At 64.1% G+C, this 57,062-nt stretch carries 52 protein-coding genes, 1 other RNA gene and 1 pseudogene (2 of these 54 only partly in view); 25 read left to right on the forward strand and 29 right to left on the reverse strand.

The features are described from left to right. Window positions 1–6,155: the 3' portion of an amino acid adenylation domain-containing protein gene (locus ACX4ZE_RS01500; RefSeq protein ID WP_480271416.1), read on the forward strand. It extends 1,078 nt beyond the left edge of the window; 6,155 of the gene's 7,233 nt are visible here — the last part of the coding sequence; the start codon falls outside the window, past its left edge; the stop codon is at window positions 6,153–6,155. Between the two features lie 38 nt (window positions 6,156–6,193). Here ACX4ZE_RS01500 and ACX4ZE_RS01505 read toward each other — a convergent pair whose 3' ends face one another. Beyond that, window positions 6,194–7,081: an alpha/beta hydrolase gene (locus ACX4ZE_RS01505; RefSeq protein ID WP_480271417.1), complete on the reverse strand. Its 888-nt coding sequence runs from the start codon at window positions 7,079–7,081 to the stop codon at window positions 6,194–6,196. A 36-nt stretch (window positions 7,082–7,117) separates the two neighbouring features. On the opposite strand from ACX4ZE_RS01505, the gene rnpB reads away from it, so the two are divergent. Continuing rightward, window positions 7,118–7,532, forward strand: an RNA gene (gene rnpB / locus ACX4ZE_RS01510) — RNase P RNA component class A. Window positions 7,533–7,627: 95 nt separating this feature from the next. Here the strand turns inward: rnpB and ACX4ZE_RS01515 are convergent. Next, window positions 7,628–8,008, reverse strand: coding sequence for a hypothetical protein (locus ACX4ZE_RS01515; protein WP_480271418.1), 381 nt, complete (start codon window positions 8,006–8,008; stop codon window positions 7,628–7,630). 486 nt (window positions 8,009–8,494) lie between these two features. Between ACX4ZE_RS01515 and ACX4ZE_RS01520 the strand changes: the two genes are divergently transcribed. Then, window positions 8,495–8,809, forward strand: coding sequence for a hypothetical protein (locus ACX4ZE_RS01520; RefSeq protein ID WP_480271419.1), 315 nt, complete (start codon window positions 8,495–8,497; stop codon window positions 8,807–8,809). A gap of 15 nt (window positions 8,810–8,824) precedes the next feature. Next, window positions 8,825–10,285 (forward strand): RNB domain-containing ribonuclease, encoded by a 1,461-nt coding sequence (locus ACX4ZE_RS01525; RefSeq protein ID WP_480271420.1) that lies wholly within the window; start codon window positions 8,825–8,827, stop codon window positions 10,283–10,285. A 133-nt stretch (window positions 10,286–10,418) separates the two neighbouring features. On the opposite strand, the gene ACX4ZE_RS01530 is transcribed toward ACX4ZE_RS01525, so the two are convergent. The 4 genes from ACX4ZE_RS01530 to panB form a co-directional block, all read right to left on the reverse strand. After that, the gene (locus ACX4ZE_RS01530) at window positions 10,419–11,288 is read right to left on the reverse strand and encodes a CHAD domain-containing protein (protein WP_480271421.1); all 870 of its coding nucleotides are present in this window, start codon (window positions 11,286–11,288) and stop codon (window positions 10,419–10,421) included. A 5-nt stretch (window positions 11,289–11,293) separates the two neighbouring features. Then, complete coding sequence (pip, locus tag ACX4ZE_RS01535; protein ID WP_480271422.1) at window positions 11,294–12,256, reverse strand: prolyl aminopeptidase; 963 nt, start codon at window positions 12,254–12,256, stop codon at window positions 11,294–11,296. Between the two features lie 15 nt (window positions 12,257–12,271). Continuing rightward, window positions 12,272–12,736 (reverse strand): hypothetical protein, encoded by a 465-nt coding sequence (locus ACX4ZE_RS01540; RefSeq protein ID WP_480271423.1) that lies wholly within the window; start codon window positions 12,734–12,736, stop codon window positions 12,272–12,274. 206 nt (window positions 12,737–12,942) lie between these two features. Further along, window positions 12,943–13,800 (reverse strand): 3-methyl-2-oxobutanoate hydroxymethyltransferase, encoded by an 858-nt coding sequence (gene panB, locus ACX4ZE_RS01545; protein WP_480271641.1) that lies wholly within the window; start codon window positions 13,798–13,800, stop codon window positions 12,943–12,945. A gap of 815 nt (window positions 13,801–14,615) precedes the next feature. On the opposite strand from panB, the gene ACX4ZE_RS01550 reads away from it, so the two are divergent. From ACX4ZE_RS01550 to ACX4ZE_RS01570, 5 genes are all read left to right on the forward strand, one after another. After that, window positions 14,616–16,118: an alpha/beta hydrolase gene (locus ACX4ZE_RS01550; RefSeq protein ID WP_480271642.1), complete on the forward strand. Its 1,503-nt coding sequence runs from the start codon at window positions 14,616–14,618 to the stop codon at window positions 16,116–16,118. A 166-nt stretch (window positions 16,119–16,284) separates the two neighbouring features. Then, entirely contained in the window at window positions 16,285–17,625 is a 1,341-nt protein-coding gene (gene glnA / locus ACX4ZE_RS01555) for a type I glutamate--ammonia ligase (RefSeq protein WP_480271424.1), read from the forward strand. Between the two features lie 57 nt (window positions 17,626–17,682). Next, a complete protein-coding gene (locus tag ACX4ZE_RS01560) occupies window positions 17,683–20,694 on the forward strand; it encodes a bifunctional [glutamine synthetase] adenylyltransferase/[glutamine synthetase]-adenylyl-L-tyrosine phosphorylase (protein WP_480271425.1) in 3,012 nt (1,003 codons plus the stop codon). A gap of 165 nt (window positions 20,695–20,859) precedes the next feature. Then, window positions 20,860–22,404 (forward strand): alanine/glycine:cation symporter family protein, encoded by a 1,545-nt coding sequence (locus ACX4ZE_RS01565; RefSeq protein ID WP_480271426.1) that lies wholly within the window; start codon window positions 20,860–20,862, stop codon window positions 22,402–22,404. Window positions 22,405–22,538: 134 nt separating this feature from the next. After that, window positions 22,539–22,757: a hypothetical protein gene (locus ACX4ZE_RS01570; RefSeq protein ID WP_480271427.1), complete on the forward strand. Its 219-nt coding sequence runs from the start codon at window positions 22,539–22,541 to the stop codon at window positions 22,755–22,757. 577 nt (window positions 22,758–23,334) lie between these two features. Here ACX4ZE_RS01570 and ACX4ZE_RS01575 read toward each other — a convergent pair. Continuing rightward, window positions 23,335–23,649, reverse strand: coding sequence for a cupin domain-containing protein (locus ACX4ZE_RS01575; RefSeq protein ID WP_480271428.1), 315 nt, complete (start codon window positions 23,647–23,649; stop codon window positions 23,335–23,337). A 266-nt stretch (window positions 23,650–23,915) separates the two neighbouring features. Between ACX4ZE_RS01575 and ACX4ZE_RS01580 the strand changes: the two genes are divergently transcribed. Beyond that, a complete protein-coding gene (locus tag ACX4ZE_RS01580) occupies window positions 23,916–24,098 on the forward strand; it encodes a hypothetical protein (protein ID WP_480271429.1) in 183 nt (60 codons plus the stop codon). 47 nt (window positions 24,099–24,145) lie between these two features. Here the strand turns inward: ACX4ZE_RS01580 and ACX4ZE_RS01585 are convergent. The 4 genes and pseudogenes from ACX4ZE_RS01585 to mrf all read right to left on the reverse strand — a co-directional run. Next, a pseudogene (locus ACX4ZE_RS01585) lies at window positions 24,146–24,268 on the reverse strand (GTP-binding protein); the annotation flags it as partial. After that, a complete protein-coding gene (gene rpmF / locus ACX4ZE_RS01590) occupies window positions 24,265–24,438 on the reverse strand; it encodes a 50S ribosomal protein L32 (protein WP_480271430.1) in 174 nt (57 codons plus the stop codon). The gene rpmF and the pseudogene ACX4ZE_RS01585, both read right to left, overlap by 4 nt. A gap of 5 nt (window positions 24,439–24,443) precedes the next feature. Next, window positions 24,444–24,710 (reverse strand): type B 50S ribosomal protein L31, encoded by a 267-nt coding sequence (locus tag ACX4ZE_RS01595; protein ID WP_480271431.1) that lies wholly within the window; start codon window positions 24,708–24,710, stop codon window positions 24,444–24,446. Then, window positions 24,707–25,936: a ribosome hibernation factor-recruiting GTPase MRF gene (gene mrf, locus ACX4ZE_RS01600; RefSeq protein WP_480271432.1), complete on the reverse strand. Its 1,230-nt coding sequence runs from the start codon at window positions 25,934–25,936 to the stop codon at window positions 24,707–24,709. The genes ACX4ZE_RS01595 and mrf overlap by 4 nt, the downstream gene beginning before the upstream one ends. Before the next feature lie 100 nt (window positions 25,937–26,036). On the opposite strand from mrf, the gene rpmB reads away from it, so the two are divergent. Genes rpmB through rpsN form a run of 3 tightly spaced genes read left to right on the forward strand, consistent with a single transcriptional unit; the run spans window position 26,037 to window position 26,748 of the window. Continuing rightward, window positions 26,037–26,273 (forward strand): 50S ribosomal protein L28, encoded by a 237-nt coding sequence (gene rpmB, locus ACX4ZE_RS01605; RefSeq protein ID WP_480271433.1) that lies wholly within the window; start codon window positions 26,037–26,039, stop codon window positions 26,271–26,273. Continuing rightward, window positions 26,273–26,443, forward strand: a complete 171-nt coding sequence (gene rpmG, locus ACX4ZE_RS01610) for a 50S ribosomal protein L33 (RefSeq protein WP_412803133.1) — start codon at window positions 26,273–26,275, stop codon at window positions 26,441–26,443. The genes rpmB and rpmG overlap by 1 nt, the downstream gene beginning before the upstream one ends. After that, window positions 26,443–26,748, forward strand: coding sequence for a 30S ribosomal protein S14 (gene rpsN, locus ACX4ZE_RS01615; RefSeq protein ID WP_480271434.1), 306 nt, complete (start codon window positions 26,443–26,445; stop codon window positions 26,746–26,748). Before rpmG ends, rpsN begins: the two co-directional genes overlap by 1 nt. Before the next feature lie 178 nt (window positions 26,749–26,926). On the opposite strand, the gene ACX4ZE_RS01620 is transcribed toward rpsN, so the two are convergent. After that, complete coding sequence (locus tag ACX4ZE_RS01620; protein WP_480271435.1) at window positions 26,927–27,823, reverse strand: alpha/beta hydrolase; 897 nt, start codon at window positions 27,821–27,823, stop codon at window positions 26,927–26,929. Further along, complete coding sequence (locus ACX4ZE_RS01625; RefSeq protein ID WP_480271436.1) at window positions 27,820–29,190, reverse strand: M20/M25/M40 family metallo-hydrolase; 1,371 nt, start codon at window positions 29,188–29,190, stop codon at window positions 27,820–27,822. Before ACX4ZE_RS01625 ends, ACX4ZE_RS01620 begins: the two co-directional genes overlap by 4 nt. Window positions 29,191–29,558: 368 nt before the next feature. Here ACX4ZE_RS01625 and ACX4ZE_RS01630 point away from each other — a divergent pair, with 368 nt between their 5' ends. Together ACX4ZE_RS01630 and ACX4ZE_RS01635 are read left to right on the forward strand one after the other, a co-directional pair. Next, window positions 29,559–30,008, forward strand: a complete 450-nt coding sequence (locus ACX4ZE_RS01630; protein ID WP_480271437.1) for a TY-Chap domain-containing protein — start codon at window positions 29,559–29,561, stop codon at window positions 30,006–30,008. A 56-nt stretch (window positions 30,009–30,064) separates the two neighbouring features. Then, complete coding sequence (locus ACX4ZE_RS01635; RefSeq protein WP_480271438.1) at window positions 30,065–30,799, forward strand: DUF4191 domain-containing protein; 735 nt, start codon at window positions 30,065–30,067, stop codon at window positions 30,797–30,799. Window positions 30,800–30,956: 157 nt separating this feature from the next. Here ACX4ZE_RS01635 and ACX4ZE_RS01640 read toward each other — a convergent pair whose 3' ends face one another. Beyond that, window positions 30,957–31,412, reverse strand: coding sequence for an RDD family protein (locus ACX4ZE_RS01640; protein ID WP_480271439.1), 456 nt, complete (start codon window positions 31,410–31,412; stop codon window positions 30,957–30,959). Window positions 31,413–31,838: 426 nt separating this feature from the next. On the opposite strand from ACX4ZE_RS01640, the gene glnA (ACX4ZE_RS01645) reads away from it, so the two are divergent. From glnA (ACX4ZE_RS01645) to ACX4ZE_RS01655, 3 genes are all read left to right on the forward strand, one after another. Continuing rightward, window positions 31,839–33,275: a type I glutamate--ammonia ligase gene (gene glnA / locus ACX4ZE_RS01645; RefSeq protein ID WP_480271440.1), complete on the forward strand. Its 1,437-nt coding sequence runs from the start codon at window positions 31,839–31,841 to the stop codon at window positions 33,273–33,275. A gap of 324 nt (window positions 33,276–33,599) precedes the next feature. Further along, complete coding sequence (locus ACX4ZE_RS01650) at window positions 33,600–33,809, forward strand: hypothetical protein (RefSeq protein ID WP_445092959.1); 210 nt, start codon at window positions 33,600–33,602, stop codon at window positions 33,807–33,809. Beyond that, on the forward strand, window positions 33,806–34,213 hold the full coding sequence (locus ACX4ZE_RS01655) for a type II toxin-antitoxin system VapC family toxin (protein WP_480271441.1): 408 nt from the start codon (window positions 33,806–33,808) through the stop codon (window positions 34,211–34,213). The genes ACX4ZE_RS01650 and ACX4ZE_RS01655 overlap by 4 nt, the downstream gene beginning before the upstream one ends. A 434-nt stretch (window positions 34,214–34,647) precedes the next feature. Here ACX4ZE_RS01655 and ACX4ZE_RS01660 read toward each other — a convergent pair whose 3' ends face one another. The 7 genes from ACX4ZE_RS01660 to sucB form a co-directional block, all read right to left on the reverse strand. Next, entirely contained in the window at window positions 34,648–35,076 is a 429-nt protein-coding gene (locus tag ACX4ZE_RS01660; protein ID WP_480271442.1) for a WGR domain-containing protein, read from the reverse strand. A gap of 87 nt (window positions 35,077–35,163) precedes the next feature. Next, entirely contained in the window at window positions 35,164–37,356 is a 2,193-nt protein-coding gene (locus tag ACX4ZE_RS01665) for an elongation factor G-like protein EF-G2 (protein WP_480271443.1), read from the reverse strand. Between the two features lie 406 nt (window positions 37,357–37,762). Beyond that, the gene (lipA, locus tag ACX4ZE_RS01670; protein ID WP_480271643.1) at window positions 37,763–38,803 is read right to left on the reverse strand and encodes a lipoyl synthase; all 1,041 of its coding nucleotides are present in this window, start codon (window positions 38,801–38,803) and stop codon (window positions 37,763–37,765) included. Window positions 38,804–38,888: 85 nt separating this feature from the next. After that, a complete protein-coding gene (gene lipB, locus ACX4ZE_RS01675) occupies window positions 38,889–39,635 on the reverse strand; it encodes a lipoyl(octanoyl) transferase LipB (protein ID WP_480271444.1) in 747 nt (248 codons plus the stop codon). Between the two features lie 56 nt (window positions 39,636–39,691). Next, the gene (locus ACX4ZE_RS01680) at window positions 39,692–40,246 is read right to left on the reverse strand and encodes an N-acetyltransferase family protein (protein WP_480271445.1); all 555 of its coding nucleotides are present in this window, start codon (window positions 40,244–40,246) and stop codon (window positions 39,692–39,694) included. Continuing rightward, window positions 40,243–41,151, reverse strand: a complete 909-nt coding sequence (locus ACX4ZE_RS01685; protein WP_480271446.1) for a TIGR01777 family oxidoreductase — start codon at window positions 41,149–41,151, stop codon at window positions 40,243–40,245. The genes ACX4ZE_RS01680 and ACX4ZE_RS01685 overlap by 4 nt, the downstream gene beginning before the upstream one ends. A gap of 19 nt (window positions 41,152–41,170) precedes the next feature. Further along, window positions 41,171–42,862, reverse strand: coding sequence for a 2-oxoglutarate dehydrogenase, E2 component, dihydrolipoamide succinyltransferase (gene sucB / locus ACX4ZE_RS01690; protein WP_480271447.1), 1,692 nt, complete (start codon window positions 42,860–42,862; stop codon window positions 41,171–41,173). A gap of 259 nt (window positions 42,863–43,121) precedes the next feature. Between sucB and ACX4ZE_RS01695 the strand changes: the two genes are divergently transcribed. Further along, a complete protein-coding gene (locus ACX4ZE_RS01695) occupies window positions 43,122–43,484 on the forward strand; it encodes an oxidoreductase (RefSeq protein ID WP_480271448.1) in 363 nt (120 codons plus the stop codon). A gap of 42 nt (window positions 43,485–43,526) precedes the next feature. Here ACX4ZE_RS01695 and ACX4ZE_RS01700 read toward each other — a convergent pair whose 3' ends face one another. Then, on the reverse strand, window positions 43,527–45,038 hold the full coding sequence (locus ACX4ZE_RS01700) for a leucyl aminopeptidase (protein ID WP_480271449.1): 1,512 nt from the start codon (window positions 45,036–45,038) through the stop codon (window positions 43,527–43,529). 127 nt (window positions 45,039–45,165) lie between these two features. Between ACX4ZE_RS01700 and gcvT the strand changes: the two genes are divergently transcribed. Both gcvT and ACX4ZE_RS01710 read left to right on the forward strand, forming a co-directional pair. Continuing rightward, window positions 45,166–46,266, forward strand: a complete 1,101-nt coding sequence (gene gcvT, locus ACX4ZE_RS01705) for a glycine cleavage system aminomethyltransferase GcvT (RefSeq protein ID WP_480271450.1) — start codon at window positions 45,166–45,168, stop codon at window positions 46,264–46,266. A 143-nt stretch (window positions 46,267–46,409) separates the two neighbouring features. Further along, entirely contained in the window at window positions 46,410–47,507 is a 1,098-nt protein-coding gene (locus ACX4ZE_RS01710) for a branched-chain amino acid aminotransferase (RefSeq protein ID WP_480271451.1), read from the forward strand. A 15-nt stretch (window positions 47,508–47,522) separates the two neighbouring features. Here the strand turns inward: ACX4ZE_RS01710 and ACX4ZE_RS01715 are convergent, their stop codons facing one another. The 3 genes from ACX4ZE_RS01715 to cobT all read right to left on the reverse strand — a co-directional run bounded on the left by ACX4ZE_RS01715 (window position 47,523) and on the right by cobT (window position 50,346). Beyond that, on the reverse strand, window positions 47,523–48,233 hold the full coding sequence (locus ACX4ZE_RS01715; RefSeq protein ID WP_480271452.1) for an MBL fold metallo-hydrolase: 711 nt from the start codon (window positions 48,231–48,233) through the stop codon (window positions 47,523–47,525). Between the two features lie 150 nt (window positions 48,234–48,383). After that, window positions 48,384–49,145, reverse strand: a complete 762-nt coding sequence (locus ACX4ZE_RS01720) for an adenosylcobinamide-GDP ribazoletransferase (RefSeq protein ID WP_480271453.1) — start codon at window positions 49,143–49,145, stop codon at window positions 48,384–48,386. A gap of 121 nt (window positions 49,146–49,266) precedes the next feature. Beyond that, complete coding sequence (gene cobT, locus ACX4ZE_RS01725; RefSeq protein WP_480271454.1) at window positions 49,267–50,346, reverse strand: nicotinate-nucleotide--dimethylbenzimidazole phosphoribosyltransferase; 1,080 nt, start codon at window positions 50,344–50,346, stop codon at window positions 49,267–49,269. 17 nt (window positions 50,347–50,363) lie between these two features. Here cobT and ACX4ZE_RS01730 point away from each other — a divergent pair, with 17 nt between their 5' ends. Then, entirely contained in the window at window positions 50,364–51,983 is a 1,620-nt protein-coding gene (locus tag ACX4ZE_RS01730) for an FAD-binding oxidoreductase (RefSeq protein WP_480271455.1), read from the forward strand. 74 nt (window positions 51,984–52,057) lie between these two features. Here ACX4ZE_RS01730 and ACX4ZE_RS01735 read toward each other — a convergent pair whose 3' ends face one another. Further along, the gene (locus ACX4ZE_RS01735; protein WP_480271456.1) at window positions 52,058–52,627 is read right to left on the reverse strand and encodes a bifunctional adenosylcobinamide kinase/adenosylcobinamide-phosphate guanylyltransferase; all 570 of its coding nucleotides are present in this window, start codon (window positions 52,625–52,627) and stop codon (window positions 52,058–52,060) included. A gap of 72 nt (window positions 52,628–52,699) precedes the next feature. Continuing rightward, window positions 52,700–53,659: a helix-turn-helix domain-containing protein gene (locus ACX4ZE_RS01740; RefSeq protein ID WP_480271457.1), complete on the reverse strand. Its 960-nt coding sequence runs from the start codon at window positions 53,657–53,659 to the stop codon at window positions 52,700–52,702. A gap of 86 nt (window positions 53,660–53,745) precedes the next feature. Between ACX4ZE_RS01740 and ACX4ZE_RS01745 the strand changes: the two genes are divergently transcribed. Then, on the forward strand, window positions 53,746–53,895 hold the full coding sequence (locus ACX4ZE_RS01745) for a hypothetical protein (protein ID WP_480271458.1): 150 nt from the start codon (window positions 53,746–53,748) through the stop codon (window positions 53,893–53,895). A 54-nt stretch (window positions 53,896–53,949) separates the two neighbouring features. Here the strand turns inward: ACX4ZE_RS01745 and ACX4ZE_RS01750 are convergent, their stop codons facing one another. Continuing rightward, a complete protein-coding gene (locus tag ACX4ZE_RS01750) occupies window positions 53,950–54,564 on the reverse strand; it encodes a DUF3043 domain-containing protein (RefSeq protein WP_480271644.1) in 615 nt (204 codons plus the stop codon). 251 nt (window positions 54,565–54,815) lie between these two features. Between ACX4ZE_RS01750 and ACX4ZE_RS01755 the strand changes: the two genes are divergently transcribed. Together ACX4ZE_RS01755 and ACX4ZE_RS01760 are read left to right on the forward strand one after the other, a co-directional pair. Next, window positions 54,816–55,166 carry a HesB/IscA family protein gene (locus tag ACX4ZE_RS01755; protein ID WP_480271459.1) on the forward strand — a complete coding sequence of 117 codons (351 nt, stop codon included), beginning with the start codon at window positions 54,816–54,818 and terminating at the stop codon, window positions 55,164–55,166. Window positions 55,167–55,308: 142 nt separating this feature from the next. Continuing rightward, a complete protein-coding gene (locus tag ACX4ZE_RS01760) occupies window positions 55,309–56,277 on the forward strand; it encodes a carbohydrate kinase family protein (RefSeq protein WP_480271460.1) in 969 nt (322 codons plus the stop codon). Window positions 56,278–56,297: 20 nt separating this feature from the next. On the opposite strand, the gene asnB is transcribed toward ACX4ZE_RS01760, so the two are convergent. Beyond that, window positions 56,298–57,062: the end of an asparagine synthase (glutamine-hydrolyzing) gene (asnB, locus tag ACX4ZE_RS01765; RefSeq protein WP_480271645.1), read on the reverse strand. It continues 1,179 nt past the right edge of the window; only the last 765 of its 1,944 coding nucleotides appear in the window; the start codon falls outside the window, past its right edge; it ends in the stop codon at window positions 56,298–56,300.

Consider the following 57,062-nt stretch of genomic DNA (forward strand, 5'->3'; position numbering starts at 1 on the left):
CCTATATCAAGATGCCGTCATCGGATTATCTCGAAAAAATCCTCGACACCATCGATATCGTCAATCCAGGCACAGTGCTAGAGGCACTGAACATCCTCGCTGTCGAACACGATCGCGACGGTTCACTGAAGCTGCAACTTTACTACGACCAGGATGTTTTCGACGAGAATTTTCCGCTCGATGCGGTGGTGCACGGCATCGGCACGCTCTTGACGACAGCATTGGATGACCCCGATCTACCGGTCTCGGCGCTGCCGCTGGTGTCGTCGCGTGAGCGGTCCACCATTACAGCATTCGAATCCGGTCCAAACGAACAGTTCCCGTACACTACGATCGACCGCTTGTTCACCGAGATGGCCGCCATGCATCCACAGCGGGTAGCGATCGAACCGGCTCTCGACTCGGGGGAGCAGCCGTTGCGCTACCACGAGCTGTCGGCTCTGGCTGACGGCTTTGCCGCCCAGCTGCGCGCGCTGGGCGTGACCGGCAACGAATGCGTCCCGGTGGTATTGCCGCGCTCACCGGAGCTGCTCGTCGCGATCTTCGGCGCGTTGCGCGCCGGTTGTGCGTATGTGCCGCTGGATCCGGACTTTCCGGCCGTACGCATCGAAACTGTGCTCGCCGATTGCGGCGCACGCGTGGTGGCAGCCGGACCGGAACACCAAGCGGTATTCGACAAGCTGGGTATCACCCGGATCACGATGGCCGACACAGGGCAGGCGAGTGCTAGCGAAAACGTTTCGCATCCAGCTGATTTGAGCTACCTCATCTACACGTCGGGCTCCACTGGCATGCCCAAAGGCGTGATGATCGAACATCGGTCAGTGGTGAACCGGCTTACCTGGATGCAGCGGCGTTACCCGCTGCACGCCGGGGATGTGATCCTGCAGAAGACGCCGGCGACTTTCGATGTCTCGGTGTGGGAATTGTTCTGGTGGTCGATCACCGGCGCCGCGGTGGCATTGCTGGAGCCGGGTGGAGAGCGAGATCCGCGCTGTATTATCGATGCGATCGACACGCATCGGGTGACCGTGCTGCACTTCGTGCCTTCCATGTTGGCCGCATTCGTCGACGAACTGGCGGCTGATCCGGCCACCATCGTGCGGATCAGCAGCCTGCGCCGTGTGTTCTGCAGCGGCGAGGCTTTACCGCCTGCGTTGGTGCGCCGGTTCAACACGGTCTTCGCCGCCACTGAGGTCGCAGCCCCGCAGTTGGTGAACCTCTACGGCCCGACCGAGGCCACCGTCGATGTCTCCTACTTCGACTGCCCCCAGGACGCGTCGATCGAGCGAGTGCCTATCGGCCGCCCGATCGACAATATCGATCTTCTCGTACTCGACGACAGTGGCCGCAGGATGCCGATCGGCGTACCGGGTGAGCTGAACATCGCCGGTGTCGGTATAGCCCGTGGTTATCGGGGTAGGCCCGAACTGACCACGGCCGCCTTCGTCGCCGATCGCACAGTGCCGGGACGGCGCAGGTATCGCACAGGCGACTTGGTTCGTTGGCTACCGGACGGCAATCTCGAGTACCTAGGGCGCTTCGACGACCAGGTGAAGATTCGCGGTAACCGAGTCACGCTCGGTGAGGTACGTAATGCCATGCTCGGCTGTCCCGGAGTGCGCGCGGCCGCGGTCGTAGACAACATATCCGAGGCACATGGTGTGCAGCTGATCGGCTACTTCACCGGTGAGGAAGTGACCGGCGAGGAGATCACCGATCGGCTCGCGGCCGAACTGCCCCGCTACATGGTGCCTTCCCGGCTGATCCGAATGGAGCGGATCCCGGTGACTCGCAACGGTAAACTCGACCGGCGTGCGCTCGCTGAACAGTTCGACCGCGCTCACAGCGCGTCGAACGCGCACGGAAAGCCGCGTACCGAGATCGAGGTGAAACTCCTCCAGGTCTGGTGCGACGTGCTCGGTGTCGAGTCGATGGGAGTGCACGACAATTTCTTTACCCATGGCGGTGACTCCATTCTCGCGCTGGCCGTGCGCACCGCTGCCGAGCGTGCCGGGCTCTTCTTCGATGTGGACGCGTTCTATCAGGCGCCGACCATTGCTGGTCTGGCGCTCCTTGCCCGCGCCGACAGCAGCGAGAACAAGGCACAGGTGGTGGGGCCGCTGGAGACGGTGCCACTGATCGACCGCGCCGCGCTGCACCAGGTGGAAGACGCGTTCCCGGCCACGGCATTGCAGCTGGGCATGCTGTATCACAGCATCGAGCGGGCCGACTCGATCACCTATCGAGACGCTTTCCGGTATCGGTTGGAAATACCCTGGTACAGAGTGGAATTCCAGGCTGCGGTGGACCGGTTGGTGCGGCGCCAGCCGGTGTTGCGCTCATCGTTCGAACTGAGCAAGTACTCGATTCCGCTGCAGATCGTGCATACCGAGTTGCCGTACGAGTTGGAGATCGTCGAGCTCGGTGATATCGACGAGACAGCTGGTGCGGAGCTCATCGAGGCGTATCTCCAGGAACGTACGCACGCCGAGTACGACATCTCGGTCGCAGGCCTGTTCGCCATCCGGGTATTCGTCCGCCCGAATTCATCAGAGTCCGCGGCTACGGTGGATCTGGTGCTCAGTTTCCACCATGCCATCCTGGACGGCTGGAGCGTCGCCACTTCGGTACTGGAATTGCTGCTGGACTATCTGGGCCATGTCGGCATGTCATCGACCCGGTTCGAGACCATCCCGCATCCAGCGACAGTACTGGCCGAGTACGCGCAGAGCGAGCAGGACACCACTCGTGATACTGCGGCTCGTGATTATTGGCGCAATGAGCTTGTAGGGGCCGATCCCACCGCGCTCATCGCGTTCGGAGCGCACCAGGTTGCCTTCGCGCGGGCATCCAGGGCCAGAGCGCTGGTTCCCCGGCGACTGGCCGAACAGGTGTCGGAGTTCGCCGCGCGCCAGCAGGTCTCGGAAAAGGTGGTCTATCTGGCCGCGCACTGTCTCACCCTGCGAGCGCTTACCGGGCGCACGGATATCACCACCGGTGTGGTCAGCCATGGGCGTCCCGATCGCGCGGGCGCCGAAAGGGTGGCCGGGTTGTTCCTCAATACCCTGCCCATCCGATTGGACGCCACCGCGACCACATGGCGCGCGGCGGTGGAGCAGATCGCGCGGCGGGAGCGCAAGGCGTATCCGTACCGCCGCTACCCCCTGCAATCGATCCTCACGGACGGCGGGCCGGTATTCGAGACGGCGTTCAACTTCGTCAATTACCACCTCTTCCAGCCCATGCTCGAGCTGGATGAGGTCCGCTTGCTCGACTTCGATGCCAGAGAGGAGACCAACTTCCAGCTTCTGGTGACCGCGGCGACCGACCCCCGCGACGGCAGAATGTGGCTGCGGGTCGATGGCGATTCCACGCTGTCCGACGAACAGTGCGAGTCGGTGGCGCGTACTCAGCTCCGTATGCTTGCAGGCATCGTGGCTGACCCCGATACGGTGATCGCCAGAGACGAGGGTCCGGCGATCGCTCGCGACGTCGGCACTTTGGTGGCCGAGGCCGCCGCGCTCAACCCCGCAGGCATCGCCCTGGCCGGCGACGGCGAATTCGTCACTTACGACGCACTGGTCGAGCGCTGTGATCAGTTGGCGCGACGGCTGGTCGGGCTGGGAGTGTCGCCGGGAGACCGGGTCGGCATTCTGCTCGGGCGCCGTCCGGACCTGGTGGTGCTCGTGCTCGCGCTGATCAGGATCGGCGCCGCATGCGTGCCTCTGGATATCAGCTATCCCCGCGCCCGGCTGAACTTGATGATCACTTGCGCTCGCCCGCACCGGGTAATCACCGACGCCGACTACCGCGACATCGTCGACGACGCGGCCTTGGTGCTGGACACCGCTGTGCTCTTCGACGATTCGACCGCCGAGGCGGATGTCGCGCTACCGGACTATGTATCGCCCGATGAAGTGGCTTATGTGCTGTTCACCTCAGGGTCGACTGGCGAACCCAAGGGGGTCGCGATGCCGCATCGCGGCCTGACCGCGCTGGTGGACTGGCAGAATCGCGCGACGACCGGCATCGGTCTACGCAGCACATTGCAATTGGCGCCATTGAGTTTCGATGTGTCGTTCCAAGAGATCTTCACCACTCTCGCCTCCGGGGCCACTCTGCGGATCAGTTCGGCCGACTTGCGTTCGGATGTCGAGCGACTGCTGAGCACCGTGGTGCAAGAGGGTATCGAACGATTGTTCCTGCCCTATGTCGCTTTACAGGCGTTCGCCGAGGCGGCCGTCGGGCGGCAGTTGTTCCCCACCGAGCTGAAGGTGTTGATCTCCTCCGGTGAGCAGCTGCGCATCACCGAGGAGATCCGCGCATTGTGTGCGGCGGTGCCAGGTTTGGTGTTGGAAAACCAATACGGTCCTACCGAAACCCATGTCGCCACTACATTCACCCTCTACGGTCCAGTCGACGGGTTCCCCGCGTTGCCGCCTATCGGGCGTGCGGTCACGGGCGACACAGTAGAGCTGCTCGACAGCGCGTTGCGTCCGGTACCCGATGGCGTGCTCGGCGAGATCTACCTTGGCGGCCGCACCCTTGCGCGCGGCTACGAGGGCAGGCCTGTGCTCACCGCTCAGCGGTTCGTACCCGCACCTGGGGGCGCGATCCGGTACCGCACCGGTGATCTGGGTGTTCGGCTGCGTTCCGGCGATATCGTCTGTCTCGGCCGCAGCGACAGCCAGGTCAAGATCCGTGGTTTCCGGGTGGAGCCCGCCGAAGTAGAACTGTGCGTTCTCGGTGTGATGGAGAAATTCCCCGGAATCACCGATGTCGCTGTCGTGGCCCGCGGGTTCGGTGGCATCGACGGGTCGTTGATCGCGTTTCTGATCGGTGCGCCCGAACAGACCGACCTGGCCGCGCTGCGACACGACCTGCGCGCCGTATTGCCCGCGCACATGGTGCCGTCGCGGTTTCTCTGGCTCGACGAGCTTCCTCGCACACCCAGTGGCAAACGTGACGACGCGGCCCTGCGCACTTACAGCGAAGGTTACTCTGAACCCGCCACGACGCAGCGGGAACCGGCTGATGAGTACGAGCAATCGGCGGTGCTGCTGCTTGCCGAATATTCCGGTGCGCCCGCGATCGGGGTGGACGACGATTTCTTCGCGACAGGCGGGACTTCCATCGGTGCCATGCGCGTGGTGATGGCGTTGTCCCGCCGGTGGGGAGTCGAGGTGCAGTTGGACGCGTTCATCAGCACCCCCACCGCGGCTGGGCTCGCTGCGCTGATACGGGCAGGTGAGGTGCAGCGCACCTTCGACCCGCTCGTGCCGATCAATGTCGGCGGCACCAAACCGCCGCTGTTCTTGGTGCACCCGATCGGCGGAAATGTGCTGTGCTACCTGGCTTTGGCGCGGCATCTGAATCCGGACCGGCCGGTGTACGGGCTCCAAGCGGCAGGCGCGGACTCGGGCAGTACGCCAGAGCAGTCGATAGCGGCGTTGAGCGCGTCGTACTTGGCGGCGGTGCGTCGGGTGCATCCGGTCGGCCCGTATCACTTGGCGGGCTGGTCGTTCGGTGGTTTTGTCGCGTTGGAGATGGCGCGGCAGTTACCCGAGGACGAGGTATCCAGTGTGACGCTGCTGGACACTATGGCGCTGCGTACTCGCGATCGTACATCGATCCCAGAGGAGAACCTGATCCGATGGTTCTTCTTGGAATTATTGTGGTATGCGCGCGGTAGCCGATCCGCGCTGGCCGAATTCGAGCCCGAGGTACACGATTCCGAAGAACTGTTCGCGGCGATGCTCACCGAGTCGGTGCGAGTGGGCATCCTACCCGCGGACAGCTCCCCGCAGGCGATCCGGCGGCTCTACGAGGTGTTCTATGCCAACTACTCGGCGCTGCTGGACTATACGCTCGAGCCTTACGAGCGCGATATCACGCTGCTGCGTGCTGCCGAGGGATTGCCGCCGGGCGTCGATCTGGCGCATCAGACCATCGGCACCATGTTCGATAGCGCGGACAACGGCTGGCAGCAGTACGCGGCCCGCGAGTTCACAGTGTTCTCGGTGCCAGGTGATCACCTGAACATGATGTCCGAGCCGAATGTCGTCGAGGTGGCATCACGCTTGGATGAAGTGCTGGCCGCGGTTGATCCCGATCTGGACCGGGAGTGGGACGAATCCATGTTGGATGTCTGACCGACCACAACCCGGTCACCAGACCGGGCCGCAGCCGGTCAGGGGCGCAGGATCGACACCAGGAACTCGGTCTGGTCGTGCACGGCCTTTTCGAAGGTTTCATCGAAGTAGATATCGAGATGCCCTACCGGATAGCGCTTCACGATCGCGTGCTTGGTGCGCTCGGCGGCGCGCAGCGACGATTTCACCGGGGTGATGGAGTCGTTGTCGCACAGTGCGTACAGTACGGGCATCTTCAGTGCCTTCGCGCGCCGGCCGGGCGCGTCGAGCAGTATGGACAGTGCCACGCGCGCAGCCACTTTCGGCTGGTAAGTTTCGCTCTCCTCGGCCAGTCTGCGATAGCCGTTCGGCACGTCGGACCCGCTCATCAACGCGGCAGCGTGCTTGGGGCCGGCCAGCCGAATGCCGATGGGCCTGCGCAGGATCGGTCCGAGCAGCAGATCGGTGGCCGCGTAGACGATGACCTTGGTCAGGCTGATCGGTCCCTTCGCCAATGTGGAGGCAGTGCCGCTGGTGAACGGCCCCTGCGCCACCACAGCCGCGATGTAGGCATCGTCCGGTGCTACCGCCAGCACATGTCCACCACCGAACGAGGTACCCCACAATGCGATTCGGGTCGCATCGATACCTCGTAGTGTGCGCGCATACGCGATGGCGGCATGCCAGTCCTCGCGTTGGCGAGCAATGTTCAGCAACTGGCGTGGTGTGCCCTGACTGGTGCCGAAATGCCGGTAGTCGAATGCCAGGACCGCCATCCCCGTGGCGGCGAATCGCCGCGCGTATCGGTCCAGACCCATTTCCCGATTGGCCCCGAGACCGTGTCCCATCACCACGAGCGGGCGGGGTTTCGGTGCGCCGTCCGGGCGATAGAGCCACGCCGCGCACTGTTCGCTTCCGGATGGGAAGCTGACCTCGACACGTTCCATGATCAGTAACCGTACCCAGTATCATATTCTCGCGGACGAGTTGGTCGGGCGGCCGCGGCGCCGGGAACGGGCACGAGTGTGCCGCTGCCCGACATCGAGGAAAGTCCGGACTCCACAGAGCAGGGCGGTTGCTAACGGCAACCCGGGGTGACCCGCGGGAAAGTGCCACAGAGAACAGACTGCCCACAGCTCTTCGGGGCTGTGCGGTGAGGGTGAAACGGTGCGGTAAGAGCGCACCAGCGTTCCGGGTGACCGGGACGGCTCGGTAAACCCCGCCCGGAGCAAGGTCGAAGGTCGCACCGTCCGCGGTGCGGCTGCGCGGGTGTTCGAGGGCTGCTCGCCCGAGCCCGCGGGTGGACTGCTCGAGGTACCCGGCAACGGTGTGCCCAGATGGATGGTCGCCACCCGGTGTCACCGGGGACAGGATCCGGCTTATAGACCAACTCGTCCGCCCGCTACCGAGATCGCACGTCGGAGCCCGTGTATCGGCGCACATGCCGGTGTGGCATCCGTACGATCGAGCGATCCTGGCGAGGTGTGTTTCGCTCAACACATCAGCGCGGCCATCTGATAGATGGCGCGGGCTTCCTCCTGACTTGGTCGGGTGGTGCCGTTCGCTCGTTCGACGATGTTATGGACCGCTTCGTCTTCGGTGCCGCCCGCCGCGAGGTCTGCGCAGGTCCCGGTCAGGATGCCTCCGATCTGCGCGTCGTTCTCGCCTGCGGAGAGATGCGGGAATGCGCTGCGGAAACTCACGATGAAGGCACCGGTCAGCGCCCGATCGACCTGAGTGGGGGCAGCCGATGCCGTCGCTACGGTGGTAGCGGTTTTCGAGGCGGCTTTGTCGGTTTCGTCGCTTCCGCAACCAGTGAGCAAAAGTGCGAAAAGGGTGGTGCTTGCCGCGAACACGGCGGTAGTTCTTGTCACGCAGCGGGATGCTATCCCCTCGCGTTCGCCGACGCCTCCTGGTCGGAGCGCAGCCTCTCGGCCAGCTTGCGGCTTCTTGGCCGGAGTACAGGAGGCGACGAGCAGCGGGGAAACGATCGTACGGTCAGGTCGGGTTGATCATGAAGACCCGTGCCCAATACGCCGCCTGATCCGGGCCGAGTAGCGGCAATAGGTAGTCGAACAATATTGCTGACATCTGTGAGGTTCTCCATTGTCGATGTGCAAAACACTTCCGAAAGTGCGCGGGCGAGCATCGCCCGCCATGGCGGGTCACGTTAGCAGTGTGGGCATGGGTTGTGTTGCCACGTGTGAATGTCGCCTCCCGGTGCGCGCGGAACTGGCCTTGATCGTGATCAACGTCATAAAGTAGATGCCGTTGGTCAGGGTCGGCGCCGGGCAGCGCCGGGTCTTTCGTACTTCGATTGCGGGAAGCAGGTCTCAACACATATGCGAGTAGTTCGTTCAATGGTTGCCGGCGCATTGGTCGCGGGCGCCGCTTCGATTTTTGCGGTGCTGGGTGCCGGGTCTGCCGGCGCGGTGGCGGTGAGCCCGTTGCCGGGTGGAATTCAGGTCGATCTCAGCCCCGCCGACACGATGTGGGTGCACCAGAACAACATCGGCTCGGCTATCGCCGGGTTGCCGCATCCGTCCGCTGCTTCGTTCGGTCAGGCACTGGGCGCGGCGGCACAGGTATCGTCCTCTGTCCCCGGCGGTCGGGTCACCTTCACCGTTTTCGGACCGTTAGATCAGCTGAACGGCACCATGCTGGCATTGCGGTAGGACCGGCGTCGCAGCGTGGAACCGCCTCGGCGGATCGTCTCGGCGCCAGTTGATTTCGGTGCTATTCGATCTGAATTCGGCTTGGCCTCGGCGTACCCTGCCGAGGCCAGCGCGGAGGCCTGCGACGTGGTCGACGCTTTCGCGGGCGACCGGGTCGATCGCACGGACATCCCATTCGTGACGATCGACCCGTCCGGGGCCATGGACCTGGACCAAGCCCTGCATCTCGTACGTACCCCCACCGGTTTTCTCGTGCATTACGCCATCGCCGATGTGGGCGCGGTGATCGCTCCCGATGGCGCGCTCGCTACGGAGTCCGGAATGCGGGGGCAAACATTTTATTTTCCCGACGGCATCGTGCCCTTGCATCCGCCGTCGTTATCGGAAGGGGCGGCAAGTCTGCTGCCCGAGCGCACGCGCCCGGCCGCACTGTGGACCATCGAGCTCGATGCGCAGGCTGAACTGCAGCGGTTCTCGGTGGTCCGGGCTTGGGTTCGTTCCCGAGTCCGGCTCGATTACACCGGCGTGCAGACAGATGCCGAGCGTGGCAGGTTGCATCCCGCGATCGCGGCTCTGCCGGAGTTCGGTCGCCGACGTATCGAAGCGGGGCTGGCACGCGGTGCGATCGGCCTGCGGCTGCCGGTGCGGCGCGTGGTGCGCGACGAGACAGCCGAGGGGTATTGGCGGCTGGTGGCGCAACCGCGCACCTCCGCTGCGGAGTGGAACGAGCAGGTCTCACTGCTGACCGGTATGTGTGCGGCACGGATCATGATGGACGGGGACGTGCCCGCCGAGCGGCGGCTCGCGTTGCTGCGCACCATGCCGCCACCCGCCGGATCCGCGATCGATTCGATGCGTCGTACCGCGCATACCCTGGGCGTGGTCTGGCCAGTAGAGGAAGCGGTGGGACAGATACTGGCGCGACTGAATCCCGACAGCCCCGCGGCGTTGATACTGCTGTCCGAGGCGACAACTCTGGTACGTGGTGCGTCCTATACCGTGGTCGACGGCGCGACAAGCGAGTCGCAGGCACCGGAAACTCTGCGGCACAGTGCCATCAGCGCGCTGTACGCGCATGTCACCGCGCCACTGCGGCGACTATCGGATCGTTTCGTGACCGAGATCTGTCTGGCCAGGTGCGCGGGTGCCGAGGTGCCGCGCTGGGTGCGCGAAGGGCTGCACAGCGTGGCCGACACCATGCGGCGCAGTGATAGCGTGGCGAGTAAGGTCGACCGCGCCTGTATCGACCTGACCGAGTCGGCTTTGCTGGCGCATCAGGTGGGCACGGAGTTCGACGCCGTTGTGATACGTGAGGCCAATGCCAACCGGGTCGCCACGATTTTCATCGCCGACCCGCCAGTGTCGGGGCCCTGTACAGGCAATCCACCGGGGGGAGCGGCGGTGCGGGTACGGTTGTCTTCGGCAGACCCGAGGGAGCGGAAAGTGCGCTTTGCCTACCTCTCCTGCCTCTCCTGATGATATGAGTCGGATAGGCTATGCCATCACAAGCCGGCCATCACAAGCCGGCCATCATATAGAGCCTTCCCGCAATGCTGGGCGGCCTGGAATGAGTCGCGGCAGGCGCGGCAGTGAGACGAACCACGGGGAATTATGCGAACAGAGCCGCGGCGGTAGCCGGGTAGCGGCTCAGCTCGCGACTCGCCGCGGCGACCTCGACAGCCGCGAGAGTCTCGTAGAGTGCGGTGTGTTCGCCAGCCGAGGCGGCATCGGCCGCCCTGCGAAGAATCGTCTCATGCGACTCCACCGCATCCCGGTGATCGCCTAGCACCGTCTGCAGTCTTTTTGCTCGTTTACCGAGGTCAGCAGCGAGATCGCCGATCGAGGGCTCCGCCGATTCGCACGAATAGCGCAACCTTTTGGCGCTTTTGCGAATATCGTGCAACAGCTCGATGCGTTCGGTAGCGGCGACCGAGTGTTCGGCGCGCACAAGAAATTTCACCCGGTCGAGATCATGGCGCAGTACCGAGTCGAAGAAGTCCACCGCTTGTGTCGCGGCGCGGGAATGACGTAGCGGCGGGTCGGTGCGCCACTCGGCCAGTCCCGCGCACAGCGCGCGATAACGCGCGCTGTGTAATGCGTGCAGGACTTCGCTATGAGCCGCGCGATAACGATCCCGCTCGGCATTCGTCAGACGCGTGGTGGCGGCGTCGAGGTCGGCGGGCGCAGTGTGCGCGGTGTGCTCGGCCAGCAGGGTGACGAACCGGTCGGCGCGCACCTCCGCATCGCGTGCCTCCCCGAGCAGACCGGCCAACCACTTGAGCTCGGTGCTCACAGCGGCGGCCGGTTTCCTGACCAAGAGCCCGCGGTAGGACCGCAATATACTGCGTAGCCTGCGGGTAGCTACCCGCATCTGATGCACGGAGTCCGGTGCGTCGGCGCGTACCTCGGGCTCAGTGGCCAGGAGCCGGTCGATGTCCTCCCGGAGAGCGGTACCGAGGGCTCTTCCTGCTGTGGGCACAGTGCTCACCCCAGCTTCGCGAATCGGTCGGTCGCTTCGACCAAATGGTGGATGATGCCTGGCTCGGTTGCCGCGTGCCCGGCATCGTCGACGATGTGCAGCACCGAACCGGGCCAAGCTCGGTGTAGCTCCCACGCGCTGACCGCCGGGCAGACGATGTCATGACGGCCTTGCACGATCACGGCCGGAATATGTGCGATGGTATCGATATCACGCAACAGTTGGCCTTCGGCGAGGAATCCGCCATGGCGGAAATAGTGGTTCTCAATCCTGGCGAAAGCCAGCGCGAACCGGGAATCGGCCATTTCCCGCACCCGATCTGGTTGCGGTAGCAGAGAACTCGTTGCACCTTCCCACACAGACCAAGCGATCCCGGCAGTGCGGGCGACCTGTTCATCGGAGGAATGCAGCAGCCGGTGATAGACCTCGACGAGATCTTGGTCGCGTTCGTTCTCGGGGATCGGTGCGAGGAACTTCGCCCACTCGTCCGGGTAGAGGTATCCCGCTGCGCCGTTGTAATACCAGTCGATTTCCTTGCGGCGTAACAGGAAGATGCCGCGCAGTACCAACTCGGTTACCCGTTCGGGATGTCGTTGCGCGTAGGCCAGCGCGAGCGTGGAACCCCACGACCCGCCGAACACCTGCCACCGCTCGATGTCGAGATGTGCGCGCAAGGTCTCGATATCGGCGATCAGGTGCTGGGTGGTGTTGTGAGCCAAGTCCGCGTCATCGGACAAGTGCGGGATGGAGCGGCCACAACCACGCTGGTCGAACAGCACGATCCGGTAGGCGACCGGATCGAAGAACTGCCTATGACGCGGTATGGTGGCGCCGCCTGGTCCGCCGTGCAGGAAGACCACCGGTTTGCCCTCTGGGTTACCGCTGACTTCCCAATACATCGACTGGCTGTCGCCGACCGCCAGCATGCCGGAGTCGTGTGGTTCGATCTCTGGATAGGGTGTGCGCATCCGGTCTTTACCCCCTCAGAATGCGAGCCCGGAGGCCAGGTCGGGGAGTTCCAGCGCGTCCAGTGCCTGTCGTCGCACGTCAGGGCAGCTCTTGCTGGTGATGCGGTCGATGACTGGTTTGTCGGCCAGTACCGTGGCATTGATGGCGCCGTTGACCAGCGCCCACTCGTGCACGAGCGCGTTGAGGCCGATCTTGCCCAACGTCGGTCCCTGCACCCGCCAATTGGACAGTTCAGGTCGTATCATGCCGCACAGCCTGGCCGCTGCCGCGTCGGAGACCTCCGGGGTAGTCGGCGTGCTGTTGCCGGAACTCGTACTCGGTGCCGTGGTGGTCGATTCTGTGGTCGTCGGTGCGGTAGAGCTCGTGCTGCCGCTGGGGGCGGGGACAGCCGATTCCGGGCCGCACGCGGTCGAAACCACGGCAGTGAGAACGCTCGCCACCAGCAGGGTGCTGCGGGAAATCCAACGGCTGCTCGGCATCGGTACCTCTGGTCGTGTCGGTATTGTCGGTATCGAGTCTGCCATTGATCGCGCGCGGTGGCTGGTAATGCTTGTTTCGGTCCCGCCTGCGGGTGAGCTGTTCCGTGTGGGAGGGGCCGTGCGGTGGACGACCGACCGGGCAGTGCGGTTGGTGCGCACTGCCCGGTCGGTCAGCTCATCCGCTCTCCTCGGGTGGAAAGTGTCGTTCAGAAACTGTGTTCGGGCCCTGGAAAGATTCCGCGACGCACTTCTTCGGCATAAGTGGTTGCCGCAGAGCGTAATTCGTCGCCGAGCTTGCCGAAGCGTTTGACGAATCTCGCTGTCTTTCCGCTGGTGTAGCCGGCCATGTCCTGCCAGACCAGCACTTGGGCGTCGGTATCGGCGCCCGCTCCGATACCGACGGTGGGAATGGTCAGCTTGCGGGTGACCTGCCCGGCCAGCTCGGCCGGAACCATCTCCATGACCACGGCGAACGCGCCCGCTTCCTGAACCGCGATGGCATCGGCGATCAACTGCTCGGCGCCGTCCCCTCGACCCTGTACGCGGAAACCGCCCAGGGTGTTCACGCTTTGCGGGGTGAAGCCGATATGCGCCAGCACTGGAATGCCTGCCGCGGTGATCCCCGCGATCTGTTCGGCGACGCGCTCGCCACCTTCTAGTTTCACCGCATGCGCCCCGCCCTCCTTCATGAAACGGGTCGCGGTGGCCAGCGCCTGCTGCGGTGTGGATTCGTAGGTGCCGAACGGCAGGTCCGCCACGACCAACGCGTGCGCAGCGCCACGGACCACGCCGCGGACCAGTGGAATGAGTTCCTCGACGGTGATCGGCACGGTGGTGTCGTAGCCGTATACGACGTTGGCCGCCGAGTCGCCGACCAGCAGCACCGGGATGCCGGCCTCGTCGAACAGCCGGGCCGAGGAGTAATCGTAGGCGGTCAGCATCGCCCAACGTTCACCAGCGGCCTTCATCTGCTGCAGGTGGTGCACTCGGATCTTGCGCACAGTCTTCTTGGACTCGGCGGGTGCGGCACCGTAGGCAGGGGTTTCCGAATCTGATGTGGACATCATCGTCCTTTCATGTGTCGCCTCGAGGCCCGTGCGGGTCCCCGGGTTGGTATCACCAGGTTCAGTTTGCCACTGACACATCTCACGTTTAAGACTTGTCCACAATGTAGTTGGTCACACATGGTGTAGTCGGTCACAGCGGTGACCGCCGGGTGCGGCCGCGCCGGAGCGAGTTCTTCCGCCGGGGAACCGAGTTGCCGAACCAGCTGTGTGGTCTGGATATGATGCGATCATCGCTATCCGCGCGGAGATGTCCACGTGGATAGCGGTCGCATCCAGGCCATATCACAGGCTTCGGTGAATTGTGACGACTGATTCGGCGGGATCGCACATGGCAATACCGTGCATATCGAATTCGGAGTCTGGTTCCGGTGAGTTTCTGGTAGATTCTCACCGGTCGGAGGGAATTCTGCGAAGTACTCGTTCTGTATTTCTGAGTCGAATATTCGATTGTGGCCGTTGTTCTGGTCGATATATTCTGTTTTGGTCGCGATATTCCAAGGTGTCGCGTATGTGCTGAATGATGCTGACCCAGTTGTCCGATACGTTATCGCCACCATGGTGGCGACAGCATTCGGTCTGCTGGCTCGGTATGGGGGGCGTGCCGTAAAACCCCTCTGCGCATAGAGACCGGGCAGGTAGGCGCTCGGTATGTCGATTCAGGTGTACACCGGGGTCGGCCGGTCGCGCGGTCGGCTCTCGGCGCCGGTGGTTCGATGAGCGGACAAGAACACGTCGGCTGTGACCTCGCCGGGAGATCGCGGGCTGCCCGAAGCGATGTCGGCTTTGTCCGATGGCAGTATCGAGGCATGTCAATGGTGCGGAGTCGGCGCAATCTGGTCGTGCTGTCGATACTGACAGTGTTCGCTGCGGGGTGTACCGCGATCCGAGCTGAATCGAGCCAGTTGATGCCCCCACCGCCGGCTGGGTTGGAGAGGTTCTACGAACAGACTGTGCATTGGGGTGACTGCACCGGATTCGGCGGGCCGGGCGGCCGTCTTCCACCAATCGCGGAGTGCGCGCGGATCACGGTCCCTGTGGACTACGCGGCGCCGAATGGGGCGACCGCGCAGATCGCGATATCCCGGATCAAGGCGACGGGACAACGGATCGGTTCGCTGCTCATGAACCCGGGCGGACCAGGGATGTCCGGTCTGAGTTTGGTGGGGCTGGGCAGCGACACGCCGTTGGCCGAGCGCTTCGACCGGGTCGGCTTCGATCCGCGCGGCATCGGCTCCTCTATCCCCGCGATTGTCTGCCAGACCACGCAGGAGCGGAAAGCCGAGCGCGCTGAGCCGCCGGAAGACTATTCCCCCGAAGGGATCGCGGAAGCGGAGGCGGACAATCGCCGATACGCCGCGCGTTGTGCCGAGCGGGTCGGCGAGGACTTTCTCGCCCATGTCGGCACGCGTGAGGTGGTGCGGGATCTCGATGTCATGCGTGCCGCGTTGGGTGACGCCGCGCTCACTTATCTCGGCTATTCCTACGGCACCAAGATCGGCTCGGCGTACGCGGAGAAGTTCCCGGACCGCGTGCGTGCGCTGGTACTGGATGGTGCCGTCGATTCCGCGCAGGACCCGATGCAGGAATCATTGCGGCAGGCGGCCGGCTTCCAGCAGGCATTCGATGCTTATGCCGCGTACTGTGCTCGACAACTGGACTGTCCCCTCGGCGTCGATCCGGCGCACGCGGTGCGACGGTTCCGTGAGCTGGTGGACCCGCTGTGGGACAACCCAGTGCCGACCACTGATCCGCGCGGGCTGAGCTACAGCGACGCGATCACCGGCGTGAGCCAGGCGCTCTACACCGACGAACTGTGGAGGCGACTCACGCTCGGTCTGTCCGAGTTGCGTGAAGGCCGCGGCGACACTTTGCTGGAACTGGCCGATAGGTACTACGACAACACGGGTGACGCGTTCAACGCTATTCGGTGTGTGGATGATCCGCGCATCACCGACCGTGCCGTCATGGGGCGGCTGGATGCCGAATACCGCGAAGCGGCGCCCTTTCTGGACGATGGTCGTGGCACGGGGGCGGCGCCATTGGAGCTGTGCGCCGTCTGGCCGGTGCCGAACACCAGCCGACCACATCGCCTCTCGGTGCCAGGGCTGCCGAAGACGGTAGTGGTGTCCACGACCGAGGATCCGGCGACGCCGTACCAGGCCGGCGTCGATCTGGCCGGCCAATTGGACGCCGCGCTCATCACGTATCGGGGTAGCAGGCACACGGTGGTACTGACGGGCGAGCCTTGCGTGGACGACGCGGTCATCGCCTATCTGATCGACCTCACCGAACCCGCGCTAGGGCTTACCTGTTGATCCCTTCGTTCGGAGTGGTCGCCGAGCGGTTGACGCCGTGCGGTCGGGACAGGAAGAACCCGAATCAGGGCGATCAGGCGGTGCGGAGTTCGCCGGAGAAACTTGCTCAGCAATCTTAAGCGTGTATGTAACACGGATTTAACTCCGGGTGCTTACGCTCGCGGACATGGATCGCCAGAAGGAATTCGTGCTGCGGACGCTCGAAGAGCGGGACATCCGCTTCGTGCGGCTCTGGTTCACCGATGTCTTGGGCTACCTGAAATCCGTCGCGATCGCTCCCGCGGAGCTGGAAGGAGCGTTCGAGGAGGGCATCGGCTTCGACGGTTCGGCCATCGAAGGCTTCGCCCGGGTCTCGGAGGCCGATATGGTCGCCCGGCCGGATCCATCGACCTTCCAGGTGTTGCCGTGGGCCAGCAGCAAAGGACACCAGCATTCCGCGCGCATGTTCTGCGATATCGCCATGCCCGACGGGTCACCGTCCTGGGCCGATCCGCGTCATGTGTTGCGCCGTCAGCTCAACAAGGCCGGGGACGTGGGCTTCAGTTGCTACGTGCATCCCGAGATCGAATTCTTTCTGCTGAAGAATGGCTCGCAGGACATCTACTCGCCGGTGCCTGCCGATACCGGCGGGTTCTTCGATCAAGCCGTGCACGATTCGGCACCGAATTTCCGCCGCCATGCTATCGATGCGCTGGAATCCATGGGTATCTCAGTGGAGTTCAGTCATCATGAAGGAGCTCCCGGTCAGCAGGAGATCGACCTGCGCTATGCCGACGCGTTGTCCATGGCCGACAATGTGATGACTTTCCGCTACCTGATCAAGGAAGTCGCTATCGACGAGGGGGTGCGCGCGACATTCATGCCCAAGCCCTTCGCCCAGTATCCAGGCTCGGCCATGCACACGCATATGAGCCTGTTCGAGGGGGAGACGAACGCCTTCCACGATCCGGACGACCCGATCAACCTCTCGGCGACGGCGCGGGCGTTCATCGCCGGCATTCTCGAGCACGCATCGGAGGTCAGCGCGGTCACCAATCAATGGGTGAACTCCTACAAACGGCTCATTCATGGCGGTGAGGCACCCACCGCGTCCTCCTGGGGCAGATCCAATCGCTCCGCTCTGGTACGGGTGCCGATGTATACACCGAACAAGTCGTCTTCGCGCCGGGTCGAGATCCGCAGCCCGGATTCCGCGTGCAACCCCTACCTCTCCTTCGCCGTGCTGCTCGCGGCCGGTTTGCGAGGGATAGAGAAGGGCTACACACTCCCCCCGGAGGCGGAGGACGATGTGTGGTCGCTGACCGCCGCGGAACGGCGCGCGATGGGCTTCCGTGAACTGCCGGGCTCGCTGGATGAGGCGTTGCAGGCGATGGAGCGCTCCGAGCTGGTCGCGGAGACTCTGGGCGAGCATGTATTCGACTTCTTCCTGAGAAACAAACGCAGGGAGTGGGCGGAATACCGTAGTCAGGTCACGCGGTTCGAAATCCAGGAATATCTGGGGTTGTAATCAGAGGAGTGCTGGACAGCGGTATACGCGCGGTATCGGCCATGTAATTTGAGAGGTATGGTTCGGTCACCGTATGCCCGCTCTGCGGTTCCAGGGGTGGGCCGGCTCGGACTGCTCGAGCCGACCGCCGCCGCGTCGCTACGCGAGTTGGGCTGGGACAATGTCGAGAGTATCCCGGTGCTGTGGGCACTGTCGCGCGCGCCGGACGCCGACCTCGCATTACACACGCTCATGCGGCTGCGTGCGGAAATCGGAACCGGCTGGGCGGCTCTCGACTCGGCGATCCGCGAGGATGTGCCCTTGCGCGGCAGGCTGTTCGGGTTGCTCGGCGCGTCCAGCGCCTTGGGGGATCATCTCGTCGCCACACCATCGGCCTGGGAGATATTGCGTCGCAAGGACTTACCTGAACGAGACGAACTCGTCACCGACCTGCTCGCTGTGGTCGAAGCGGAGCCTGAGCAGGGTCCCTGCGCGGCGCCGATGCTGTTTCGTGCCGGAAACGCGGACTCTGACGCGGTGGCGCTGCTGCGCACGCGGTACCGCGATCGGCTGATGTTGCTGGCCGCGCTGGATTTGGCTGCCACCGTGGAGAACGAGCCGGTGTTGCCGTATCAGATGGTCAGCAGGCACCTCACCGATCTGGCCGACGCCGCTCTGACCGCGGCCTTGGCCGTCGCGGTCGCGCGGGTGTGCAAGGACGGGCCGGTGTCGGTACGACTCGGCGTGATCGCGATGGGCAAAAGTGGCGCATGTGAGCTGAACTATGTCAGCGACGTCGATGTGGTATTCGTCGCCGAACCCGCCGATGCCATCGCGACTCGACTGGCAGCCGAGATGATGAGTGTGGCGAGCCAGGCGTTTTTCGAGGTCGATGCCGCACTACGGCCGGAGGGCAAGGCCGGCGCCCTGGTACGTACCTTGGACTCACACATCGCGTACTACAAGCGGTGGGCACGCACTTGGGAATTTCAGGCGCTGCTGAAGAATCGGCCCGCGACCGGCGATCTCGCCCTCGGTGGGCAGTATCGCACCGCGCTGATGCCGATGGTGTGGTCAGCGGCGGAGCGTCCCGATTTCGTTCCGGACGTCCAGGCGATGCGTAGGCGGGTGGAGGACTTGGTGCCCGTCGATTTGCGCGAACGCGAACTCAAACTCGGACAGGGCAGTTTGCGCGATGTCGAATTCGCGGTACAGCTCTTGCAATTGGTGCACGGGCGGGTGGACGAGGCTTTACACGTGGCGAGCACTGTCGAAGCGCTGACCGCGCTGGCGGCGGGCGGATATGTCGGACGCGACGACGCGGCGAATCTCACTGCCTCGTATGAGTTCCTGCGCTTGCTGGAACATCGGCTGCAATTGCAGCGTCTGCGTCGTACCCACACCCTGCCCGCTGCTGACGACGAGGAGGGGATGCGTTGGCTGGCTCGTGCCGCGCATATTCGCCCGGATGGCAGACAGGACGCGGTGGGGGTGCTGGTCAGTGAGATTCGCCGGAATGCCCTGCGGGTGCGGCGCTTGCATGTCAAACTGTTCTACCGGCCGTTGCTGGAATCGGTGGCGCGCCTGGACTCCGATGCGCTGCGCCTGAGCCCGGCGGCGGCCATCCGGCAATTGGCCGCCCTGGGCTATGTGGCGCCGGAACACGCACTCGGACATCTGAAAGCGCTGACCAGCGGGGTGTCACGCAGAGGCCGCATCCAAGCCCTGCTGCTGCCGACCCTGCTCGAATGGCTGGGTGAGACACCGAATCCCGATGCGGGGCTGCTGGCCTATCGCAGGGTGTCGGAGGGACTCGCCGACCAAATCTGGTTTCTGCGCGTGCTGCGCGACGAGGGTGCCGTCGCACAGCGGCTCATGATCGCGCTCGGCTCCTCGGAATATCTGCCCGACCTGTTGATCAACGCGCCGGAGACGATTCGGATGTACGCCGATGGGCCCAGCGGTCCGTTGCTGCTCGGATCGCGGCCGGAAGAAGTCGCGCGCGGCATCCTCACCGCCGCCGCTCGCTACGAGGATTCGAAGCGTGCCGTGGCCGCGGCCCGCTCGCTGCGCAGACACGAACTGGCTCGGGTGGCCTCGGCCGACTTGCTCGATATGCTCGACGTGCCGCACGTGTGCCTGGCGTTGTCCTCGGTGTGGGTAGCGGTGTTGGAGGCGTCACTGCGTGCGGTGATCCGGGCCACCGAAGCCGAGCGGGGTGCGTCGGCGCCCGCTGATATCGCGGTCATCGGTATGGGCAGGCTCGGCGGGATGGAGCTCGGGTACGGCTCGGATGCCGATGTGCTGTTCGTCTGTGACCCGCGACCAGGCGCGGACGAGTCCGAGGCGGTCAAATGGGCGATCGGGGTAGCCGACCGGGTGCAGCGTCTACTCGGGGCACCGAGTACCGATCCGCCGCTGCATGTGGATGCCGGCTTGCGCCCGGAAGGACGCAACGGTGCCCTGGTGCGCACGTTGGCCGCCTATTCTGCGTACTATCAGCAGTGGGCCCAGCCCTGGGAGGTGCAGGCACTGTTGCGCGCCCACCAGGTGGCGGGGGATCAGGAACTCGGGGTGCGTTTCCTGCACATCATCGATAGGGTGCGATACCCGAAGGGAGGGGTATCGGCCGAGGCGGTGCGTGAGATCCGACGGATCAAGGCCAGGGTGGACGCGGAGCGACTACCGCGTGGCGCCGATCCGGCCACGCACACCAAACTGGGGCGCGGTGGCCTGGCCGACATCGAGTGGACGGTTCAGTTGATGCAGCTGCGGCATGCCCATGAGGTGCCCGCGCTGCACAATACTTCTACGTTGCAGTCCTTGGATGTGATCGAGCGGACCGGATTGTTGGACGCGGTCGATGTGGCGTTGCTGCGCGACGCGTGGCTCACCGCGACCAAGGCGCGCAACGCGCTGGTCCTGGTTCGAGGTAAGCCGAGCGATCAGCTTCCCGGTCCGGGGCGTCTTCTCTCGGCTGTCGCTCGGGTGGCCGGATGGCCGAACGACGACGGAAGCGAATTCCTCGACCACTACATGCGTGTAACACGACGAGCCAAAGCCGTGGTAGAGCGGGTATTCGGTGCCTGAGTCGGTGCTCGCGTCGTTTATCCGGCCCGGCGACGTCCTGGTGGCGCTCCGCGCCGGGGAGCGCCGTTGTCACGGGTCGATAACAGTCGAGCTGATTTCTTGTGCGATCATCTCGCTCGATTGGGACTATCCCCCGACGTCGTTACCTCGATAGGAGTTTGTGTCTTGGATGAGTTTCTTGACACGGTGAATGGTTATATCTGGAGCGATGCGCTGATCTATCTGTGTTTGGCGGCCGGTGTGTATTTTTCGGTCCGCTCCAGATTTCTCCAGGTACGGCATGTTCGGGAGATGGTCCGGTTGATGCTGCACGGGGAGAAATCCTCGTCGGGGGTGTCGTCGTTCCAGGCGCTGGCCATGTCGTTGTCCGGCCGAGTCGGTACCGGAAATATCGCAGGCGTCGCCACCGCCATCGCTTTCGGCGGTCCAGGGGCACTGTTCTGGATGTGGGCTGTCGCCTTCCTGGGCGCCTCGACCTCGTTCGTCGAGTGCACCCTCGGCCAGATCTACAAAACGCGTGATCGCATCACCGGCGAGTACCGTGGCGGGCCCGCGTACTACTTCAGCAAGGTGATGGCGCATACCCGTGCCGCTCCGCTGTTCCGAGTCTATGGATTCGTATTCGCGGCGGTGACTGTGCTCGCTTGTGGTTTGCTGATGCCCAGTGTGCAGTCCAATTCGATGGCTGTCGCGATGAATCAAGCCTGGGGCGTTTCGGAATGGGTCGTCGCTGTCGGTGCGGTCATCCTGCTGGCCTTCGTGATCATCGGCGGTGTCAAGCGCATCGCGGCGTTCGCGTCGATCGTGGTGCCGTTCATGGCGGTCATCTACATCGCGCTGGCGCTGATCATCGTGTTCGTCAACGCCGAGGAACTCCCCGGCATCGTGCGTCTGATCTTCGCCAGTGCTTTCGGCGCGGACTCGGTGTTCGGCGCGATCATCGGCTCGGCGGTTATGTGGGGTGTCAAGCGCGGGGTCTACTCGAACGAGGCAGGGCAGGGGACCGGGCCGCATGCGGCCGCGGCCGCAGAGGTCTCCCATCCGGCCAAGCAGGGGTTGGTGCAAGCTTTCGCGGTCTACGTCGATACTCTGTTCATCTGCACCGCGACCGGATTTCTCATCTTGTCCACCGGCGCCTACCGGGTGTTCGAAGCAGAGTCCGCGACCGGCGCCGTGCTGGCCGACGGCGGTGCGTTGCCCGCGGACACCGGGGTAGGGCCGACCTTCGTCCAGGTCGGTTTCGACACGCTGTGGAACGGTGCTGGATCGACCTTCATCGCCGTTTCGCTCGCTTTCTTCTGTCTGACCACAATCATCGCGTATTACTACATGGCCGAGACGAACTTGCGGTTCCTGCTCGGCAAGTACGCGCCGATTCCGGTTCCGATCATTCGCGGCACGATCGGGTCGAACTTCACGATTGTGCTGCAGGCGTTGATCCTGATCTCGGTGGCGGTGGGCGCGGTGTCGGCCACGACCGACGCATGGACACTCGGCGATATCGGCGTGGGATTGATGGCCTGGCTCAACATCGTCGGCATCATCATCGTGCAACAGCCTGCTTACAAGGCGTTGCGCGACTACGAGCGGCAGAAGAAGTCGGGACTGGACCCGGTATTCGATCCGCTGGCCGTGGGTATCGTCGGTGCTACGTTCTGGGAGACATATCGCTCGACCAAAGACAAGGACCGGGCACAGAGTACGGTGTAGCCGACCGAGGGGCGGATCGGTGGTGGCGTGAGGATCAGCGCCACCCCGACCCCCGCTGGGCGATGTATCGATATTCGTCCGCGATTCGCATTCGTGACAGGAAACCTTTTCGGGCTTCGCCTATTCTCGGCCGCATGCGTCAGTGGGTAGACCGTATTCTACTCGGGGTGGGGTGGTGCGCTGTAGCGGTGGGCGCTGTCGGAGTCGCGCTGTATTTCGGAGCCTGGCAGCGGCGTGGGCTGATGTCGCTCGCGTCCAAGGCGTCGTATTTGATGATCGGCGCGGTGGTCGATGTGGTGCTGGTGTGGGCTGCGCGGAGGTGGCGTAGTTCAGCCGTCGCTGGGGTTCGGTGATCGGCATCGACCACATTCTGCTGGCCGATGCTACTGCGGAAGACCTGTATTCCCTTACTGTTCCCGGCTCTGATCACCGGGCACTCGCTTCCTGAGTTCGCTTTCACCAACGGCGATCCGGACAGCCCCGCGTCCGACACCATGAACTTCCAGCCGTCAGCCAGGTGTTGCGGATCGTGACGTTGTCGACGCGGGGCGTCGACAACGTCACCGGGTGTGCGCAGCCTCGATCAGTTCGTAGGCCATCGCAAGCCCGTCTGCCCGCGGGCCGATCCCCTCGGTGACTTCGGTCCGCAAACGCACTGTGGCAGAAGTAGGTTTTGATCATTACTCTGAACAATAGTTACAGAATGCATACGCAGCCTGAACTGCTCAGCCCTACGAACCAACCGAATGGGCAATCTTCTTCACTTCGGTATGGGATGGAAGTACCGCATCCGCGCTAACCGGCGAGCAACCATACCAGCAGGCCGAACCCCCACAGTGCTTTTCCCACAGTGGAATCCCAGCCCAAGCCGCTGACGCCAATGCCTCGGCGCTACGTGGGGCGTATCGGCAACCCTTACCCGGAACCGATTCAGGAGAAACTGCAGCCAGGGTTGGGTGCGCTCACAGCCAGCGGGCTGCCCGCCGGGTTGAGGTAGACCACCAACAGCACTACTGGCGTAGACCCGAGGTTGCGGCCGATGTGGACGTTATTCGGCCCGACTTTCTCGGCGAGGGCCGCGCCGGACTTATAGACGCCGTCGACCGAACAATCCGCCGCGTTGTGGGTGAGTGTGCCCTGCTGCACAATGGCGAACAATTGACCGTCGTGGTAGTGCCAGCCGGTGCTTCCACCGGGCTGGATGGTGATCCTCTTGGTGATTTCATCGGTGGTCCTATCGCCCACGTGGAAATTCGTTTTACTCAAAGTTGTGGCCGTTATACCTGAGGAGGGTGTAGCCGCCGCTAGTGATGGCACGAAAACCTGTGCCACCACTGCCGCGACCAGTACTAACCACCGAAAACTTGTCATGTCAAATACCGTAGCAGGAGTTTGCTGGGTCGGTCTGAGAGGTAGAAGTGCAGGAGGTGGCCTGCGCCGACGGTGTCGCTCAGTTGTCGCAGTTCAGACGGTGGGGCGCTTTCGGCTACGCGGCCCAGTAGTGTTGTAGCGTGAGCGAGGGGGCAGCCGGGTGTGGACTGCTCGGATCGTTTTGGGCCAGCAGGGGATTGAAGTTCGTGGTGTCGGGGATGGTGGTAGAGCCCATGGGGCCGGCAGGAGCTGAACACGCAGTGAACGAGGGTTTGGTGGCGGCGGATGACGATATCGGGGAGCGCGGCGCGCGATCACTATGACCGTTCCATCACGCGATATTGTTGGTTACCAATAGTTTCTACGGCTGATCCAGGAGGGTAACCGCGACGCGACGGCCTTCTCGATTGGCCAGAATGTGTGTGAGCAGCATGATTTTCCTGGCGCAGAGGAAGCTGGACGGTACTTTCACCGGCAGGCGGGTGTCGGTCATAGTCGGGCCGGGACGATCAGGCCGCGCTTGATCGCGGCGACCAGACGCGGCGGGACCTTGTGCACCGTACCGTCGACATTGACGGGAATCAGCTGGGGTGCGGTCGCTTTCCACTGTGCTCGTCGGTGGCGAGTGTTGGACCGTGACATGCGGCGTTTGGGTACGGCCATGGTAATCAGGCTCCTTTTCCGGGGCGTGCGCGGCGGCCGTAGCGCTGCTCGAACTTCTCCACGCGGCCCGCTTTGTCGAGCACTCGGTGGGCGCCGGTCCAGAATGGGTGTGAATCCGCGGTCACGTCGACCACGATCAATGGATAGGTGTTGCCGTCGGTCCAGGCCACGGTGCGCTCACTGGTTGCGGTGGATCGGGTGAGGAAACGTTTTCCGGTACTGGAGTCCTCGACGATTATCGGGTGGTAGTCGGGGTGGATGCCGGGTCTCACGATAGTTGTTCTCCTTCTCGTGCGGAGGATGAGGGGGTCGATTCGGTGGCGCTACACGGATCGTCGTGCCACTCGCCGAACGGATCGGTGAATTTCTGCCACGAATCCGGTTGCCGTAGTTCGTGGTCGGTGACCAGTGCCCATCGCAGAGCGCGCTTGATCTCGCCGGGGTCGGCGCGATGTACCAGCACGACCAGCGAGGAGTGCCGGTCGCCGAAGCGCGGGTGCCAGTTCAACGCGGCCAGCGCGCGCCGCTGCGGAGCCTCGGCTTCTTGCTCTTTCGGGGGCATCGCGTCCAGCCAGAGGCCAGCGGGACCAATGCGCAGACCTCCACCTGCCGATTCGAGCCATAGAACGTGTCGGGGGCGCGTCGCCAGCCACACCCGGCCGCGGGTGGTGACGACGCCGTCCAGCAGTATGTCGATGGCCTCGTGCAGGCGTTCTGGGTGAAATGGCCGTTGTGCGGTGAATTCGACCAGGCAAACGCCAGTGTCGACATTTAGTGGAGGCGCGCCGGCCAGCAGCGGGGCGTGTGGATCGAATCCGCGATCGGCGCGTTGCTCGGGCAGCGCCGCGAGGATGGAGCCCACATCGAGGCCATCGATTGTCCAGTACCGCACCGCAGTCGGAGCGAGCCGTTGCAGGACCGCTGCCAGTACGCTGGCGTTCAGTGGGTCGGGTCTGCCGAACAGCACCACGGCGTCGGCGTGTTGCACCCGCGCGATCGCGACCTGGGCCACGGTGCGGTCGTCGTCGCCACCGAGTTGTTCAGCCAGAGTGTCGTCGCCGGTCGCGTCCGCGAGCCAGGTGGTGGCGTCCACGGCGGCGAGCACCGCCGTGACTCGCACATCGTGTCCGGCCGGTGCGTCGATGCGGCCGGATATACCGGTGACCATCACGTGGTCGATGGCCTCGCGGATCTCGGCCGGTTCGAGCGCCGGATCCAGCAGCAGCACGATCCGCGTCACCGACGTTCGATCGGACAGCGTGCGCAGCAGCGGGAGTAGATCCTTGCGCAGCGTGCACGACACACATCCGTGTGCCGACTCCACCAGGGTCAGTTGCTCACCGTCGATCGTGCTCAGTGTTCTGGTGACCAGTCCCTCGCCCAGCAGGCTCAGGTCGTGCGTGATCAGCACCGTTCCGGGCTCGAGCAGCGTCTCACCGAGGTGGCGTACCTCGTCGGCAGTGCCGGCCACCATGATGACGGGCGTCCTGGTGCCCACCTCCACTCCTTTCGGTAATCATTTTCAATAACTGTTGATAGAGCGTACAGTTCCAAGGAGCAGTTGTCGAAAATGATTTTCAACTAGAGAGGGGAGTGTCATGTCTGCGCACTGTCAGGTGACGGGCAGGGTGCCCGGATTCGGCAAGTCGGTCTCGCACTCGCATCGCCGCACCAGTCGGCGCTGGGATCCCAATATCCAGCGCAAGACCTACTTTGCGCCCAGCCTCGGTCGACGAGTCACGCTGAATGTGTCGGCCAAGGGCATCAAGGTGATTGACCGTGACGGCATCGACATCGTCATCGCCCGGATGCGGGCGCGGGGGGAGCGGATCTGATGGCGTCCAAGAGCACCGAACTGCGGCCGGTGGTCAAGCTGCGTTCGACCGCTGGCACCGGTTACACCTACGTCACCCGCAAGAACCGGCGCAACGATCCGGACCGGCTGGTATTGCGCAAGTACGACCCGATCGTGCGTCGTCACGTCGATTTCCGGGAGGACCGCTGATGGCGAAGAAGTCGAAGATCGTCAAGAACGAGCAACGCAGGCAGGTCGTGGCCCGCTACGCACAGCGTCGCGCCGAATTGCGTTCGCTCGCAAGGAACATCAACGTTATTCCTGAGGTACGGGCGCAAGCCCAGCTGGCCCTGCAGCGGCTTCCGCGTGACGCCAGCCCGACTCGCCTGCGCAACCGTGACGCCATCGACGGTCGCCCGCGCGGACACCTGCGCAAGTTCGGGCTGTCACGAGTTCGTTTGCGCGAGAAGGCGCACCGCGGCGAACTGCCCGGTGTCAGCAAGTCCAGCTGGTGAGAATGCTCGCAGGAGGTCGCTGCTGCTTGTGTCGGTGAGTTGGGCGCGCAGGTGATCGAGGAGGGAGGGTTGTTGCTCGCGGGTCGGATCGAATGGGTGCGCGGTATTCGATGGTACTCAGCCGAGCTGAACTGTTCGACACAGATGTGCCGAACAGACGCTCGTCGGTGTTCGGTTGCTACCGACCGGTGAGATGCGCATCCAGCCAGGCGACTACGTCGTCGAGTACCTTCTTCTGCTCGGGCTCGTTGAACACTTCATGATAGAGCCCCTCGTAGCGGAACACAGTGAGATCCTTTGAGCCGGCATCTCTTTCGACGATATCGGAACTGGACGGCGCGGCGACCGCGTCGGCGGTGCCGTGCAGGACCAGCAGCGGCACAGTAAGCTTCGTCAACCGCTCCTTGACCAGAGCGGTCGCGGTCAGTATCTCGGCGCCGGTGCGGACGGGCAGTGCGCCTCGGTAGACCAGCGGATCGTTGTCATAGGCCGAGATCACAGCAGGATCCCGGCTGATCTGCGATGAATCCAGTTTCAACACACCGAGATTCGGGAGGATTCTGCTCAGTACCGGCGCGAGCAGTCGTTGCACCGGGTTGCCCAGCGGGATGTCCAGTGGCGGAGCGGACAGCACGATTCCTGTGACGTCGATCGGCGCCCTGGTGGCCAAGTACAGGGTGATCAAGCTGCCCAGTGAATGGGCGACCAAGAAGCGCGGCACACCGGGGTGCTCGCCTTCGGCGATGGTCAGCATGGTGGCGATGTTGTCGGCGGCGCCTTCCATCGAGCCGATGTTGGCCTTACCGCCCGCGGACTTGCCATGGCCGATGTGGTCGAGCGCGTAGACCGCGAAACCCGCTGCGGCCAAGCGCTGTCCGACGTGGGCGTAGCGGCCTGAATGCTCGGCCACGCCGTGCACCAGGACGATCACCCCACAGACCGCGTCGCCGGGCAACCATGCACGCCAGGCTACAGCGCCGCCGATGCCGGCGAACTTGCCGGACTGGGTACGGATCTCGGGCGTGGCGGACGATTCGGTCCGCGCGGTGTCGCCCGCCGTCGGCTCGGTGTTCATACCTCAACTCCTGGTCTCGGTGGCGTGCTGTTCGCCGCGAAGTGCTCGATCAGCCGCCGGTTGAACGTGATGAGTCGAGCGTAGTTGACCCGGGAAAGGCGTTCATCGGTTCCGTGGACCGAGGCCAGGTCGTCGGCGCCCAACACTATCGGGGCGAAATTGCACCGAGTGATTGCTAGGTCATCGTAGTGCCTGGAGTCGGTCGCACCGGGAACGAGGCCGGTGGTCACCGCGGTACCAGGGACAACGGCGCGGGCGAGGTCGGCGATCAGGTCGAAGGCGGGACCGGGGCAGGTGCTTTGTGTCGGCTCCGTGCACATGCCGACCAGCTCGATCCGGACCTTCTTGTCGCGCAACACCTTCCGACAGTATGCCAGTATCGAGGCGACCGAATCGCCCGGCAGTATGCGGAAGTTCACCAGCGCCTCGGCCTGTTGCGGCAACACGTTGGCTCGTATCCCGCCATGTATCACCGTTGGAGCGGCAGTGGTGCGCACCAGTGCCTCGGTCTGTGGCCGGGTCGCCATCATCCGGGTGATCACCGGCGCCGCGACGCGTGTGAGGGCCAGCAGGCGCCTGCGTGGCTCCGGCATGGCCACGCGCAGCCTGGACAGCATGTCCGCGATCACCGGCGTCAGGCGCAGCGGCATCGGATGAGCTTGGATCCGGTTCACTGCCCGTGCGATCCGTCCGATCGCAGTCTGTCTGCCCGGCATGGACGAATGCCCGCCCACCTCGGTGACCGACAACCGGACCGTCGCATATCCTTTCTCGCCGAGCATGATCGTGGCCACGGGACGCCGCGCCCCGTCGACGACACCGGTGGTGATCACACCGCCCTCGTCGAGCAGCAGATCCGCCCGCACACCTGCCTGCCGCAGATGCTCGGCGATCCGTTCGGCGCCGTCGCTGCCGAAGACTTCTTCATCATGTCCGAACGCCAGATATATCGTGTGCCGAGGACGCAGGCCTGAGGACAGTGCCGACTCGACCGCTTCCAGAATGGCGAGCACACGGCTTTTGTCATCGATTGCGCCACGGCCCCAGATATATTCGTCGTCGACGACCCCAGCGAACGGTGGATGAGTCCAGCGCTGCGGGTCGTCCGCGGGCACCACGTCCTGGTGTGCCAGCAGGATGGCGGCGACCCGGGTGGGTTCGCGGCCCTGCCACCGGTAGAGCTTGCTGTGCCCGAACTGCCGCAGTTCGAGTTCGGCATGCACCAGCGGGAAGCACTGCCTGAGATGAGCATCGAGGTGATGAAACGCGGAATCGTCGGTGTCGCGTGGATCGTCGGTGGACACGGTTGCGCAGCGCAGCGCGGCGGCGAGACGTTCGGCAGTCAGGTCGTCGACCGGCTCGGTCATCGGTTATCGGTGCGGACAGGCAGGGACATGGGCACTGTCGTATTGTCCACTATGTGGGTAGTGTGAGGTACCGTTTCCTCATCTCGCCACCCCATGATTCCGTCACTCCACAGTGCGTCCTCCTGGCAGGCCGGGACGTTATAGGACAGTTCGATATCGACTGAGGCATTCGATATCGACTGAGGCAACAGTGACATCGACCACGGTGACGGCGACCGGTGCGGAGATCAGGGAGTGTGCCTACACGTGGTCGATTACGTCGGTAACGCGTACTCCGCTTCGACGACCCCGCCGGAATCAGTCGACTGCGCCTTCCGATCACGATACCGGCGTATGATCGAGCACTAGTGTGAATATCGGGGGGAAGAATGAGCGAGTCGGTAACCGCGGACTGGGGAGGATTCGTGCGAGCGTTGGCGCACTGCCTCGCGGAATTGCCCTCACGTGCGACGCTGATCATCGCCGCTCCCGGCCATCGCTATGTGCAATTCGTCCAGTACGACATCAAATTGTCCGCCGAGCTGGCCGGAGAACAGTATTCGAGTCGATCGATATCGCAGGCCGCCGCGCAAGAGTTGCGCACACTCGGCTGGCAGGAGCCGGTGTCGTGGCAGAGCGCCGGGAACTGGACCAGGACTTTGTTCTGGCCGATCGACTCGAACAACCTGCTCGATTTCGCCTACTCGGTCGCTGTCGGTCTGCGCGACGCGCTCGGGGTGACTACCCCGGTAGAGCTGCGCGCTATGGGCTGGACCGAGGCATCCGGTGATATGGATCTCACTGCACTCGGCTCGATCGCGCGCCGCGGCCGACCGTGATCGCGCCCGCCGTCCCATGGCAAAGGCGTCACTACCTGGGCACTATTCTGAGAGGCATGGCAGCAGGCAAGCCCACCAAGGAAGCGAAGGCCGCGGCGAAAGCGGCTCGCAAGCAGCAGTCGAGAGAACGTCGCAGGCAACTGTGGCAGGCGTTCCAGATGCAGCGCAAGGAAGACAAGCTGCTGCTGCCGCTGATGATCGGGGCCTTGGCAGGCAGTGTCGCCGTCTTCGTCCTCATCGGCATGATCTTCGGGCTGACCTGGTTTCTCGTGCCGTTGGGCGTGGTGCTCGGTGCGCTGATCGCATTCATCATTTTCGGTCGTCGTGTGCAGAAGAGCGTCTACCGCAAAGCCGAGGGACAGGCGGGCGCCGCGGCTTGGGTGCTGGACAATCTGCAGGGGAAATGGCGGGTGAGCAATGGCATTGCCGCGACGACACAGCTGGACGCTGTGCATCGGGCGATCGGCCTGCCCGGCGTGGTGCTGGTCGCCGAGGGTTCGCCGCAGCGGGTGAAATCGCTTTTGGCCCAGGAGAAGAAGCGCACCGCCCGACTGATCGGCGATACTCCGATCTACGATGTCGTCATCGGCAACGACGAGGGGCAGGTTCCGCTCAAGGACTTGCAGCGATATCTGACCAAATTGCCTCGCAATATCGACACCAAGCGGATGGACCTCATCGAAGGCAGGTTGTCCGCGCTGAGCGCGCGCAGCGGGCCCGCGCTGCCGAAGGGACCCATGCCTGCGGGTGCCAAGATGCGTGGCGTGCAGCGGACCATTCGTCGGCGTTGACCGACGACAGTGAGCGGTCCGTGCCTTTTCGGGCACGGGAGCGCTCGTGTTGTGCCAGTGCTTCGGTTCTGAGTGAGTAGCCAACTGATCCAGTCGTGGACGAGCGGGTGGTAGACGATGAGCGCGATGGTGGATTTCGGCGGGCGGAGCTGGTTGCTCAGCGCGAATTCACCAGCGCCGTCCCGGTGGCCCGGTCGTGCATACCGCGCCCATCGGCGTCGGTGAACAGCGCAGGCGCGACGAAGATCAGTAGCATCTGCCTGGCCAGCGCCCGGATGAAGCCGACAGATGTGGGCGCGTCGATGCGGACTGTTCGCAACCGCAGGAAGTACTGGCCAGGCGTGAAACCGAACAGTGCCACCGCACCGACGCCGATGACGAACCAGATCAGCAGGGTCAGGCTCGATGCTGAACCGCTGCGCGTGATAAACGCCGCAATGCCGACCGCTATCATCCAGTCCACGAACAGAGCAGCGATCCGGCGCCCCATTCCGGCAAGAGATCCCGCTCCGTTTTTCGGCAGTCCGAGTTGTTCTCCGGGGTAACCGGGGATCGCCGAATCACCGGAATCCGTCGGAGGTCCAGAAAGCCAGGAACCGGTGATACGCGCCATGCATCTCAGGATAAGCGGGCTGGGCAGGCCCTCTGACACCGCATGAGCGGTCAGGCCTGGAGGTGGTAGTGGAGTGTGGCCGACGCAGGGCCCCGCTCATGCGAGATATCCGACACCGCATGAGCGGTCAGGCCCGGAGGTGGTAGTGGAGTGTGGCCGACGCAGGGCCCCGCTCATGCGAGATATCCGACACCGCATGAGCGGTCAGGCCCGGAGGTGGTAGCGGAATGTGGCCACCGGGCGTGGCTACTCTGGCAGAGCTACCATGCTTTGTTCGAGCTCGGAGGTCACCGCCACCGGGCAAGCTTACGTGTAACACTGGCGAAACACGGCCTTGACTGCGGGGAAACACGGAATCCATAGCGTCTGGTCGCGACGAGCCCATGCAATCGACACTGGCTGGGAACCGATCCGTAAGGAGAACAAGTGACGTTCAGCACGGCCGACGAGGTCATCAAGTACATCGCTGACGAGGACATCGAATACGTCGATATCCGGTTCAGCGACCTTCCCGGTGTGCAGCAGCACTTCTCCATTCCGGCGAAGGCATTCACCACCGACCTCGCCGAGGACGGGCTGGCGTTCGATGGTTCCTCCGTTCGTGGGTTCCAGTCCATCGACGAATCGGACATGCTCCTGCTGCCCGATTTCAGTACCGCGCGCGTCGACCCGTTTCGCGCTGCCAAGACGCTGAATCTGAACTTCTTCGTGCATGATCCGTTCACCAGGGAGGCCTACAGCCGCGACCCGCGTAACGTCGCGCGCAAGGCGGAGGAGTACCTGCGTTCGACCGGTATCGCCGACACCGCCTACTTCGGCCCCGAGGCGGAGTTCTACATCTTCGACTCGATCCGCTACGACTCGGCTATGAACGGTGCCTTCTACGAGATCGAGTCGGTCTCGGGCTCCTGGAACACCGGCGCGGAGTTCAACCCGGACGGCACCCGCAACCGCGGCTACAAGGTTCGCAACAAAGGCGGCTATTTCCCGGTCGCGCCGTACGACCACTATGTCGACCTGCGCGACAAGATCTCCACCAACCTGCAGAACTCCGGCTTCGAGCTGGAGCGCGGCCACCATGAGGTCGGCACTGCCGGTCAGGCCGAGATCAACTATAAGTTCAACACCCTGCTCGCCGCGGCCGACGACCTGCAGTTGTTCAAATACATCGTCAAGAACACCGCCTGGACCGAAGGCAAGACTGTTACCTTCATGCCGAAGCCGCTCTTCGGTGACAACGGCTCGGGCATGCACGTGCACCAGTCGCTGTGGAAGGACGGCAAGCCGCTGTTCCACGACGAGGCAGGCTACGGCGGCCTGTCGGACCTGGCCCGCCACTATATCGGCGGTATCCTGCATCATGCGTCGTCGCTGCTGGCCTTCACCAACCCGACGGTGAACTCCTACCACCGATTGGTCCCCGGCTACGAGGCCCCGATCAACCTGGTGTACTCGCAGCGCAACCGCTCTGCCGCCGTTCGCATCCCCGTCACCGGCAACAACCCGAAGGCTAAGCGCCTCGAGTTCCGCGCGCCGGACTCTTCGGGTAACCCCTACCTGGCCTTCGCCGCCATGATGATGGCGGGCCTGGATGGCATCAAGAAGAAGATCGAGCCGCTGGCCCCGGTCGACAAGGACCTCTACGAGCTTCCGCCGGAGGAGGCCAAGAACATCCCGCAGGCCCCGACCAACCTGGCCTCGGTCATCGACCGGCTCGAACAGGACCACGACTACCTCACCGAAGGCAATGTCTTCACCGAGGACCTGATCGAGACTTGGATCACCCTCAAGCGTGAAAATGAGATCGCTCCGGTGAACCTGCGTCCGCATCCGTACGAGTTCGAACTCTACTTCGACGTGTAGGCCTGACCTGCGTGTTCAGGCCCGATTCGGGCCTTCGGTACGCAGTAGACGGATTCGAGTCCACCCGCTCAGTGATCACAGCCGTGATCATCTGGCGGGTGGACTCGTCTGTATCCGGCCACAGATGGCCGTAGGTGTCGAGGGATTTCTTGGCATTCGCGTGCCTCATACGCGCCTGGACGACCTTGATGTTCGCGCCGTTCGCGATCAGCAGTGACGCCAAGGCGGGTAAGTCCCCTGGGGTGGTAGCCTCCACCCAGGGGCAGAAGAACCCGCCGACGCGGCGGTCTGCGGTGGAGGTTCGGCGGAACTACACTGGTCAGCATGCGCGCCACTCATGAGGAACTCGTTCGGCTGGCTGAAGCCGTGCCCGACGATCAGGTGCAAGCTGCGACGGCGTTCCTACGTCAGTTGGTGCGGCCCACGGCTCGCCGTCAGTTCAGCTGCACAGGTACCTTCAGCGGGGAGCCTGATCTCGCGGAACGGGCGAAGGAGATCGTTCGGGAAGAACTCGACCGGGGCACGGCTGAGTGATCGTTGTCGACACGGGGCCGCTCGTGGCCCTGATGAACAACCGTGACAATCTGCATGTGGTCTGCCGGGATCTGCTCGAGAACGCTCCCGGTCCGCTGCTCGTGCCCGCACCCGTGTTCACCGAGGTATGCCTCTTGCTGGAAAGCCGCCGTGGCACCGCTACCGAGCTGAAGTTCGTTCGGGATGTGGCCAGCGGGCTGTTCACGGTCGTGGAGATGACATCCGCTGACCTCGTGCGGATCTGTGAACTCTTGGACAAGTACGCCGATCTGCCGCTCGGCACGGTGGACGCCTCCGTCGTGGCCGTGGCCGAACGATTCCCGGTCACCGCCGTTGCCACGCTGGACCGCAAACACTTCTCCATTGTCCAGTCCAAGGCCGGTCGACTGCTCCTCGTGCCGTAACTCGCGCGGTACGCAGAGAGTACGCAGCAGGGTCGAAAACTGTGCGCTTCAACCAACACAGCCAATAGCGAATGAGCAGGTGGGAGGCACACACCCAATCTCGCCCGCGACAACAAACGCCGGGTAGGTAGTCCGAGCTCTACTTCGACGTGTAGGCCTGACCTGCGTGTTCAGGCCCGATTCGGGCCTTCGGTACGCAGTAGACGGATTCGGGTCCACCCGCTCAGTGATCACAGCCGTGATCATCTGGCGGGTGGACTCGTCTGTACCCGGCCACAGATGGCCGTAGGTGTCGAGGGATTTCTTGGCATTCGCGTGCCCCATACGCGCCTGAACGACCTTGATGTTCGCGCCGTTCGCGATCAGCAGCGACGTGAGATAATTCCGTAGATCCTGGTTCGGCAGACTGGCCGGTCCCCGATGACTGGACCACATCAAGCGGTCCATTCGCTGGGGACAGGCCACAGGCGGTGGCTCCGGCGGAGTGCCCGTGATAGACGCCGCTCGCATCGATGCGTACCATCCGCCCCGAGTTTCCGGTGTTGTGACGGCTCTACAGTGACTTCTTCTTCATGATCGATCACCGTGATGCCGCTCTGACGATCGGAGTCGACGAAGATGCCGAAGGCCGCGGCGTCGGAACTCCACAGCACAGGCGCGGACTTCGCGGTGGAGCGGTTGCTGCTGATCGCCCGTCGGGTCACCAAACGCTTGGCGCGTGCGCCCAGCACCACGGGCGCATAGCCTTTGCTAATCTTCTCGCCGATCTGCTCGGCCACCGCTGATCGTGCCTTCTCCTCAGTGGCGAACGAACTGACCTTCGTCTGCTCATGGTTGCCGATACGGCTGAACCGGATACTCATTTGGGTGTCCGATGGATCGCCACGGCAACGTGCACTGTCGAAGTGCGGAACGTCGATGTGTGGGTTGATCTGTTCTCGTTTTGCGCGCTATACGCGGGTTTTCGTTCCCTGTACTGTGGCGGCTATTTGGTTGGGCATCGGCTCGTGCCGCGTGTACGTGCGCGTGAAGTCCCCGGTACCGTGCGAGATCGAGCGCAGGTCGATGGCGTAGCGGCTGAGTTCGAGTTCGGGTACTTCGGCGTGGATCCTGGTGCGGCCGGGGCCGTGTGGTTCGGTGCCGAGGACGCGCCCGCGCCTACTGGACAGGTCGCTCAGCACCGGGCCGACATATTCATCGGAGATCACCACCCATACTTCGGCGAGTGGCTCGAGTACTCTGATTCCTGCGGTCGCCGCCGCCTCTCGGAGTGCCAGCGCCCCGGCGGTTTGGAACGCGGCATCGGAGGAGTCGACGGAGTGGGCTTTGCCGTCGAACAGGGTGACCCGGATGTCGACGAGTGGATATCCGGCGGTCAGTCCGCGGGCCGCTTGAGCGCGGACTCCCTTCTCTACCGACGGTATGAACTGTCGCGGAACAACTCCGCCGACCACTTTGTCTACGAACTCGATCCCGGACCCTTCGGGTAACGGGTCGACCTCGATCTCGCATACAGCGTACTGTCCGTGCCCGCCGGATTGCTTCACATGTCTGCCGCGTCCGGTGGCTTTGCTCGCGAATGTCTCGCGCAATGCCACCGTGTGGTCGATCACGTCCACCTGCACGCTGAAGCGGGTTCGCAACCGCTCCAAAGCCACGTCGCGATGGGCCTCACCGAGGCACCACAGCACCAGTTGACGAGTCTGACCATTGTGTTCCAGGCGCAAGGCCGGATCTTCGGCGGCTAGACGGGCCAGGCTCTGGGAGAGCTTGTCCTCATCGGCTTTGCTGTGTGCGCGAATGGCAACGGGCAGCAAGGGGTCGGGCATCGGCCATGGTTCGATCCGCAGGGGGTTGCCGGTGGACGACAAGGTGTCACCGGTCTCGGCGTGTGTGAGCTTGGTGACATAGGCAATATCGCCGGCGATCACCTGCCCCAGGGGACGTTGCTGTTTGCCGAATGGCGCGGTGATCGCACCGATCCGCTCGTCCACCTCGTGGCTGTCATAACCCCCTTCCGCTGAGTCGTGGCCGCTGATGTGCACTGTGGCATCTGCATGCAGGGTGCCGGAGAAGACTCGGACCAGCGAGACCCGGCCGACATATGGATCGGACGCGGTGCGGATGATCTCCGCGGCCAGCTCTCCGTCCGGGTCGCAGCGCAGTGGGTGCGGTTCGGCGCTGTTCGCTGCGGCGATGGTGTGTTCCGCCGGTGTCGGAAAACCGTCGGTGATGAGCTCGAGCAGTTCGACGGTGCCCAAGCCTTGCTTGGCTCCTTCTGGTGCGGGCGCGGCGAACAGCACTGGATGAAAGCTGCCGCGCGAGACTGCCCGTCTCAGGTCGGTCAGTAGCGTCGTCAGGCTGACTGCTTCGCCGTCCAGGTAGCGCTCCATCAGGGTCTCGTCTTCGCTCTCGGCAATGATGCCCTCGATGAGACGGTTACGTGCTTCTTCCAGCGCAGGCAGCTGCTCGGGCGTGGGTTCGCTCTGGATTTCCGCGCCGGAGGAATAGTCGCCCACGCAGTGCGGCAGCAGTTCCACTATGCCGGTGACGGGCCGGTGGCCGTCCGGGCTCTTCGGACCGTATACCGGAAGATGTAGCGGTAGAATGTTTTCCGAAGATCCGCCGCCCAGTAGAGTTCGGCAGGTCTCGGTCATCACGTCGAATTCATCGCGGGCGGTGTCCAAATGGGTAAGCACGATCGCGCGGGGCATCCCGACCGCGGCACACTCTTCCCACAGCGTCCTGGTCGCTCCAGCGATTCCCGCCGCTCCCTCGGCTGCCGAGATCACGAACAGCGCCGCGTCGGCCGCGCGCAGCCCAGCCCGCAGCTCCCCGACGAAATCCGCGTACCCCGGCGTGTCCAGTAAGTTGATCTTCTTCCCCGCCCAGGTCACCGGCACCACCGACAATTGCACCGAGCGGTGTTGCCGGTGTTCGATCTCATCGTAGTCCGACAATGAGGTGCCGTCCTCGACCCGCCCGGCGCGGTTCACCGCCCGTGCGGTGAGTGCCATGGCTTCGACCAGGGTGGTCTTTCCCGATCCGCTGTGGCCGACCAGGACCACGTTGCGGATCTGCTCGGGGCGATCCGCTGTCATCGCGCCGTTGCCCGTGGGCGCTCCGTTGGTCTTGTCCACCATGCGTCTCGCTCCCTTACCGACACCTGCGGTACATCTACCATCCCACCGGGCGTTGCCTCTCGTCCGCGAATCGGAAGATCCGGGTGTGACGGATCGCGAAGGTGCCGCCGACTGGCTCCAGGGCGGCGCATACCTACTGAGTGGCCCAGTGTGAAGACATGTCGGTGCCGTGTTGGTGCAGTACGAGTCTAGCGAGTACCGGGATGACCAATAGTCATAAGCACGGTCGACAATGATCCGGTCAGCCTCGGTGAAGAACCGGATGAACAGCCAACGGCCGTGCTCAGCGGTCTCGGCAGTGCGCAGTTCCCACAGGGCGAAGCCTCTCGATCGAGTTGTCTCCCGAGCTAGAGTTGACGTGCACTGACAGCGTTCTGCGTGTAACTTCCGGACGATCGGCCGAGCTTCAGCTGCCGAAGCGGGCCAGAACGGCGCCTGCCTCTTGAGTAGCGGTGCCCTCGTCGGCGAGATGAGCCAGTTCCGGCGCGATCTCGCGGTCGTGGTGGGCCATGGCCTGGGCGTAGAGCCGACCGGCCCGGTAGGAGGAGCGCACCAGGGGTCCAGCCATCACACCCGCGAAACCGATTTCCTCGGCCATCGCCGAGTGCTGTACGAATTCCTCCGGCTTCACCCACCGGTCGACCGGATGGTGTCGGGGGGACGGGCGCAGATACTGGGTAATAGTGAGGATGTCGCACCCGGCTTCGTGCAGATCGCGCATGGCCTGGGTGACTTCCTCCTTGGTCTCACCCATACCCAGGATGAGGTTGGATTTGGTGACCAGTCCGGCTTCGCGCGCGGCGGTCAGCACTGCGAGTGAACGTTCGTAGCGGAAGGCCGGGCGGATGCGCTTGAAGATGCGCGGCACCGTTTCCAGGTTGTGCGCCAGCACTTCCGGGCGGGCGGAGAAGACCTCGGCGAGTTGTCCTGGGACGGCGTTGAAGTCGGGAATCAGCAGCTCCACACCGGTATTGGGGTTGGAATGCTTGATAGCGCGGACGGTTTCGGCATAGAGCCAGGCGCCGCCGTCGGGCAGGTCATCGCGGGCGACGCCGGTGATGGTGGAGTAGCGCAGGCCCATGGCCTGGACGCTTTCGGCGACGCGGCGGGGTTCGTCGCGGTCGAGGGCGGCGGGTTTGCCGGTGTCGATCTGGCAGAAGTCGCAGCGGCGGGTGCACTGTTCGCCGCCGATCAGGAAGGTGGCCTCGCGGTCTTCCCAGCACTCGAAGATATTGGGGCAGCCTGCTTCTTCGCAGACGGTGTGCAGGCCTTCGCGCTTCACCAGGCCTTTGAGCTCGGAGTATTCGGGGCCCATGGTGGCGCGGGTGCGGATCCATTTCGGTTTGCGCTCGATCGGGGTTTCCGCGTTACGGGCTTCGATACGCAAGAGTTTGCGGCCGTTCGCGGCGCGTGCGTCGGCCACAGGGGTGTCGGCTGGAGAAGTCATGGTGGAACCAGATGGTGCCGCAGCGGGTTCTGCCGCTGCCTCGTTGTGCGGTGTCGGGGTGTCGACTGAGGTCACTCGATCGACCTTACGCTGTTGCTGCAGGCGGTTGTGGAGCAGTGTCTGCCTGGGTCGTGCGGGAGATGATGTGCTCGGTGACCGGAAGATCACCGTCGAGGGCGCGGATGATGGCTTCGGCTGCCAACGGTTTGAGTTCGGAGACGGTCACTTCACGGCCGAGTTCGCGGGTCAGTGTGGTGACGCCTGCGTCGCTGATACCGCATGGGACGATGGCCTGGAAGCCGTCCATGGTGGAATTGCAGTTGAGTGAGATGCCGTGCAAAGCGACGCCACGCTGTACGCGTACGCCGATCGCGGCGATCTTGCGTTCGGCGTATGGTCCGGTCGCGGGTAACCAGACACCGGAACGGCCTTCCACCCGGCCGCAGTCGAGGCCGAGCGCGGTGCAGACGGTGATCAGTGCTTCCTCGAGTCGGCGCACGTAGGCGACGACGTCGATCGGCTCGGCCAGCCGCACAAGCGGATAGCCGACCAGCTGCCCCGGACCGTGCCAGGTGATCTTGCCACCACGGTCTACCTGGATCACGGGGCTGCCGTCGATCGGCAGATCTGTGGCCTCGGTGCGGCGACCCGCAGTATATATCGAGGGGTGCTCGAGTAGGAGCAAGCGATCGGATCCATTGCCCTGCGCGCGTTGGGCGGCGATGGTGCGCTGCAGATCCCAGGCGGCGTGATAGTCGATGAGTCCGAGATCCTCGACCACGATCGGGGTCGTATCGAATCGTGCGGACAAGGTCGCGCGCGTGTTGTTCACGGTCACGACGCTACGCCCATCCCGATGACCGGTTCCAGCGCCCTGCCGACAGTGACTCAGATGCGGTCGGTGCTCTCGGTGATGTTCACGGGCAGGGTCAGTTGCATCAGGGTCAGGTCCATCCAGTGCCCGAATTTGTGTCCTACTTCGGGGAGCGTGCCGACGGTGTGGAAGCCGAAGTATTCGTGCAGCAGAATCGAGCCGGTATTGCTCGATTCGATCGCGGCGATCATCGCGTGCACGGTGCCCGCGCGCCGTGCACGCTCGATGAGTTCGGCGAGCAGCGCTCTCGCGATACCGCGACGATGGAAGCGTTCGTCCACATAGACCGAATCCTCCACGGTGTAGCGGTATCCAGACTTGGTGCGCCACGGACCATAGCTGGCGTAACCCACCGGTTCGCCGTGGATCTCGGCGATCAGTACGGGGAAGCCCTCGCTGTTGCGGCCGTGGAGCCAGGCGACACGGTTGTCCAAGCCGACCGGTTCGGTGTCCCAGATCGCAGTGGAGGCAGCGATGTTCGTATTGTGGATGGTGAGGATCGCGGGCAGGTCGTCGGAATGCGCGTCACGGATGACGGTGGTGGACCCAGTGTCGAGTCGGTTACTCATCGACCGTCTCCTGGATGTCCCACCGTGGCCGTCAGCGCGGCGCCGAGTGTGGGGTGCTGGAACTGGTACCCGGCCTTTTCCAGAGCTGTGGGAATCGCTCTGGGGCCGTGCAAGAGCACTTCCTGCGCCATCTCACCGGTCAGCGTGCGCAGCACGAACGCAGGTATCGCGAGCGGAGCGGGCCGGTGCAGCGCACGACCGAGGGCACGGTTGAATTCGGCATTGGTGACCGGTGCCGGGCCTACCACATTGATCGGTCCGGAGATGGTGTCATGGGTGAGCGCGAAGAGGATCGCGCCGACTTCGTCGGCCATCGAAATCCACGGCACGTACTGGCGTCCATTGCCGAGACGACCGCCCAACCCGAGCGCGTACAGCGGTTGCAGCATGCCGAGCACGCCGCCGGAGCCAGACAGTACGGCGGCGCTGCGTAACAGCACAGTGCGAGCACCGGATTCTGCCGCGGGCTCGGTGGCGGCCTCCCAGTCGCGGCACAGCGCAGCCAGGAAACCCGAACCCACGGGAGAGGTTTCGTCCACGACCCGATCGCCGGCGTCGCCGCCGTAGTAGTGCACGCCACTGGCATTGAGCAGGACCGGCACACCCGTGGCGACGACCATGTCGGCCAGCACATCGGTAGGGGTTATCCGGCTGTCGCGTAGTTCCTGTTTGAAACTTCCGGTCCAGCGACGTCTACCGATGTTCACACCGCAGAGGTTGACCACGGCGTCGGCATTATGAAAAGCCCGCTTGTCCACCTGGGCACGGGCGGGGTGCCAGGCGAATTCGTCGGGGCCCGCGGCCTTCCTACGTACCAATCGGACGACCTCGTGCCCGCCGCGGCGCAGGGCCGCGACGAGCGCTGTCCCGATCAATCCGGACGAGCCGGCGATCACGACCTTCATACGAGCCGCAGTACCTTCCTCACAGACCGAGATCGGCCTCGAACGCGGCTTCCTCCAACCGGTGCCGGATCGTGGTCAGGAAGCGACCGGCGTCGGCGCCGTCGATCAGACGGTGATCGTAGGTGAGCGGCAAGTAGCACATCGATCGAACGCCGATGGACTCGCTGCCGGTCTCGTCGGTCACCACGACCGGGCGCTTGACGATCGCACCCGTGCCGAGCATCGCCGCCTGCGGCGGAACCAGGATCGGAGTGTCGAACAGCGCGCCCTGGCTGCCGATATTGGTGATGGTGAAGGTGCCGCCGGCCAGTTCGTCGGGCTTGAGGCCACCGGTGCGGGCGCGCTCGGCGATATCGGCGATGGCGCGTGCCAATCCGGCCAGGGACAGGTCACTGGCATTGTGGATCACCGGGGACAGCAGGCCTTGCTCGGTGTCGACGGCGATGCCGAGATGTACCGAGGCGTGATAGGTGATCTCCTTGGTGGACTCGTCATAACTGGCGTTGACATTCGGGTGCACGCCGAGCGCCTCGACGACAGCCTTGGCGAAGAACGGCAGGAAGGTCAGGTTGACGCCCTCGCGTTCGATGAACGCCGCTTTGGCTTGCTTGCGCAGCGTAGCGATCTTGGTGACATCAGCTTCGTGCACCTGGGTCAGCTGCGCGGTGGTCTGTAGCGACTCGCGAGTCTTGGTCGCGGTGATCTGGCGGATGCGGTTGGCCTTTTGCACAGTCCCGCGCAGGTGGGCCAGCTGCGCCGGAGCTTGGACCGGGGCAGCTTTCGTTTGTGTGGCGACCGCCGGGGCCGGGGCCGGAGCCGGTGCTTTCTTGGCCTCGGCGGCGGCGAGTACATCCTGCTTGCGAATCCGTCCGCCCACGCCAGAGCCGGTGATCGTGGTCAGATCGATGTTGTTCTCCTCGGCCAGCCTCCGGACCAGTGGGGTGACGTAGGGAGTCGCGCCATTGGGGGATCCGGTCGCTTGCGCGGGTGCGGACTCGGGGACCTTCGTCGGTGCGGGTTTCGGCGCGGGAGCAGGTGCAGCAGCGGCCGGTTCCAGCTTCGGGGCTGGTGCCGGGGGTGGTGTGGTTGCCGGGCTTGGTGTGGTTGCCGGTGCACCGCTGCCGATCACGCCGAGCTGTCCGCCGACCGATACGACATCGTCCTCCTGTGCAGTGATCTCCAGGAGGGTGCCCTGGACCGGGGACGGGATCTCGGTGTCGACCTTGTCGGTGGAGACTTCGAGTAGCGGCTCGTCGATGGCGACCTGGTCACCGACCGACTTCAGCCAGCGGGTGACGGTGCCTTCGGTGACGGACTCGCCGAGTTCCGGCATGGTCACGGGGGTGCCTTCGACAGAAGATGTCGGCACGGTCTGTGCGGGTACAGGCGTGGCCTGTGGTTCGGGGGCAGGCGCCTGTTGCGCGGGGGCAGCGGCTTCCGGGGAGGGTGCGGGAGTATCGATCGCCGTCTCGCCGGGTTCGCTGATGACACCGAGTTCGCCGCCGACCTCGATCACGTCGTCTTCTTTAGCGATGATTTTCGACACCACACCCGCCGCCGGGGACGGGATCTCGGTGTCGACTTTGTCGGTGGAGACCTCGAGCAGCGGCTCGTCGACGGCGACTGTGTCTCCTTCCTGCTTCAGCCACCTGGTCACCGTTCCCTCGGTGACGCTCTCACCAAGAGCGGGCATCTGGACTGAGAAGGCCATGTCCGTTGACTCCTCTGACTGCTCGACGGGTTCTACAACAGTTGATCTCGCTGCGGACGCCCGACGCAGGTCGCGACGCTCGTCCGGAAGCCACCGACAATCTTGCGTGGCACCGGAGATCCGTGCGGTTCTTGTACCGGAGTCCATCCTTGCACTCGCGTGCAAGCCGTGTAGCGCAGGGCGGCGAACTGTACGGAGCTGGCAGTATGGGAAGACCGGCGGTGAACATTCTCCGGTGCTGGAAAGGAGGTCGGCGTCGGTGGGATTGCTGGATCGTTTCCGTGGTGGTGTGGCCCGAGCAGGCGACACGCTACGTGGGGGTTCTCCAGGCAGGCAGGAGGCTCGTTATCTACTCGAGTGGGTACGCGCGCACGTGGGCGTCGAGGGTTATGTCGAACCGAAAACTACTGTGACAGATGTCACAGTAGTTCTTATTGCCGCCGACGGCGAATGGACGCGCCGGATTGTAGGGGAACGGGGAGCGCAGCGGCTTGCCAAAGATTTGCGCATCCCGATCTACGACGTGCGCAAAACCGGGTATCCGCAGCGGATGCGCGATTACGATGCGCGCAAGCGGATAGAGCGGCGGCGTGCGTTCGAAGCGGAGTTACGCGATCTTTAGGTCGGGGGCATCGCTCGAGACGGGCGATGCCCCCGTACGGGATCACTCCGTGGCGATATCTTCCAGCACGGTGATCAGGGTACGTACCGGGACGCCGGTGCCGCCCTTGCCGATGTAGCCGAATGGACTGCCGGTGTTGTACGCCGGACCGGCGACATCGAGGTGGGCCCACTGTACGTTTTCGGGGACGAATTCCGCGAGGAAGAGCCCAGCCGAGAGCATGCCGCCCCAGCGATGCGGCGCGACGTTGGCCAGGTCGGCGATCTTGGATTTCAGGTCGGCTCGCAGTTCGCTGGGAAGTGGCATGGCCCAGCCGTTCTCACCGACCTCGCGTGAGATACGGGCCACTCGGTCGCGGAATTCATCGGTGCCCATTACGCCAGGCGTGCGGGTGCCGAGTGCGACCATCTGCGCACCGGTCAGTGTCGCCACATCGATGAGATAATCGGGTTCGTCCTCGACCGCTCGCACGATCGCATCGGCCAGGATCAGGCGGCCTTCGGCATCGGTGTTGATCACTTCGACAGTGGTGCCGCCGTATTGGGTGAGCACGTCGCCGGGACGCTGTGCAGTAGCCGACGGCATATTCTCGGCCATGGGAATTGTGGCGGTAACGGTGAGCGGCAAGCCCAGCCGAGCGGCGAGCAGTGTCGTGGCGACCACGGCGGCTGCGCCCGCCATATCGGAGGTCATGTTCTCCATGTTCTGTGCGGGCTTGATGGAGATGCCGCCGGTGTCGAAGGTGACGCCCTTGCCGACCAGCCCAACTTTCTTCGGGCCTCCCGTGTAGCTGATCCGGATCAGGCGTGGTGGACGGGAAGACCCCTTGCCGACCCCGAGTATTCCGCCGTAACCGCCTGATTCCAGTGCCTTCTCGTCGAGCAGTTCGACGGTGAGCCCGGCTGTCTCGGCGAGCTCCTGTGCGCGGGAGGCGAACTCGGCGGGGAACAAGTGGCTGGGCGGGGTGTTCACGAAATCCCGTGCGGTGGCTACCGCTTCGGCAGTGAGCTGTGCGCGTAACAGCGCAGCTTCGTTGAATTCGAGTTCGGGCACCAGCAACTCGACACGGGCTACCGGATGCTCGTCGGGTTTTGGTGCGGATTTGTCCGATCGGAACGGCGTGAACGAGTAGGCGCCCAGGTAGAAGCCTTCCGCAGCGGCGCTCAGATCGAGGCCGGACAGGGTGGTTACCGCCAGTGCCGTGCCGGCGAGTGCACGAGCGGCCACGCCTGCCGAACGGCGAATCTGCTCGGCATCGAGTTTGTCGGGGGCGCCGAGGCCGACGGCGAGCACGCTGGATACTCCATCCAGCCCGGCCGGGGCCGGAATCCGATTCAGCTCCTCGGCCTTGCCCTTCGCGCCCACCGCGCCGAGCTGATTCAGCAACTCCGCGCGGATCTCTGCGGTGAGTACCTCGCTGAACAGGTTCTCGGGCACGATGGCGGGACCATCCTCCGAGGAGGTCATCCCGATGACGAGCACATCGGTGTCTATGTCGATGTGCTCGGCGCATGCCAGTTCCGGTCCGAGCGAGCGATCTGCAACAGCGGTCATCGGCCCAGGCTATTCGGTCGGACTGACCGGTCGCTTCCCGGTGTCGCACCGCGCCGCCGCCGAGCGGGAGTTCCGCTATGTCTGTGAGTAGATAGTGGCTGCCGGTCGGCCCCGATAAGCTCGGCTGGTGATCGAGACGAGCCTGTTGCGAGGACCCATTCATGCTGTGCACGCCGAGCTGGGTGCCACCTTCGCGTCGTTCGGTGGCTGGGAGATGCCGGTTTCCTACGCGGGGACCGTGGCCGAGCACCGGGCGGTCCGCGCGGCGGTCGGACTGTTCGATGTCAGCCACCTGGGCAAGGCCACTGTGCGCGGACCGGGAGCCGCGGTCTTCGTGAACTCGGCGCTCACCAATGATCTCGCCAGGATCCGGCCCGGCAAGGCGCAATACACGCTGTGCTGCACGCCGGAGGGGGGAGTGATCGACGATCTCATCGCCTACTATGTGAGTGACGACGAGATCTTTCTGGTGCCTAATGCCGCCAACACCGCGGCGGTCGTCGCGCAACTGCGCGCGGCCGCGCCCGAAGACGTGGTCGTCGCCACCGAACACCGCGACTACGCCGTGTTCGCCGTGCAAGGTCCGCGTTCTGCCGGTGTACTGACCGCACTCGACTTGCCTACGGACCTCGAGTACATGGCCTATGCCGACGCCGCATGGGACGGTCGTCGAGTTCGGGTATGTCGCACCGGCTATACCGGTGAGCACGGATACGAGCTGCTGCCGCGTTGGGACGACGCCGAACCGCTGTTCCGTGCCCTGGTCGCGCAGGTGCGTGCCGCCGGGGGGCAGGTTGCCGGGCTCGGTGCTCGCGACACTTTGCGCACTGAGATGGGCTATCCGCTACATGGGCACGAATTGTCGCCGGAGATCTCGCCGGTGCAGGCACGCTGTGGCTGGGCGGTCGGCTGGAAGAAGCCGGATTTCTGGGGTAAGGCCGCGCTGGAGCAGGAGAAGGCGGCAGGCCCACGTCGCATCCTGCTGGGACTCAAAGCACTCGACCGAGGCGTACTCCGGCAGGGTCAGGCGGTGTCCCATGCGGGTGTGGTGGTGGGCGAAACCACTTCCGGCACCTTTTCGCCCACCCTGGAGCTCGGTATCGCGCTGGCCCTGCTCGATACCTCGGCGGGCATCGAACCCGGTGCCGAGGTCGAGGTAGATGTTCGTGGTCGCATGCTTCGCTGTGAAGTCCTGCGTCCGCCTTTCGTCCGGCCGAGCACCAAGTAGCAACTGGTACGTACGTACGTGTTCAGCGTTCAGTACCCGTAGCGGCTGGTCAGGGCAAGTGTCGCAGTTCGGCTTCCAGGCAGGCCCAGGGCTGCGTCGACCGTGGGCGGATGGCCGGGGGAAATGTGGATAGGATCGTCGGCATGACCGTTGCCGCACAGTTCACCCGTGTTCCGCATCCTGCGCCCGTTCCGGTGCAGCGGCGACAAGAGGTACTGGCGGAGCCGGGGTTCGGGCGGCACTTCACCGACCACATGGTCTCGATCGATTACGTCGACGGAGCATGGACGAACGCGATGGTGGAACCCTACGCTCCGTTGGCGTTGGACCCAGCGACAATGGTGTTCCACTACGGCCAGGCGATCTTCGAAGGGCTCAAAGCCTATCGTCAGGGGGATGGCGGCATTTCCTGCTTCCGCATCGATGCCAATGCCGCGCGGTTCCGCCGGTCGGCCCGACGGATGGCGATGGCCGAGTTACCGGACGAGTTGTTCATCGAATCGGTGCGGCAGCTGCTGGAGGCGGACCGCGACTGGGTGCCCGCTGCGGGTGGCGAGGAATCGTTGTATCTCCGGCCATTCCTGTTCGCCACCGAGGCTGGGCTGGGTGTGAAGCCCGCCGCGTCCTACAAGTATCTGCTGCTCGGCTCACCTGCGGGGGCCTACTTTCCGCGTGGGGTGAAGCCGGTGCGGGTTTGGCTGTCCACCGAATATGCCCGCGCCGCGCCGGGCGGCACCGGCGAGGCGAAAGTGGCGGGTAATTACGCGGCATCACTGCTGGCCCAGGCCGAAGCCTCGGGCAAGGGGTGCGATCAGGTGGTGTGGCTGGATGCTTGTGAGCGCCGCTATGTCGAGGAGATGGGCACCAACAACTTGTTCTTTGTCTTCGGGTCTGGCTCGGAGGCTCGTTTGGTCACTCCCGAGCTGTCCGGCTCCCTGTTGCCCGGCATCACCCGCGACTCGCTGCTGAGCCTCGCCGTCGACTCCGGTTTTCCGGTCGAGGAGCGCAAGATTTCTGTGGAAGAGTGGCGCAAGGGCGCCGAAAATGGTGAGATCACCGAGGTTTTCGCCTGCGGCACCGCCGCGGTGATCACTCCGGTCGGCTGGGTCTGTTCCGATGAGGGTGAGTTCACTATCGGCGGTGGTGAGCCGGGGGCGATCACTATGGCCTTGCGGGACACGCTGACCGGAATCCAGCGCGGCACCTTCGCCGATATCCACGGGTGGATGCGCCGGATGTGATCCGGCGCAAGCGGCTCAGCCTGGCATGAGCATGTGCCACTGCTCCAGAGTCTGCGGGCGCATGACGTAGTTCTTGTTCCGAACAGCCGATAACGCGGCGCTGGGTTCTTCGGAATACCAATGCCCTGGATAGACGACCGGATTGCCTGTGAGTCCGGCCAGGTAGCGTAAACTGCGGAACATTTCGTCCGAATCACCACCAGGAAAGTCGGTGCGTCCGCAGCCGTCGACGAATAAGGTGTCGCCTGCGATCAACCGGTTGTCGAACAGAAAGCACTGGCTGCCAGGAGTGTGTCCGGGCGTGTGGAGTAACTCGATATCGAAAGCGCCGACGGCGACCTTGTCGCCGTGCGCATGACCGGTCAGTTGGCTCTCGGCGATTTCGGTGACGCCGGCTACCCACGGCAGTTCTTCGGCGTTGACGTGCACGGGTACGTCTGTCTTTTCGAGGAGTTCGCGCACACCTCCCAGGGTGAAGCCGAGCATTGTGCCACCTACGTGGTCGGGGTGGTGATGGGTCGCGAGCACGCCGCTGAGCCGCAGGTCTTCTGCTTCGACGATGTTCATCAGGTCACCTGCCGCGTAGGCCGGATCGACCACCACGCACTCGCCCGTCTCCCGGTCACCGATCAGATAAGCGAAGTTGCGCATCTGTGTCGCGATCGGATCGCCTACGGCGTAGTCGCGTCCCGACAGCAGCTGGCGAAAATACAGACGTTCAGACATGTCGCCCACCCTATTCTCCTACCGGGATCTTCCGGGTATCGCGGCCGGAGGAAACAAGCCTTGGCCCGGACTCCGGCCCACTCCGAACAGGCTCGTCGCCGGAAACAGTGCGGTGGAGAAGAAACTGGCGCGGATGTCGGAAAGATCGGGTCAGCTGGAGAAAGCCTGGCCGGAAACAGACAGCACTGCCGCGCTCAGCGCCACCGCCGTCTCCACCGCAGCGCCGAGCACATCGCCGGAGAGCCCACCGAAGCGGCGGGTGCAGTGGCTGACCAGGACCATCGCAGCGACCAGGGCGAGGACGACAGCGAACGGACCGAGCCACGGCAGATCCGGCGCAGCCCAGATTGCTACAGTGACGGTAACCGAAGTCCAGGTCGCCGCGACAAACGTCGATTGTGTGCCTGCGACCAGAACGCCGAACCCGGTGCCGGGGGCTGCGGTATTCGCCCGGCAGGCGAGTACCGTGGCGACACGGCCGGTCATTACGGAGAGCGCCACCCCGAACCACTGGCCGGAGCCTGCCATGGTGGCGAACGATGCAGCTGGTATTCCGATGGCGAATACGATTCCCGCGACGCCGAACGGTCCGGCACCGCCGCTTTTCATGATCTGCCGTGCCCGTTCGGGCGGCCCGTAGCTGCCGAGCCCGTCCATGGTGTCGGCGAGCCCGTCGAGATGCATGCCTCTGGTGACCAGCGCCAGCGCGCCGACCACAAGCAGTCCGGCCAGCGTGGTACTCGCGCCGACGTGAACAAGGACCCATAACAGACCCGCCGCGCCCGCCCCGAGCACTGCACCGACCAAAGGTGCCAACCGGATCGCAGGTCCTGCCGATGCGCGATCGACGACGTCCGGTCCGCGAATCGGCAGTATTGTGAGCCAGGAAAACACCAGCCGCAGCCCGCTCACCCCGCGCCCGCCTCGGTCTGTCGAGCCAGCGGCTGGTCGTGCCGGATCCCTATGGTCCAGGCATGGTGAGCGCAGGCGTGCGCGTAGTGCTCCCGTGGGGGGATCGCGGGACGTGAAGTGCTCACTTCCTCAGGTCGAGCTGGGGTTGTTCCCGCTCGGGCGCGGCAGTGCTTACGCCGGCTTCGGAGAAGGTGGACATGTCTGCGAGAGTCGCCACGGCAGCACGGAGCAGAGGGAGGGCGGTGAGCGCACCTGAGCCTTCACCGAGCCGCATATTCATATCGATCACGGGTTCCAGGCGCAGGTGCCGCAGTCCGAGGGTATGCGCGGGTTCGGTGGAGCGGTGTCCCGCCAGCCACCAAGCGCTGGCGCCTCCGGCGAGGTCTTCGGCAACCATGGCCGCCGCTGTGACGACGATGCCGTCCAGGACAACGGGCGTGCGCCGGATGGCGGCTTGGGCGAGGAAGGCCGCAGCCGCGGCGAAGTCGGCGCCCGCGGAGACTCGGAGGAGTTCGACCGGGTCTTTCACGACGGGTCGTGCGCGTCGCATCGCATCGCGGAGGGCGGAGACTTTGCGGATCCAGCCCGCGTCATCGATCCCGGTGCCGCGGCCGACTGCGGCAACCGGTTCGGTATCGGTGAGCGTTGCGATGAGCACGGTGGCTGGTGTGGTGTTGCCGATGCCCATATCGCCTGCGATCAACAGATCCGCACCCGCATCGATTTCCTCGTCGGCGATCGCGCGACCTGCGGCGAGCGCCGCCCGAACTTCCTCGGCGGTGAGCGCGTCCTCACGATCGATCGACCCACTGGAGCGACGCACCTTGTGCTCCGACACGTGTGGACCGGTATCGGCATCGACACAGATATCCGCCACCCGGACCGTCGCGCCGGCAACCGCCGCGAGCGCGTTCACCGCAGCGCCACCGCCCAGGAAATTCGCGACCATCTGTGCGGTGACCTCGCTAGGATATGCCGACACCCCGTGTCGTGCGATGCCATGGTCTCCGGCGAAAACCACAACGCGAGCGCGCTCGAACTGCTTGGGTGGGCATACCCCTTGGCAGGCCGCCACCCAATTGCCCAACTCCTCCAATCGGCCGAGCGCCCCACCTGGTTTGGTCAGCTGTGCCTGCCGCTGCTCGGCCGCCGCACGGCACTCTACGTCCGGGGGTGCTACCGGTCCGAATCCGTGCGTCACTATCGAGCCTTTCGGTCATGGCGATTTCTGCCGACTACGCCGCCCAATCTTGCCATTGCGTCGTCCTGTCGCCGGTCCACCACCCTCCCGATATCACTCGGCAGTCGCTGCACCGCGAACGAGCAGCCGCGAAGCGCGAAAACGACCGCACCGAGCTACAGTATGGTGAGGGCTGGACCCACCCCTGTGGAGACATCTTGTCGAGAGAATTGTCCCGGCGAAACACCTTGAAGGGGCTCACTGCGCTGGCAGGAGCCGCCTCGCTCGGTGGGATTCTGGCCCAAGATGGGCTTGCGCCTCCCGTCTCCGCCGCGTCGACCGAATTGACCGGACGCTTGGTGCGTCCGAACGACCCCGGCTACGCGTCGGCGCGCATGCATTGGGACGAGTTGTTCGATTCTTATCCCCGGGTGCTGGTGTTCTGCCAAAACACCCAGGACGTGGTCAACGCCCTCAGATATGCGCGGGAGAACGACATCGCCTTCCGGGTCCGTAGCGGTAGGCACTCACTCGAAGGGTGGTCATCGGTTGACGGCGGCATCACCATTGATGTCAGCTCGTTGAAGTCTGTCGAGATCGATCCGCAGGCGATGACCGCCACGGTTGGTACCGGGCTGACCCAGGGTGAGCTGGTCGATCAGCTGGCGCCATACGGTTTTCCCACCGGAGACGAAGCGTCCGTGGGGTTGGGGGGTTTGATCCTCGGCGGAGGTATCGGCCTGTTCTGCCGCAAGATGGGTGTCGCGTGCGACAATCTACTCTCCGCCGAACTCGTGATTCCCGAGGGTGGATCGGGAGCGAGAATCGTGCGGGCCGATGCGGAGCGGAATACGGACTTGCTGTGGGCCTGTCGCGGCGGCGGAGGCGGAAATTTCGGCATTGCCACGGAGTATGTGCTGCGCATTCATCGGATTCCCGAGAAGTTGGGAATCTGGAAGGTCTTCTGGCCATCAGATGCTCTCGCGCGTGTACTCGATACGTGGCAACGCTGGGCGCCTGCGGCGGATGAGCGGCTGAGTTCGGTGTTCCTTGCCCAGCATGCTTCCCCGCGACTTGTGGTCAGCGGCATCTTCCTCGGATCGACTGACCGGGTACATCGGCTGGTCAGTCCCCTGTTGGAGATTCCCGGGGCGGATTTCGAGGCGGTAGCCATGAGCTATGTGGATTACTTCCATCGTGCGAATACACATCAGCGTATGTTCCGCAGGGGGAAGTTCACGCCGATGTGGGTGCACGCTCCGTTGCCACAGCCTGCCCTCGATCAGATCAGCGCGATGATTGCCGACGCGCCGAGCCCGGGCTGCAACTTCTGGGCACTCAGCTGGGGTGGGGCAGTGCGCAGGCCGCCCGAGCACGGTGCTGCTTGGTATTGGCGGGATCCCCTTTTCTATGCCGAGCCCAGTGCTGCCTGGAACGGGGAGGAGGCCGACAGCGCGCATATCGCGTGGATCGAGCAGTTCCGAAGTGCGCTCCGGCCGTTCTTTCACGGCGGGTATGTGAACATCCCCGACCGGGCGATCGCGAACTGGGGTGCGGAATACTATGGTGCGCACTTCGACCGGCTACGGGCAGTCAAAGCCGAGTACGATCCGTATGAGGTCTTCACTTTCGAACAGAGTATCCCGCCACTTCGTTGATCCGGCCGGATGCTCGGGCAGTTATCGGACCCTGATGAGGAAGTAGAAAGGCCCCATCAATTCAGGCACTAGGGTCAGTTCAGGCGCTGGGGCAGTCCCGCGACGACGAAGAAGACCTCGTCACAGACTTGGGCCAGGCGCTGGTTGAGTATGCCTATCTCGTCTCGGAACAGGCGACCGGAGCGCGTCGCGGGGATGACGCCCATCCCGACCTCCGGGGTCACGATCACCAGGGTGTCCGGGTAGGCGGCGACCGCCGCGACCAAGGCGTCGGTGTCGGGCGAGAGCGTGCCGCGTGGCGCATCCCAGGCCCCGCGTGCATCGATGCGCGCGGTCAGCCAGTTTCCGATGTCATCGATCAGTGTGACCGGCGGTGGATTGGATGGCTGTGCCGGAGCCGCAGCGAGCACCTGCACCGGGTCGGCGTTCTCGACGAGCGACCAGTGTGCGGGCCTGCGGCTGCGGTGCCCGGCGATCCGGGCGGCGAAATCCCGGTCGTCCCGGTCGGGTACTGCGGTGGCGAGATAGCGCACCGAGCCGCCCGCCCTGGCGGCGAGTTCCTCGGCGAATGCCGACTTGCCGGACCGAGCACCACCGAGGACGAGGGTACGATGCGGCGTTGCGGGCAGGGAATTGTGCGGCACCGGTGCACGGTATCAATTCGGGCACCGGGCAGTTCGAGGACTGGGAACAGACCGTCGCGCCCGCACGAGTTCTCAACTCCCGCCGAAGCGGCGGCGGTACTCGGTGGGCGCTATACCGACTACACGTTGGAAGTGGTGGCGCAGCAGGGCGCCGGAGCCGAAGCCGGAACGGCCGGCGATGTGTTCGAGACCGAGGCCGGTTTCCTCCAGTAACTGTTTGGCCAGCAGGATGCGCTGGTTGGTGAGCCATCTCCCAGGAGTGGTGCCGGTCTCAGCAGCGAAGCGGCGGGCGAAGGTGCGAGTGGACATATTGGCGCGGATGGCCAACTCTTCGACGGTATGGGGCAGGTCGAGATGGTCGTTCATCCACGCCAGCGTCGGGACGAGACTATCGGAGGTGCAGGCGGCGACGGGACGTTCGATGAACTGACGTTGCCCGCCATCGCGTTGTGGCGGCACCACCATGCGGCGCGCGATCGCATTGGCTACCGCGCTGCCGAGCTCGCGTCGGACCAGATGCAGGCAGGCGTCGATGCCTGCGGCGGTGCCCGCGCTGGTGATCAGATTGCCTTCGTCGACGAACAACACATCCGGGTCGACGATCGTGTCAGGATACGCGGCGGCGAGCTTGTCCACATAGCGCCAATGTGTAGTGCAGGTGCGCCCGTCGAGCAGCCCGGCAGCCCCGGCCAGGAAAGCACCGGAGCATACGGTGAGTACGGTCGCGCCTGCTGCCGCCGCGTCACCGATAGCTGTGACGATCCGGGGATCGAATCCGCATTCGCCGGTGGCCGCGACGGCTGGGATGCCGATCAGATCGGCTTCGGCCAGCTCCGCGAGCCCATACTCCGGTGTGACGGTGATTCCCGGGCTGGTGGAGCGCAGTGGAACGCCTGGCTCGGCTCCGCACACACGGAAGTCGAAGGCCGGTAGTCCATCGGCGGTACGGTCGAGACCGAAAACCTCACAGAGGACCCCGAATTCGAACATGGCCGTCTGCTCGGACAGCACCACGGCGACCTTTGACAGCATGTGAGCAAGTCTACTGGCCGTATTTTTATGAACAATGTCTTTACTGCCACTTTTGGCGGTAAATAGATACTAGAAAAATTACCGCCATGATTGATCTGTTCCTTTTTCTGGCGGCTATTGTGATCTGTGTTACTTCAGGGCTCCGGCGCGGAGAGCGGGCCGGCTCCTTGAATGGCGTCGATCGCGATATGGAGCGGGTGCGCTCCGAAGTGGCGGCGATGTACGGGGTTAAGTGACTGTGGCCAGCGATCGACGCGACCACCACGAAGCATGCGGACCGCTGGGAAAGCTCATACCGCGTCGCCTGGGCCGACCCGCGGTTTCGGGGCACGCATCTTGCGAATCTGCGAGGCGCGGACGAAGGCGTACCAGCCCAGCCGGTATCCGGTATCGGTGGTATCGGGGAAACGTTCCCTGACCCGGTTGTTCACGATTCGGCCGAGCATGAATCCCTCGATGACCATGAACGCCATCATCACCAGCATGGCCAGCGTGACGACTGCCTGCAGTCCTGGTGCGGCGAACATCGACAGGATCAGTACCAGTGCCATCGGCATGAACAGCCCGATCAGGTTGCGCCGCCCGTCGACGACATCGCGGACGAAGGCCCGCACCGGACCCTGATCGCGGGGTAACAGATACTTCTGTTCGCCCGCGAGCATGCGGGCCCGCCGATCCTGTACGGCGGCACGTCGTTCGGCCGCGGCTGCCTTGCGGTTCTCTTTGCTGCCGCGTGTGGCCTTGCGCCGGGCGCGAGCCTCCTTCGCGGTAAGCGGCGCGGGCGCTACTGGGCCACGACGTTTGCCTTGCGCATCACGGCGTTTCGGGGTGGGCCTGCCTTTGCTCGCGGTGGCAGCTGGTGCCGTGCGGGTGATGTTCGCGGCTGGGTCGTCGGCTGTGAGCACCGCCGGAGCAGTGGTTGCGTCGGTGGTACTGGGCTCGCCGCGACGGAAAAACTTCACACAGACCAGGCTATTCGATATGCAGTGCGCCGCGAAAAGCGGTCCGGATCGCCCCGAGTCGACGTGATCGCGGAGGGTGCGTGTCGCGGAGGGCCTGCGAGTGGCAAGATGGGGAATAGCAGCCCGCCGAGTGGCGTTGACCGGTACGGCCCGTGCCGTACCTGGATCGACCCAAGGTTCCTCGAGGAGAGTTCATGACTGTGCAGAACGAGACCGCCACCCACGGTGTGACTCTGACCGACGCCGCCGCCGCGAAGGCGAAGGCGCTGTTGGATCAAGAGGGGCGCGACGATCTGGCGCTGCGGATCGCGGTACAGCCCGGCGGTTGCGCCGGACTGCGTTACCAGCTGTTCTTCGACGATCGCACGCTGGACGGCGACCTGACTGTCGAATTCGGCGGCGTGACGTTGTCTGTCGACCGGATGAGCGCGCCGTACGTGCAGGGTGCCTCGATCGACTTCGTCGACACCATCGAGAAGCAGGGTTTCACTATCGATAATCCGAATGCCACCGGCTCCTGCGCGTGCGGCGACTCCTTCAACTGAGCCGAACCGCCGGCATGGGCTGGTATCCCGCTCTCCGCTGAGAACGCGATGCTGATCCGGCGGGGCGGGCATTGATACGGTGAGTGTGGGCCTGCGTTCTGGCCCGCACCGCCTGTCGCCTACTGTTGAAGGGCTCAGCCACGTGTCTATCGCTGTTTCCGCGTCCATTGCGACCGACCACCTCATGCGCTTCCCCGGTCGGTTCGCCGACGTGCTGCTGGCCGATCAGCTCGATCACGTGTCGTTGAGCTTCTTGGTCGATGATCTGCAGGTCCGGCGTGGCGGCGTCGGCGGTAACATCGTCTACGCCATGGGCCTGCTCAATAGCGCGCCCGTGCTGGTCGGTGCCGTAGGTGCTGATTTCGCCGAGTATCGCGCCTGGTTGGAGTCGCACGGAGTCGATTGCTCCGCTGTGCTGGTCTCCGAGCGTGCGCACACTGCTCGCTTCGTCTGCACCACCGATGACGACATGGCTCAAATTGCGTCGTTCTACCCAGGTGCAATGAGCGAGGCCCGCGACATCTCCATTGCCGCGCTCGCCGAAACGCGGGAAATCGACCTCGTTCTGGTCGGTGCCAACGATCCCGAGGCGATGCTGCGCCACACTGCTGAATGTCGGGAACTCGGTATCCCGTTCGCAGCTGATCCCTCCCAGCAGCTTGCCCGGCTGGACGGCGACCAGTCGGCGCAGCTGATCGACGGCGCCGCGTACCTGTTCACGAACAAGTACGAGTGGGGGCTGCTGTTGCAGAAGACCGGTCTGAGCGAAGAGGAGGTCGCGCAGAAGGTCGGTGTCCGGGTCACCACGTTGGGTGCGGACGGGGTTCGGGTCATCGGTGCCGATGGTACTGAAGTGGCCGTCGGTGCGGTGCCCGAGATCGAGAGGGTGGAACCGACCGGTGTCGGTGACGCCTTCCGTGCTGGGTTCCTTACTGCCCACACCGCAGGGCTGAGCCTGGAACGTTCCGCACAGCTCGGTTCGATGATCGCCGTGCTGGTTCTGGAGACCATGGGCACTCAGGAGTGGTCGCTGAACAAAGAGGCCGCCCTGCAGCGTCTAGCCCACGCCTACGGATCCGAGGCGGCCTCCGACATCAAACCTTTGCTCTAGCCGATTCTCCCGGAGCGGGGCTACAGCGAAACCGGGTACACCGGCTCCTGGATCTCCGGCTTGATGCGATCCTCGACGAAGATGCCGTGCCACACCATGAACATCAGCAGCGTCCACAACCTACGGCTGTGATCGGAGGTCCCGGACCGGTGTGCGGTCAGCATGTCGCTGACCGCACCCTTGTTCAGCAGATGGCCGGTCTGTGATTCGGTGATCTGCTGCCGCGCCCAGTCGTAAAGTTCGGTTCCGCGTAGCCAGTGCCGTAGCGGCACGGGGAAGCCCAGTTTGGCGCGGTGCAGCACATGGGGCGGGACAATGCCTTCCAATGCCCGGCGCAGTGCGTATTTGGTGGTCTCCTTGGTGATCTTCTGGTCGAATGGCAGCCTCTCGGCTACTTTCAGTACCTCAGGGTCCAAGAACGGCACACGCAGCTCCAGCGAGTTGGCCATGGTCATCTTGTCCGCCTTGACCAGGATGTCGCCGCGAAGCCAGGTGAACAGGTCCATATGCTGCATGCGCGCCACGGGATCCCAGCCGAGGGAGCGGGCGTACAGTGGTGCGGTGACGTCTTGGTGGGTCCACTCGGGCCGGAAATCGCGCAGGACCGAACGCAGTTGGGTGTCGCTGAAGCTGCGTGCGTTGCCGTAATAACGCTCCTCCAGGGTGAGCGATCCGCGATGCAGCAGACTCTTGCCTCTGGTGCCCTCCGGAATCCGGTCCGACAGTTTGCCCGCGAGTCTGCGTAGACCGCGGGGCAGCCTCTCGAAGGGTTTCAGCGACAACGG

The organism is Nocardia sp. TBRC8007 (genome assembly GCF_056629435.1).

What these genes read in the sequence shown, in the direction of transcription:
- ACX4ZE_RS01505 (WP_480271417.1), bottom strand. Translation starts at nt 7,081, where the DNA reads ATGGAACGTGTCGAGGTCAGCTTCCCATCCGGAAGCGAACAGTGCGCG.
- ACX4ZE_RS01520 (WP_480271419.1), top strand. Translation starts at nt 8,495, where the DNA reads ATGGTTGCCGGCGCATTGGTCGCGGGCGCCGCTTCGATTTTTGCGGTG.
- pip (WP_480271422.1), bottom strand. Translation starts at nt 12,256, where the DNA reads ATGCGCACACCCTATCCAGAGATCGAACCACACGACTCCGGCATGCTG.
- ACX4ZE_RS01540 (WP_480271423.1), bottom strand. Translation starts at nt 12,736, where the DNA reads ATGCCGAGCAGCCGTTGGATTTCCCGCAGCACCCTGCTGGTGGCGAGC.
- panB (WP_480271641.1), bottom strand. Translation starts at nt 13,800, where the DNA reads ATGTCCACATCAGATTCGGAAACCCCTGCCTACGGTGCCGCACCCGCC.
- ACX4ZE_RS01550 (WP_480271642.1), top strand. Translation starts at nt 14,616, where the DNA reads ATGGTGCGGAGTCGGCGCAATCTGGTCGTGCTGTCGATACTGACAGTG.
- glnA (WP_480271424.1), top strand. Translation starts at nt 16,285, where the DNA reads ATGGATCGCCAGAAGGAATTCGTGCTGCGGACGCTCGAAGAGCGGGAC.
- ACX4ZE_RS01560 (WP_480271425.1), top strand. Translation starts at nt 17,683, where the DNA reads ATGGTTCGGTCACCGTATGCCCGCTCTGCGGTTCCAGGGGTGGGCCGG.
- ACX4ZE_RS01570 (WP_480271427.1), top strand. Translation starts at nt 22,539, where the DNA reads ATGCGTCAGTGGGTAGACCGTATTCTACTCGGGGTGGGGTGGTGCGCT.
- rpmF (WP_480271430.1), bottom strand. Translation starts at nt 24,438, where the DNA reads ATGGCCGTACCCAAACGCCGCATGTCACGGTCCAACACTCGCCACCGA.
- rpmB (WP_480271433.1), top strand. Translation starts at nt 26,037, where the DNA reads ATGTCTGCGCACTGTCAGGTGACGGGCAGGGTGCCCGGATTCGGCAAG.
- rpmG (WP_412803133.1), top strand. Translation starts at nt 26,273, where the DNA reads ATGGCGTCCAAGAGCACCGAACTGCGGCCGGTGGTCAAGCTGCGTTCG.
- rpsN (WP_480271434.1), top strand. Translation starts at nt 26,443, where the DNA reads ATGGCGAAGAAGTCGAAGATCGTCAAGAACGAGCAACGCAGGCAGGTC.
- ACX4ZE_RS01620 (WP_480271435.1), bottom strand. Translation starts at nt 27,823, where the DNA reads ATGAACACCGAGCCGACGGCGGGCGACACCGCGCGGACCGAATCGTCC.
- ACX4ZE_RS01625 (WP_480271436.1), bottom strand. Translation starts at nt 29,190, where the DNA reads ATGACCGAGCCGGTCGACGACCTGACTGCCGAACGTCTCGCCGCCGCG.
- ACX4ZE_RS01630 (WP_480271437.1), top strand. Translation starts at nt 29,559, where the DNA reads ATGAGCGAGTCGGTAACCGCGGACTGGGGAGGATTCGTGCGAGCGTTG.
- ACX4ZE_RS01635 (WP_480271438.1), top strand. Translation starts at nt 30,065, where the DNA reads ATGGCAGCAGGCAAGCCCACCAAGGAAGCGAAGGCCGCGGCGAAAGCG.
- ACX4ZE_RS01640 (WP_480271439.1), bottom strand. Translation starts at nt 31,412, where the DNA reads ATGGCGCGTATCACCGGTTCCTGGCTTTCTGGACCTCCGACGGATTCC.
- ACX4ZE_RS01650 (WP_445092959.1), top strand. Translation starts at nt 33,600, where the DNA reads ATGCGCGCCACTCATGAGGAACTCGTTCGGCTGGCTGAAGCCGTGCCC.
- ACX4ZE_RS01660 (WP_480271442.1), bottom strand. Translation starts at nt 35,076, where the DNA reads ATGAGTATCCGGTTCAGCCGTATCGGCAACCATGAGCAGACGAAGGTC.
- ACX4ZE_RS01665 (WP_480271443.1), bottom strand. Translation starts at nt 37,356, where the DNA reads ATGGTGGACAAGACCAACGGAGCGCCCACGGGCAACGGCGCGATGACA.
- lipA (WP_480271643.1), bottom strand. Translation starts at nt 38,803, where the DNA reads ATGACTTCTCCAGCCGACACCCCTGTGGCCGACGCACGCGCCGCGAAC.
- ACX4ZE_RS01680 (WP_480271445.1), bottom strand. Translation starts at nt 40,246, where the DNA reads ATGAGTAACCGACTCGACACTGGGTCCACCACCGTCATCCGTGACGCG.
- ACX4ZE_RS01685 (WP_480271446.1), bottom strand. Translation starts at nt 41,151, where the DNA reads ATGAAGGTCGTGATCGCCGGCTCGTCCGGATTGATCGGGACAGCGCTC.
- sucB (WP_480271447.1), bottom strand. Translation starts at nt 42,862, where the DNA reads ATGGCCTTCTCAGTCCAGATGCCCGCTCTTGGTGAGAGCGTCACCGAG.
- ACX4ZE_RS01700 (WP_480271449.1), bottom strand. Translation starts at nt 45,038, where the DNA reads ATGACCGCTGTTGCAGATCGCTCGCTCGGACCGGAACTGGCATGCGCC.
- ACX4ZE_RS01710 (WP_480271451.1), top strand. Translation starts at nt 46,410, where the DNA reads ATGACCGTTGCCGCACAGTTCACCCGTGTTCCGCATCCTGCGCCCGTT.
- ACX4ZE_RS01715 (WP_480271452.1), bottom strand. Translation starts at nt 48,233, where the DNA reads ATGTCTGAACGTCTGTATTTTCGCCAGCTGCTGTCGGGACGCGACTAC.
- ACX4ZE_RS01730 (WP_480271455.1), top strand. Translation starts at nt 50,364, where the DNA reads ATGGCGATTTCTGCCGACTACGCCGCCCAATCTTGCCATTGCGTCGTC.
- ACX4ZE_RS01740 (WP_480271457.1), bottom strand. Translation starts at nt 53,659, where the DNA reads ATGCTGTCAAAGGTCGCCGTGGTGCTGTCCGAGCAGACGGCCATGTTC.
- ACX4ZE_RS01745 (WP_480271458.1), top strand. Translation starts at nt 53,746, where the DNA reads ATGATTGATCTGTTCCTTTTTCTGGCGGCTATTGTGATCTGTGTTACT.
- ACX4ZE_RS01755 (WP_480271459.1), top strand. Translation starts at nt 54,816, where the DNA reads ATGACTGTGCAGAACGAGACCGCCACCCACGGTGTGACTCTGACCGAC.